This is a genomic window from Paraburkholderia graminis C4D1M (assembly GCF_000172415.1).
GTDB classification, from domain to species: domain Bacteria; phylum Pseudomonadota; class Gammaproteobacteria; order Burkholderiales; family Burkholderiaceae; genus Paraburkholderia; species Paraburkholderia graminis.
The window spans coordinates 167,832-224,328 of record NZ_ABLD01000001.1 but is presented as its reverse complement, the minus strand read 5'-3'; the positions used below and the strand labels follow the sequence as shown (position 1 = coordinate 224,328).

General features: G+C 62.4%; 52 protein-coding genes and 1 pseudogene (1 of these 53 running past the window's edge). 28 read left to right on the top strand and 25 right to left on the bottom strand.

Going from position 1 to position 56,497, the window contains the following annotated elements; genetic code table 11:
• The 3 genes from aspT to BGRAMDRAFT_RS01060 form a co-directional block, all read left to right on the top strand.
• Positions 1-614, top strand: partial view of an aspartate-alanine antiporter gene (gene aspT, locus BGRAMDRAFT_RS01070; RefSeq protein WP_006046766.1) — the 3' portion only. It extends 1,078 nt beyond the left edge of the window; 614 of the gene's 1,692 nt are visible here — the last part of the coding sequence; its start codon lies beyond the left edge, outside the window; it ends in the stop codon at positions 612-614.
• A 56-nt stretch (positions 615-670) separates the two neighbouring features.
• Positions 671-2,326 carry a bifunctional aspartate transaminase/aspartate 4-decarboxylase gene (locus BGRAMDRAFT_RS01065; RefSeq protein WP_006046765.1) on the top strand — a complete coding sequence of 552 codons (1,656 nt, stop codon included), beginning with the start codon at positions 671-673 and terminating at the stop codon, positions 2,324-2,326.
• 85 nt (positions 2,327-2,411) lie between these two features.
• Positions 2,412-3,791, top strand: coding sequence for a glutamate decarboxylase (locus tag BGRAMDRAFT_RS01060; protein WP_006046764.1), 1,380 nt, complete (start codon positions 2,412-2,414; stop codon positions 3,789-3,791).
• Between the two features lie 45 nt (positions 3,792-3,836).
• Here BGRAMDRAFT_RS01060 and BGRAMDRAFT_RS01055 read toward each other — a convergent pair whose 3' ends face one another.
• The 5 genes from BGRAMDRAFT_RS01055 to BGRAMDRAFT_RS01035 form a co-directional block, all read right to left on the bottom strand.
• The gene (locus tag BGRAMDRAFT_RS01055) at positions 3,837-4,982 is read right to left on the bottom strand and encodes an AI-2E family transporter (protein ID WP_006046763.1); all 1,146 of its coding nucleotides are present in this window, start codon (positions 4,980-4,982) and stop codon (positions 3,837-3,839) included.
• Positions 4,983-5,175: 193 nt separating this feature from the next.
• Positions 5,176-5,448, bottom strand: coding sequence for a hypothetical protein (locus BGRAMDRAFT_RS01050; protein ID WP_006046762.1), 273 nt, complete (start codon positions 5,446-5,448; stop codon positions 5,176-5,178).
• Positions 5,449-5,612: 164 nt separating this feature from the next.
• On the bottom strand, positions 5,613-6,953 hold the full coding sequence (locus BGRAMDRAFT_RS01045) for an ArsB/NhaD family transporter (RefSeq protein ID WP_006046761.1): 1,341 nt from the start codon (positions 6,951-6,953) through the stop codon (positions 5,613-5,615).
• 17 nt (positions 6,954-6,970) lie between these two features.
• Positions 6,971-8,008, bottom strand: a complete 1,038-nt coding sequence (locus tag BGRAMDRAFT_RS01040) for an amino acid ABC transporter substrate-binding protein (protein ID WP_006046760.1) — start codon at positions 8,006-8,008, stop codon at positions 6,971-6,973.
• Positions 8,009-8,372: 364 nt separating this feature from the next.
• A complete protein-coding gene (locus BGRAMDRAFT_RS01035) occupies positions 8,373-9,257 on the bottom strand; it encodes a LysR family transcriptional regulator (RefSeq protein ID WP_006046758.1) in 885 nt (294 codons plus the stop codon).
• 122 nt (positions 9,258-9,379) lie between these two features.
• Here BGRAMDRAFT_RS01035 and argC point away from each other — a divergent pair, with 122 nt between their 5' ends.
• Positions 9,380-10,306 (top strand): N-acetyl-gamma-glutamyl-phosphate reductase, encoded by a 927-nt coding sequence (gene argC / locus BGRAMDRAFT_RS01030; RefSeq protein ID WP_006046757.1) that lies wholly within the window; start codon positions 9,380-9,382, stop codon positions 10,304-10,306.
• Between the two features lie 92 nt (positions 10,307-10,398).
• On the opposite strand, the pseudogene BGRAMDRAFT_RS01025 reads toward argC, so the two are convergent.
• Positions 10,399-11,791 (bottom strand): annotated as a pseudogene (locus BGRAMDRAFT_RS01025) (MFS transporter).
• A gap of 130 nt (positions 11,792-11,921) precedes the next feature.
• Between BGRAMDRAFT_RS01025 and BGRAMDRAFT_RS01020 the strand changes: the two are divergent.
• Both BGRAMDRAFT_RS01020 and BGRAMDRAFT_RS01015 read left to right on the top strand, forming a co-directional pair.
• Positions 11,922-12,836, top strand: coding sequence for a LysR family transcriptional regulator (locus BGRAMDRAFT_RS01020; RefSeq protein ID WP_044020042.1), 915 nt, complete (start codon positions 11,922-11,924; stop codon positions 12,834-12,836).
• Positions 12,837-12,893: 57 nt separating this feature from the next.
• Positions 12,894-13,211: a YnfA family protein gene (locus BGRAMDRAFT_RS01015; RefSeq protein WP_006046754.1), complete on the top strand. Its 318-nt coding sequence runs from the start codon at positions 12,894-12,896 to the stop codon at positions 13,209-13,211.
• 80 nt (positions 13,212-13,291) lie between these two features.
• Here the strand turns inward: BGRAMDRAFT_RS01015 and BGRAMDRAFT_RS01010 are convergent, their stop codons facing one another.
• The 3 genes from BGRAMDRAFT_RS01010 to BGRAMDRAFT_RS00995 form a co-directional block, all read right to left on the bottom strand.
• A complete protein-coding gene (locus BGRAMDRAFT_RS01010) occupies positions 13,292-13,747 on the bottom strand; it encodes a TIGR02594 family protein (RefSeq protein ID WP_006046753.1) in 456 nt (151 codons plus the stop codon).
• 11 nt (positions 13,748-13,758) lie between these two features.
• Complete coding sequence (locus BGRAMDRAFT_RS01005; RefSeq protein WP_044020040.1) at positions 13,759-14,424, bottom strand: M15 family metallopeptidase; 666 nt, start codon at positions 14,422-14,424, stop codon at positions 13,759-13,761.
• 803 nt (positions 14,425-15,227) lie between these two features.
• The gene (locus BGRAMDRAFT_RS00995; RefSeq protein ID WP_006046750.1) at positions 15,228-16,481 is read right to left on the bottom strand and encodes a LysR family transcriptional regulator; all 1,254 of its coding nucleotides are present in this window, start codon (positions 16,479-16,481) and stop codon (positions 15,228-15,230) included.
• 140 nt (positions 16,482-16,621) lie between these two features.
• On the opposite strand from BGRAMDRAFT_RS00995, the gene BGRAMDRAFT_RS00990 reads away from it, so the two are divergent.
• The 5 genes from BGRAMDRAFT_RS00990 (at position 16,622) to dld (ending at position 23,135) form a co-directional block, all read left to right on the top strand.
• Entirely contained in the window at positions 16,622-17,473 is an 852-nt protein-coding gene (locus BGRAMDRAFT_RS00990; RefSeq protein WP_006046749.1) for an amidohydrolase family protein, read from the top strand.
• A gap of 11 nt (positions 17,474-17,484) precedes the next feature.
• Positions 17,485-18,417, top strand: coding sequence for a substrate-binding domain-containing protein (locus BGRAMDRAFT_RS00985; protein ID WP_006046748.1), 933 nt, complete (start codon positions 17,485-17,487; stop codon positions 18,415-18,417).
• A 90-nt stretch (positions 18,418-18,507) separates the two neighbouring features.
• On the top strand, positions 18,508-19,860 hold the full coding sequence (gene dctA, locus BGRAMDRAFT_RS00980; RefSeq protein WP_006046747.1) for a C4-dicarboxylate transporter DctA: 1,353 nt from the start codon (positions 18,508-18,510) through the stop codon (positions 19,858-19,860).
• A 136-nt stretch (positions 19,861-19,996) separates the two neighbouring features.
• Positions 19,997-21,034 carry a porin gene (locus tag BGRAMDRAFT_RS00975; protein ID WP_006046746.1) on the top strand — a complete coding sequence of 346 codons (1,038 nt, stop codon included), beginning with the start codon at positions 19,997-19,999 and terminating at the stop codon, positions 21,032-21,034.
• Positions 21,035-21,395: 361 nt separating this feature from the next.
• Positions 21,396-23,135, top strand: a complete 1,740-nt coding sequence (gene dld, locus BGRAMDRAFT_RS00970) for a D-lactate dehydrogenase (RefSeq protein ID WP_006046745.1) — start codon at positions 21,396-21,398, stop codon at positions 23,133-23,135.
• Between the two features lie 86 nt (positions 23,136-23,221).
• Here dld and BGRAMDRAFT_RS00965 read toward each other — a convergent pair whose 3' ends face one another.
• On the bottom strand, positions 23,222-23,491 hold the full coding sequence (locus BGRAMDRAFT_RS00965; protein WP_006046744.1) for a hypothetical protein: 270 nt from the start codon (positions 23,489-23,491) through the stop codon (positions 23,222-23,224).
• 214 nt (positions 23,492-23,705) lie between these two features.
• Here BGRAMDRAFT_RS00965 and BGRAMDRAFT_RS00960 point away from each other — a divergent pair, with 214 nt between their 5' ends.
• Together BGRAMDRAFT_RS00960 and BGRAMDRAFT_RS00955 are read left to right on the top strand one after the other, a co-directional pair.
• Positions 23,706-24,527: a PadR family transcriptional regulator gene (locus tag BGRAMDRAFT_RS00960; protein WP_006046743.1), complete on the top strand. Its 822-nt coding sequence runs from the start codon at positions 23,706-23,708 to the stop codon at positions 24,525-24,527.
• A 41-nt stretch (positions 24,528-24,568) separates the two neighbouring features.
• Positions 24,569-25,417, top strand: a complete 849-nt coding sequence (locus BGRAMDRAFT_RS00955; protein WP_006046742.1) for a siderophore-interacting protein — start codon at positions 24,569-24,571, stop codon at positions 25,415-25,417.
• A gap of 168 nt (positions 25,418-25,585) precedes the next feature.
• Here the strand turns inward: BGRAMDRAFT_RS00955 and BGRAMDRAFT_RS00950 are convergent, their stop codons facing one another.
• The gene (locus tag BGRAMDRAFT_RS00950; RefSeq protein ID WP_232292199.1) at positions 25,586-26,023 is read right to left on the bottom strand and encodes a winged helix-turn-helix transcriptional regulator; all 438 of its coding nucleotides are present in this window, start codon (positions 26,021-26,023) and stop codon (positions 25,586-25,588) included.
• A gap of 96 nt (positions 26,024-26,119) precedes the next feature.
• On the opposite strand from BGRAMDRAFT_RS00950, the gene BGRAMDRAFT_RS00945 reads away from it, so the two are divergent.
• From BGRAMDRAFT_RS00945 to BGRAMDRAFT_RS00930, 4 genes are all read left to right on the top strand, one after another.
• Positions 26,120-27,004: an alpha/beta fold hydrolase gene (locus tag BGRAMDRAFT_RS00945; protein ID WP_006046740.1), complete on the top strand. Its 885-nt coding sequence runs from the start codon at positions 26,120-26,122 to the stop codon at positions 27,002-27,004.
• Positions 27,005-27,040: 36 nt separating this feature from the next.
• Positions 27,041-28,153, top strand: a complete 1,113-nt coding sequence (locus BGRAMDRAFT_RS00940) for an NADH:flavin oxidoreductase (protein ID WP_006046739.1) — start codon at positions 27,041-27,043, stop codon at positions 28,151-28,153.
• A 132-nt stretch (positions 28,154-28,285) separates the two neighbouring features.
• Positions 28,286-28,900 carry a hypothetical protein gene (locus tag BGRAMDRAFT_RS00935; RefSeq protein WP_006046738.1) on the top strand — a complete coding sequence of 205 codons (615 nt, stop codon included), beginning with the start codon at positions 28,286-28,288 and terminating at the stop codon, positions 28,898-28,900.
• 113 nt (positions 28,901-29,013) lie between these two features.
• Positions 29,014-29,589, top strand: coding sequence for a DUF308 domain-containing protein (locus BGRAMDRAFT_RS00930; RefSeq protein ID WP_006046737.1), 576 nt, complete (start codon positions 29,014-29,016; stop codon positions 29,587-29,589).
• Positions 29,590-29,681: 92 nt separating this feature from the next.
• Here BGRAMDRAFT_RS00930 and BGRAMDRAFT_RS00925 read toward each other — a convergent pair whose 3' ends face one another.
• Genes BGRAMDRAFT_RS00925 through BGRAMDRAFT_RS00905 form a run of 5 tightly spaced genes read right to left on the bottom strand, consistent with a single transcriptional unit; the run spans position 29,682 to position 34,830 of the window.
• Positions 29,682-31,103, bottom strand: a complete 1,422-nt coding sequence (locus tag BGRAMDRAFT_RS00925; RefSeq protein WP_006046736.1) for an amidohydrolase family protein — start codon at positions 31,101-31,103, stop codon at positions 29,682-29,684.
• 13 nt (positions 31,104-31,116) lie between these two features.
• Positions 31,117-31,965 (bottom strand): ABC transporter permease, encoded by an 849-nt coding sequence (locus BGRAMDRAFT_RS00920; RefSeq protein WP_006046735.1) that lies wholly within the window; start codon positions 31,963-31,965, stop codon positions 31,117-31,119.
• A 2-nt stretch (positions 31,966-31,967) separates the two neighbouring features.
• Positions 31,968-32,765: an ABC transporter ATP-binding protein gene (locus BGRAMDRAFT_RS00915; RefSeq protein ID WP_006046734.1), complete on the bottom strand. Its 798-nt coding sequence runs from the start codon at positions 32,763-32,765 to the stop codon at positions 31,968-31,970.
• A gap of 3 nt (positions 32,766-32,768) precedes the next feature.
• A complete protein-coding gene (locus BGRAMDRAFT_RS00910) occupies positions 32,769-33,803 on the bottom strand; it encodes an aromatic ring-hydroxylating dioxygenase subunit alpha (protein ID WP_006046733.1) in 1,035 nt (344 codons plus the stop codon).
• A 55-nt stretch (positions 33,804-33,858) separates the two neighbouring features.
• Entirely contained in the window at positions 33,859-34,830 is a 972-nt protein-coding gene (locus tag BGRAMDRAFT_RS00905; RefSeq protein WP_006046732.1) for an ABC transporter substrate-binding protein, read from the bottom strand.
• Between the two features lie 552 nt (positions 34,831-35,382).
• Between BGRAMDRAFT_RS00905 and BGRAMDRAFT_RS00895 the strand changes: the two genes are divergently transcribed.
• The 3 genes from BGRAMDRAFT_RS00895 to BGRAMDRAFT_RS00885 all read left to right on the top strand — a co-directional run bounded on the left by BGRAMDRAFT_RS00895 (position 35,383) and on the right by BGRAMDRAFT_RS00885 (position 38,036).
• Positions 35,383-36,351: a helix-turn-helix domain-containing protein gene (locus BGRAMDRAFT_RS00895; RefSeq protein ID WP_232292198.1), complete on the top strand. Its 969-nt coding sequence runs from the start codon at positions 35,383-35,385 to the stop codon at positions 36,349-36,351.
• A 176-nt stretch (positions 36,352-36,527) separates the two neighbouring features.
• Complete coding sequence (locus BGRAMDRAFT_RS00890) at positions 36,528-37,124, top strand: tetratricopeptide repeat protein (protein ID WP_006046730.1); 597 nt, start codon at positions 36,528-36,530, stop codon at positions 37,122-37,124.
• An 84-nt stretch (positions 37,125-37,208) separates the two neighbouring features.
• Positions 37,209-38,036 (top strand): hypothetical protein, encoded by an 828-nt coding sequence (locus BGRAMDRAFT_RS00885; protein WP_006046729.1) that lies wholly within the window; start codon positions 37,209-37,211, stop codon positions 38,034-38,036.
• Positions 38,037-38,115: 79 nt separating this feature from the next.
• On the opposite strand, the gene BGRAMDRAFT_RS00880 is transcribed toward BGRAMDRAFT_RS00885, so the two are convergent.
• The 6 genes from BGRAMDRAFT_RS00880 to BGRAMDRAFT_RS00855 form a co-directional block, all read right to left on the bottom strand.
• Entirely contained in the window at positions 38,116-39,276 is a 1,161-nt protein-coding gene (locus BGRAMDRAFT_RS00880) for an enoyl-CoA hydratase/isomerase family protein (RefSeq protein ID WP_006046728.1), read from the bottom strand.
• Positions 39,273-40,091, bottom strand: coding sequence for an enoyl-CoA hydratase (locus BGRAMDRAFT_RS00875; RefSeq protein WP_006046727.1), 819 nt, complete (start codon positions 40,089-40,091; stop codon positions 39,273-39,275). The genes BGRAMDRAFT_RS00880 and BGRAMDRAFT_RS00875 overlap by 4 nt, the downstream gene beginning before the upstream one ends.
• Entirely contained in the window at positions 40,091-41,017 is a 927-nt protein-coding gene (mmsB, locus tag BGRAMDRAFT_RS00870) for a 3-hydroxyisobutyrate dehydrogenase (RefSeq protein WP_006046726.1), read from the bottom strand. Before mmsB ends, BGRAMDRAFT_RS00875 begins: the two co-directional genes overlap by 1 nt.
• A 27-nt stretch (positions 41,018-41,044) precedes the next feature.
• On the bottom strand, positions 41,045-42,553 hold the full coding sequence (locus tag BGRAMDRAFT_RS00865; RefSeq protein WP_006046725.1) for a CoA-acylating methylmalonate-semialdehyde dehydrogenase: 1,509 nt from the start codon (positions 42,551-42,553) through the stop codon (positions 41,045-41,047).
• A 105-nt stretch (positions 42,554-42,658) separates the two neighbouring features.
• The gene (locus tag BGRAMDRAFT_RS00860; protein ID WP_006046724.1) at positions 42,659-44,362 is read right to left on the bottom strand and encodes an AMP-binding protein; all 1,704 of its coding nucleotides are present in this window, start codon (positions 44,360-44,362) and stop codon (positions 42,659-42,661) included.
• 95 nt (positions 44,363-44,457) lie between these two features.
• Positions 44,458-45,591, bottom strand: coding sequence for an acyl-CoA dehydrogenase family protein (locus tag BGRAMDRAFT_RS00855; RefSeq protein WP_006046723.1), 1,134 nt, complete (start codon positions 45,589-45,591; stop codon positions 44,458-44,460).
• 210 nt (positions 45,592-45,801) lie between these two features.
• On the opposite strand from BGRAMDRAFT_RS00855, the gene BGRAMDRAFT_RS00850 reads away from it, so the two are divergent.
• The 4 genes from BGRAMDRAFT_RS00850 (at position 45,802) to BGRAMDRAFT_RS00835 (ending at position 50,846) form a co-directional block, all read left to right on the top strand.
• A complete protein-coding gene (locus tag BGRAMDRAFT_RS00850; RefSeq protein WP_006046722.1) occupies positions 45,802-46,839 on the top strand; it encodes an AraC family transcriptional regulator in 1,038 nt (345 codons plus the stop codon).
• Positions 46,840-46,927: 88 nt separating this feature from the next.
• On the top strand, positions 46,928-48,673 hold the full coding sequence (locus tag BGRAMDRAFT_RS00845) for an NfeD family protein (RefSeq protein ID WP_044020030.1): 1,746 nt from the start codon (positions 46,928-46,930) through the stop codon (positions 48,671-48,673).
• A complete protein-coding gene (locus tag BGRAMDRAFT_RS00840) occupies positions 48,670-49,443 on the top strand; it encodes a slipin family protein (protein ID WP_006046720.1) in 774 nt (257 codons plus the stop codon). Before BGRAMDRAFT_RS00845 ends, BGRAMDRAFT_RS00840 begins: the two co-directional genes overlap by 4 nt.
• A 101-nt stretch (positions 49,444-49,544) precedes the next feature.
• A complete protein-coding gene (locus tag BGRAMDRAFT_RS00835; RefSeq protein ID WP_006046719.1) occupies positions 49,545-50,846 on the top strand; it encodes an NCS2 family permease in 1,302 nt (433 codons plus the stop codon).
• Between the two features lie 30 nt (positions 50,847-50,876).
• On the opposite strand, the gene BGRAMDRAFT_RS00830 is transcribed toward BGRAMDRAFT_RS00835, so the two are convergent.
• Positions 50,877-51,167, bottom strand: a complete 291-nt coding sequence (locus tag BGRAMDRAFT_RS00830) for a DUF1488 family protein (RefSeq protein WP_006046718.1) — start codon at positions 51,165-51,167, stop codon at positions 50,877-50,879.
• A gap of 436 nt (positions 51,168-51,603) precedes the next feature.
• Here BGRAMDRAFT_RS00830 and BGRAMDRAFT_RS00825 point away from each other — a divergent pair, with 436 nt between their 5' ends.
• On the top strand, positions 51,604-53,592 hold the full coding sequence (locus BGRAMDRAFT_RS00825) for a sigma-54-dependent Fis family transcriptional regulator (RefSeq protein WP_006046717.1): 1,989 nt from the start codon (positions 51,604-51,606) through the stop codon (positions 53,590-53,592).
• Between the two features lie 79 nt (positions 53,593-53,671).
• Entirely contained in the window at positions 53,672-53,989 is a 318-nt protein-coding gene (locus BGRAMDRAFT_RS00820; protein ID WP_006046716.1) for a 2Fe-2S iron-sulfur cluster-binding protein, read from the top strand.
• A gap of 18 nt (positions 53,990-54,007) precedes the next feature.
• Here the strand turns inward: BGRAMDRAFT_RS00820 and BGRAMDRAFT_RS00815 are convergent, their stop codons facing one another.
• Both BGRAMDRAFT_RS00815 and BGRAMDRAFT_RS00810 read right to left on the bottom strand, forming a co-directional pair.
• The gene (locus tag BGRAMDRAFT_RS00815; RefSeq protein WP_006046715.1) at positions 54,008-54,211 is read right to left on the bottom strand and encodes a DUF1653 domain-containing protein; all 204 of its coding nucleotides are present in this window, start codon (positions 54,209-54,211) and stop codon (positions 54,008-54,010) included.
• A 32-nt stretch (positions 54,212-54,243) separates the two neighbouring features.
• A complete protein-coding gene (locus tag BGRAMDRAFT_RS00810; protein ID WP_006046714.1) occupies positions 54,244-54,888 on the bottom strand; it encodes a helix-turn-helix transcriptional regulator in 645 nt (214 codons plus the stop codon).
• Between the two features lie 508 nt (positions 54,889-55,396).
• On the opposite strand from BGRAMDRAFT_RS00810, the gene BGRAMDRAFT_RS00805 reads away from it, so the two are divergent.
• Both BGRAMDRAFT_RS00805 and infA read left to right on the top strand, forming a co-directional pair.
• Positions 55,397-55,678 carry a hypothetical protein gene (locus tag BGRAMDRAFT_RS00805; RefSeq protein ID WP_029965846.1) on the top strand — a complete coding sequence of 94 codons (282 nt, stop codon included), beginning with the start codon at positions 55,397-55,399 and terminating at the stop codon, positions 55,676-55,678.
• Positions 55,679-55,803: 125 nt separating this feature from the next.
• Positions 55,804-56,076 carry a translation initiation factor IF-1 gene (infA, locus tag BGRAMDRAFT_RS00800; RefSeq protein ID WP_006046712.1) on the top strand — a complete coding sequence of 91 codons (273 nt, stop codon included), beginning with the start codon at positions 55,804-55,806 and terminating at the stop codon, positions 56,074-56,076.
• The last annotated feature ends 421 nt before the right edge of the window (positions 56,077-56,497 follow it).

The following is a 56,497-nucleotide window of genomic DNA, read 5'->3' as shown; positions in this document are numbered from 1 at the left end:
TCACCGTCGTCGGACGCACGCAGGATACAACCGCTGCAGCCGAGGCCATCGGCGTGCTGGACCGGTCGACAAGCGTAGCCGATATGGCTTTCGTCTCGCTCGCCATTGCGGTGGGCGCCCTGATCGGTGCAGTGGTGATCCGTGTCGGCGCGATTCCAATTACGTTGTCGACGGCGGGCGGCGCGCTCATCGCCGGCATCGCATTCGGCTGGTTCCGTGCGATACATCCGACGTTCGGCCGCATTCCCGAACCGACGATCTGGTTCATGAACTCGGTGGGGTTGAACGTGTTTATCGCGGTGGTGGGCATCACCGCCGGTCCCGGTTTCGTCGCCGGATTGCAGCAACTCGGCGTCAGTCTGTTTCTTTGGGGCATCGTCGCAACATCGGTTCCGCTGATCCTCGGCATGTTCATCGCCAAATACATATTCAAATTCCATCCCGCGCTGCTGTTCGGCATCTGTGCGGGTGCCCGAACCACGACGGCAGCGCTCGGCATGGTCTGCGATGCTGCGAAAAGCCAGGTGCCCGGTCTGGGATACACCGTCACCTACGCGGTCGGCAACACACTCCTCACGATCTGGGGGATGGTGATCGTGATAGTCCTTTCATGACAGCGCAATGCGTGCGTGGCTACCTGAATACGCAATACTCGATCTGGAGGTAAGTGATGGAGAAGTCCCGCAAATCGGCGGCAGGCGATACTTCGAAACTGGCCGCACTCAGCCCCTTCGAGCTGAAAGATGAACTCATCAAAGCCGCTGGCGGCAGCGCGGTGGAACGCCCAGCGAATCTGGCCATGCTCAACGCGGGCCGCGGCAACCCGAACTTTCTCGCGACGATTCCGCGCCACGGTTTCTGGCAACTCGGTCTCTTTGCGATGCGCGAGTCGGAACGTTCATTCGCGTACATGCCCGAGGGCGTCGGCGGATTTCCGAAGCGAGATGGGCTCTCCGAACGCTTCGAGCTGTTCGTGCGTGAGAACAAGGGCACGCCGGGCATCGACTTCCTGGCGGGTGCCGTTTCCTATGTGCGCGACCAGCTCGGGCTTTCCGCCAACGATTTTCTGTATGAGATGTGCGAGGGCATTCTCGCGTCGAACTATCCGGTGCCCGACAGGATGCTGAAGCTGTCGGAAATCATCGTCGGACAGTATCTGCGACGCGAGATGATCGGCAAGCATCCGTTCGTCGGCGAATTCGACCTCTTCGCGGTTGAAGGCGGGACGGCGGCAATGACCTATATCTTCAACACGATGCGCGAGAACCGGCTCATCAAACCGGGCGACAGGATTGCGCTCGGCATGCCGATTTTTACGCCTTACATCGAAATTCCACGGCTAAACGACTATGAGCTCGACGTAGTCAATCTGAACGCCACGGTAGAGAACAACTGGCAGTACTCGAATGAGGAACTCGACAAACTACGCGACCCAACGGTGAAGGCATTCTTTCTCGTCAATCCGAGCAACCCGTCGTCTGTCAAGGTCAGCGACGACAGTCTCCGGTATATCGCCGACATCGTGAAAGAACGCCCCGACCTGATTCTGCTGACTGACGACGTGTACGGCACATTCGCCGATGACTTCGTGTCGCTCTTTGCCCTCGCGCCTCACAACACGATTCTCGTCTATTCGTACTCGAAGTACTTCGGCGCGACGGGCTGGCGGCTTGGCGCGATCGCGACGCATCGAGACAATGTGCTGGACCGTCTGCTCGCCGAATTGCCGCAGGACGTCAAAAAAGTGATGCATCACCGATACGAGTCGATCACGACCGAGCCCGATCAACTGAAGTTTATTGACCGCCTGGTGGCCGACAGTCGTACTGTGGCACTCAACCATACGGCCGGGTTGTCGACGCCGCAGCAGGTTCAGATGGTGCTGTTCTCGCTGTTTTCGTTAATGGATACGCCCGACGCGTACAAGAACGCATTGAAGCGGCTCATCCGCAACCGCAAGAAAGCACTCTACGACGAGATCGGCATTTCATTCGAGGATACCGATCCCAATCAGGTCGATTACTACGCGGTTCTCGACCTCGAGTATCTCGCCGAGCGGGCGTACGGTCGCGAGTTCGTCGAATGGCTGCTCAAGAATACCGCGCCCACTGAGCTGCTGTTCCGTCTCGCGCGTGAAGCTCGTGTCGTACTTCTGCCGGGGCGCGGCTTTGGGACGATGCATCCATCGGGTCGCGTTTCGCTCGCCAATCTCAACGAGTCGGACTACAGGCAGATCGGCAAGGCCGTACGGCACATGCTTTCCGAGCATGTCGACCGATACAACAGTGAAACAGGCAACACGCTCGACCGGAATAAAACCTTATAGATCCGTCTCGAGCCGCACCGCAATGTCTGCGCGCGGGTCCGCAAGCAGCCGACCCGCGTCCGCTATTCCTGTTGAGGAGACGCATATGACTACGCCCCCCGAGAAGATGACCCCGTATGACGAATTCAACCTGGAGGTGCCTGAAAACGCATTCCCGCAACAGGGTATGTCGGCGAAAGCGGCAGCAGCGCTCGTGATCAGCGACGAATGGACCGACGCGAATCCGATGCTGAACATGTCGTCGTTCGTGACGACATGGGCCGAGCCCGAAGCGGCAGAAGTTGCAAAACGCAACATCTTCAAGAACTACATCGACCACGACATGTACCCGCAGGTTTTCGCAACCGAAACGCGCATGGTGAAGTGGCTGCATCAACTATGGAATGGCCCGGCAGGAGTCGAGCCGTACGGCACGGCTACGATTGGGTCGTCGGAAGCCTGCATGCTCGCCGGGCTCGCACACAAGTGGAACTGGCGTCAGAAGCGCGAGCGTGAAGGCAAGGATGCGACCCGGCCTAATATGGTGACGGGCGGCAATGTGCAGATTGTGTGGAAAAAATTCCTGCGCTATTTCGACGTCGAGCCCCGCATCGTTCCGCTCAGGCCGGGCAACTATCGGCTAACCGCGGAGCAACTGGACAAGTATGTCGACGAAAACACGATCGCCGTAGTCGCCATTGCCGGCCAGACGTTCACTGGCGAAGACGACGACATCAAGGGCATTCATGACTGGCTCGACGCCTATGAGCAGAAGACCGGCATTTCGGTTCCGATGCATATCGACGGCGCGTCGGGGGGATTCGTTAATCCGTTTCTTTATCCCGACTACGAATGGGACTTCAGGTTGCCACGCGTGCAATCGATCAACGCGTCCGGTCACAAATACGGACTGGCGCCGCCCGGACTCGGCTGGGTGGTTTTTCGGGAACGCAAAATATTCAACGAAGATCTGGTCTTCTACGTCAACTACCTGGGCGGCGAAATGCCGACCGCCACGTTGAACTTCAGCCGCAACGCGTTTCAGGTCGCGGTTCAGTACTACATGTTCTTGCGCCTTGGGTTCGACGGCTATAGACGAATCATGAAGCACACCTTGAACAACGCCATCGCGCTGCGAGAAATGATCGTGAAGAGCGGCTATTTCACGATCATGAACGAGACGCAACGCATCCCCGTTGTCGCCGTGACGTTGGACAAACGAATCACGAACTTCAACGAATTCGACGTTTCGAACAAGGTTCGCGAAAAAGGCTGGGTGCTGTCCGCCTATTCAATGCCGCCCGATGCTGAAGAGGTGAAGAGCCTTCGGATCGTGGTGCGGCCTCACATCAACCGCAACTCCGCTTTGCTGCTCGGCGGCGATATCATTCGCGCCTGCAGATTCCTCGCGGAACACGGCGGAAACGCGACCCCGCCCAGGCTGCACACGCACAGCGTGGAAACGTCCTCTACAGTGAAATGCTGAAGTGCTTATCGCGACGTGGACGCGAGCCGGCGCCGTGTGGCAGCGTCACGAATGCTTCGGTACTTCGGCTCCCTCTGTCTGCGCGAGGCGCGCGGGCTCGTTCTCGTCGATCCGCTCGGCCTGCGGCTGGTCTTTTACCCATCGCCAGAACAACTCGTAACCGACAGCAAGCATGACGGGGCCGATGAACAGCCCAATGACGCCGCCTGTCACCATGCCGCCCAGCGCGCCGATCAGCACCACGGGCATCGGCACCGCGACGCCTCGGCCCAGCAGCAACGGCTTGAGCACGTTATCGGCCAGGCCCGCGACGAACACATACGCGGAGAAGGCGATCGTCGCCGTGCTGACGCCTTCCGTGAGCATCACGAACGCGATCACCGGAAGCGTAATCAGCGTGGCCGGCAATTGCATGATGCCGATAAGCAGTACGCCGAGCGCCAGCAAGCCCGCGGCCGGAATACCCATCACCACGAACCCGCCGCCGATCAGCAACATCTGGATGAACGCGATGCCCACCACGCCTTGAGCGACCGCGCGAATCGTCGCCGTACAGAGATCGGTGATCTGCGCGCCCCGCTCAGGGCCGGAGATGCGTGACGCAATCTGCTGCGCGCTGCGGTGGCCCCTTTCGCCATACGCCATGAGAATTCCCGCGACGATCAGCGCGATGAAGAAAATGAGCAGTCCCGCGCCTAAGCCAGTGACGGTGCCGAGCAACGCACGGCCGGCTTCTTTGAGTTGCGGCGCAAACCGCTGCGCGAGGCCCGTCAGGTCTGTCGAGGCCTGCTGCCAGAAGTCGTGCACGTGCTGGCCGACCAGCGGCCAGCCTGCAACCGATTCGGCCGGCGGCGGAATGCGGAAGCTGCCGCTTTTCACCACCGCCATCACATGCTCGATCGAATCGGCGACCGCGACGCCCAGCAGATAGCTCGGCACCAGAATGACGCCGAACGCGACGAGGACGATCAGCGTGGCAACGAGACCGTCCCTGTTGCGCAAGCTCCTGCGCAACCGGATGTGCAACGGATAAAGCGTGATCGCAAGGATCAGTCCCCAGACCATCAGGTCGAGGAACGGAACGACGATCCGGAAGCAAAATACGGCAAGAACAGTGATCAGCCCGGCGCGAATCAATACGTCGAGCATTTCCCGGGATAGCGTTCTGTGAACGGTCGGTGTGGGCAGCATCGGGTTATCTCCGCGCAGGAATAGCGCAATGCACGCGTGCGCGAGAAGAAGCGTCAGGTTCAGGATCGCAGCACGGGATTGGCCGAAAGCGGCATCGTCCAGCGGAACAGGCGCAAGCGTCGCTCGCTGCCACAGCGGAGGCAATACGCGACGCTGTAACGCAGCGTCGGGCGGTCGCTCTTCACTGCCGCTACTACTGGTCCACACCCTGACGCGCAGCGGCTACAGCCACGTCGCGTTTCTTTTTGGCGTCGCTTTTCTTATGGTCAAAGACCTTTTTGGCAGCCGCGACTTCCCTGTCGTACTCGCGATTCGCCGCAGCGACCTGCTGGTGCATTTTCACGATTTCATCGGGATGGTCAGCCGCTGACGGTGCAGTTGTTCCAGAAGCGCCTTGCGCCCAGACACCAGGAACGGATGCCAGTGCAAGAGAAGCGGCCGCCGCGACCGCGATCAGGTGTTTCATGACGGACTCCAGACGTTATGCTCGCATCGTTGAATCTGCCGATTAAAGCCGGCGAGCTTCCAGCCTATACACGTCCAGACGAAAGTTGTATTGGACTTTGGTCCCATGATCGGGCTGCCTGGCTGCGCATTCGTCTTCCTGGCACGCGGCGGTGCGTGCGCGCGTCACCGCATGAAATGCGCGAGCGCGAACACATAGACCGCCGACGCCGCCAGTTGCGCAACGGTGACAGGCAGCCCGTAGCGCAGAAAGCGGACAAACGTAATGGGCTTGCCTTCGCGTGCGCAGATTCCCGCTGCCACTATGTTGGCCGCGGCTCCGACAAGTGTCGCGTTGCCGCCGAGCGTCGCACCGAACATCATGCCGACGAACACTGCAATCGTAGGCGCAGGCCACTGCGTGAACTGATCCGAGAGCGCGACTTCGGGCACGAATTCCGCCGCCACCAGGTAGCCCTTCACCATCACGATAGACGCCGCCGCTACGGGCACGTTGGCAAGCAGTGACGAAAGCAGCCCGATGCCCGCGATCATCGCGAGCGCGACGAGCGTAAGGCGCGTGCCGAACAACTCGTATAGCTTGACCGACATGACCTGAAGAAGCCCCGTCTTCGCCATCGCCTGAACCAGACAGAAAATGCAGGCGAGGAACAGCAGCGTTTTCCAGTCGACATCGCGCAGCACGTTGTCGGTCGGTTCGACTTTCGCCGCGTAACCGACGAGTAGCGCCAGCGCACTGGCAATCAGCGCGACCATGGGCGGGAGGAGGCGCGTCGGCAGCGCTTCGCCGAACACGAACAGCACCATCATTGCGGCCAGCACCGCGAGCGACAGACCGGCGTATGCGGGCCTCGCGATGCGCGCGCGCTGTTCCGCAGGCGGCAAGGTCCGCCGCACTCGCCAGATGTCGGGCATCAGGAACGGCAACAACGGCACCACGACGGCGAGCGCCAGCAGGCCGCCAAGACTCACGTGCTTCAGATAGTTGCCGAACGTCATGCCGATCGAGCTGCCGACCAGAAACGTCGCCGGATCGCCGACCAGCGTCAGCAGTCCGGCGGCATTGCTGACGATCGCCGTGAGGATCATCGGCAGCACGATATCCACTTCGAGTGCCACCGCCACGCGAATGATGATGGGTGCGAGGAGGATCACCGTCGTGGCATTCGGCAGCAACGCGCACAAGGGCGCGACGACAACGATGAGAAGCAGAAGAAAACGCCGCCCGCTGCCGCCGGTCGCCCGCAGATACACATCGCCGATCAGATCGAACACTCCGGTGGTCGAGAGGATGCGCGCGACGACCATGCCGCCGAACAGAAGACTGATCGGCCCGGCGGCGATTCGCACCGCAGCGAGAAGATCCTGCTCGTCGAGAATGTTCAGCACGATCAGCACGCACATGCCGACTAGCGCCGCCACGGCCATGTCGATCACATTGAACGCGATCGCGAGTATCACTGCCGCGAACACGCCCACCACGATATAGACCTGCATTGCGCTCATGCCAGCCCTCGCGCGATTCAACGAATGGGCGGCGCGTACATCAGGCCGCCACGGGTCCATAAGTCGTTCGTTCCGCGCGCGAGACCGAGAGGACTGTGCGCGCCGACGTTGCGATCGAACATCTGCCCGTAATTGCCCACGCTTTCGAGAGCTCGCACGGTCCAGCCTGGCTCAACGCCGATTGTGCGGGTCACCGTGTCGTCCGGCACGAGAGCCCTGGATACCGATGGATTGCGCAGGCGAATCTCAAGGTTCTCCCGCGTCACGTCCATCTCTTCGGCGGCTATCAACGTCAGCAGCACCCAACGCACGAGCGTGAGCCATGCCTGATCGCCCCCGCGCACGACGGGCCCAAGCGGCTCTTTCGAGATCCGCTCGGGAAGGATCGCGAAGGCCTGCGAGCCGCCCGGTGCGTGCAGAAGCAGCGCGGCAAGGTACGATGCGTCCGCTGTGTAGGCGGCGCAGCGGCCCGCGAAGAATGCCCGCCTCGCCTCGTCCGCGGAACCCGCCACGAGAGGCTTGATGTCCGCCCCGCTTGCATCCGAATACGCGATGAGATGGCTAAGCGTAGACGTGTCCTTCTGTACGCACACCGTTGCCCCTTTTAGCGCGCCGGCCAATTGCGATGCGCTTGCGGCCGGAACCATGAAAGCCTGGTTGTCGTAGAACAGCACGCCTGCGAACTGCGCCTTGAGTGCGCCTTCGCGCAGCAAAGTCCAGGTGGTGTTGCGGGAGAGTACGTCGATTCGCCGCGTCTCGAGCGCGGGAAATCGCTCCGACGCCTTCAACGGCACGAACGCGACCTTGCGGCTATCGCCAAGCGCTGCTGCTGCCAACGCCCGGCAGAAGTCGACATCGATACCCGACCATTGTCCGGCGGCGTCCTGAGAGGAGAAACCCGCGACGCCTTCGCTAACACCGCAACGCAGGACGCCGCGAGTCTTCACGCTCGCCAGGGCTTCGCCATCGGCGGCATTCGAAATTGAAGGCACGCTCGCCAGCGAGAGCCACAGACCCAGCAGTACTGCACCGGCAATCGGACTCGCGGCCGCCATGATCGTGTCCTCTTGCTGCCTGTAAGAGACCATCAATGCAGATGCGGTCCGACGGCAACCGCTGACTATGTGTAATCGGCGGCATATTGCAGCCGGACACCGCGAGTGACAAAGCAATCGACAAAGCAACTGAGGGCGCAGCGAGATGGACGCGCATGCGGATTCCTTCCGGAGCGTGCATGACTGGCGCGAGCCGGCGGTCTGGTCCTGTACGTTGAGCAAACTGCGTGCGACGACAGTGCGAAAGCAGATGTGCTTCCAGCCTATATGGGTCTATACGAATGTTGTATCGGACTTTGGTCCGATGACGGGATAGTCGCGTGCTGTCCCGGCGAGGCCGAACCGAAACGGCACTGACAACCGCCTACGCTAATCGCAGATCCCACAAGACATCGAGTACGTGTTGAGTGGCACGCTCAACGTGCCCGGCACGGTGTGCAATGCCGAGTCGGCGCCACAACGCCGGGCGCAGCGGACGCATGACGACGCGCCTGTCGGGTAATGGCGTGGTCGCCTCGTGGGGCAAAAGCGCTGCGCCGTAACCTGCCGCTACCAGACTCTTGATTGCGTCGTTGAAGTTGAGCTGAATGCGCGGCGCAGGATGATGCCCCGCGGTCGCAAACCACTCCGCCGTTAAGCGCGAGAGCCGCGTGGTCGCGTCATTGAGAATGAGAGGCTGTGCGGCAAGCCATGCAGGCGTTACACGGGCGGGACAGCGCCAATGCGCCGGCACGAAGGCCATCACGGGGTCACGCCGCCAGGCCTTTATCGCGAGTCCGGCCACGGGAGGCTGAGGCAGTGCGACCAGCCCGACATCCAGCGTTCCATCCGCCAATCGGGACAGCGTCTCACGCGATGTGAGCACCGCAAGCTGAACGTCGATTGCGGGATTGCGCTGGCGCAGCGCCTCGAGCGCTTGCGGCAACAGGTACGCGATCACACCGGTCGACGCACCGAGCCGCACGCGCCCTTCAAGCCCCTGCACCTGGCGTTGAATATCGTCCAACGCCTGCTCCGCATCGGCCAGCAGTCGACGCGCGCGCTCCACCAGCACCTCTCCTATCGCCGACGGCCTTACCTGCCCGCGCTTGCGTGACAGGAGCGGCGCCCCGATGCGGTCCTCCAGTTCGGCGATATGGAGGCTGACCGTCGGAGGGGCGAGATTCAATGCGCGCGCTGCGTCGGCAAATGAGCCACGCTCGGTTATCGCAATCAAAGTGCGCAGGCGGTCCAGGCTGATCTCTCGCATGTCGGCGTCCCGATTCAGGAAAACTGAACTTTATGGTCATCAAATTCAACTTTCCCTATTCTATCCGCTCAGGGAACATAGGGCTCATTCTTCCCTTAGCCACCACTCGGAGTATTCCGCGTATGAGCGCTCCCCTTGTTTTCATCGACGGCGACCAAGGCACTACCGGACTGCAGATCCACGAACGGCTGCGCGATCGGACCGACATCACGCTGTTCACGCTCCCCGCCGCCGACCGCAAGAATGCGCGCCGTCGCGCGGAAGCCATCAACGCCTGCGACATCGCCATTCTCTGTTTGCCCGATGCCGCCGCACGCGAGGCAGTGGACGCCATCGTCAATCCTGCCGTGAGAGTCATCGACGCAAGCTCGGCGCACCGGACACAGCCGGGCTGGACATACGGCTTCGCGGAAATGACGCCGGGACAAGCCGAGCGCATCGCGAGCGCCCGTCGCGTCACCAATCCCGGCTGCTATCCGACGGGGGCAATCGGATTGCTTCGTCCGCTGTTGCAGGCTGGGCTGATACCAGACAGCTACCCCATCAGCATTCATGCAGTGTCCGGCTACTCCGGACGCGGTCGTGCCGGCGTCGAGCAACACGAGGGACAAGATGCCGTCGACGCGCCTCCGTTCCAGGTGTACGGCCTGGCGCTCGCGCACAAGCACACTCCGGAAATCCAGACGCACGCAGGACTCGCGCAGCGGCCCATTTTCGTCCCCGCGTATGGCGCGTTTCGCCAGGGCATTGTGCTGACGGTGCCGCTCCAGTTGCGGCTGCTCGGACCCGATGTGGACGGCGCCAGGTTGCACGCATGCCTCGCACGACACTATGCGGACGCAGCGCACGTCCATGTTTCGCCGCTGCATGAATCGGGGGTCTTGACGCACCTGGATCCGCGAGCGTTGAACGGTACGAACGACATGCGCTTGAGCGTATTTCCTAACATGGAACACGGACATGTCCTGCTGTCCGCGGTTTTCGACAATCTTGGCAAAGGCGCGTCGGGCGCTGCGGTTCAGAACCTGGACCTGATGCTGGGCCGGTAATAGTCGCCGATGGCTCGAGCTAACGGTCGGTCGGCCGCAAGTGCGTTCAACGAGTGTCGGGAATCTCGCGCTCGCATTGTCATGACGCAGCTTCAACCAGCACATTTCGCGATGGCAGACTGGCGTTGTTCAAGCCGCGTCCTGGCCACCACGAGGCTTAAGAGCGTCGTCGCAAACGCGAGGGCCACCGCGATATGCAGCCCTGCAACGATATCGTTGGACTCGGGCCTGACCAGCGAGCCGAACACTCCGACTCCGACCACGCCGCCGATCTGACGCGCGCTATTCAGCACCCCCGACGCGATCCCGACGCGGGACGGCCCGGCATGCGTGAGCACCGCCGTGTTGATCGATGGAACCGCGAGCGCAACTCCACTGCCCACAGCCAGTAACGGCAACGCTATCGCCAGCGCGCTGCTGTCCGCGTGCACGAACACGAGCGCAAGGTAGCCGAGTGCCGCCAATGCTTGACCATAGAGCATCGGCAAGCGATAGCCGAAGCGCGCGGTGAGCCTGCCGGATACAAGGTTCGCGACTGTCACTACGGCAGTCATCGGCAGGAACGCGAGGCCGGTTTCAAGCGGCGTGTCGTGGCGCACGCTCTGGAAAAACAAACTCATCGCAAACATCAGGCCGTAGTACCCGAAGTTCAGCGACCACCCCGTCAGCGCGCTCACACTCACCGCGGCGCTGCGAAACAGCGCGAGCGGCAACAGCGGTTGCGCAGATCGCGCCTCGACGGTGATGAACAGCGCAGCCATGACGACCGATATCGTGAGCCCCGACAGCACGATCGTGCTCGTCCATCCAAGCCGGCCACTCTCGACGACCGCATACGTCAGCGCGGCCAGTGTGACAACGGCGAGCGTCTGCCCGGCCAGATCGATTCGACGCGCTGCATGACGCAGCGTTTCGGGCGCATGAGCGAGCGTCAGCCAGATGCCCGCCACGCCAATCGGCACGTTGATCAGAAAGATGGAAGGCCAGCCGAACCGGTCGACCAGCAACCCGCCCACCAGCGGCCCGGCACCGAGCGCTAACGCCGCCGTGCCCGCCCAGATGCTGACGGCCTTGGCGCGCGCATCCGCGTCCGGAAACGCCGCGCCCAGCAGCGCCTCGACGACGGCACGCACAGCGCCGCGCCCACGCCCTGCACTGCACGCGACGCCCGAGCATGCCCGCGCCATCCGACAGCGCGCACCCGATCGACGCACACGTGAAAACCGCGAAGCCGCCAACGAAGACGCGCCGCGCTCCCAGACGATCCGCTAATGCACCGGCCGTGAGCAGCAAGCTCGCGAACGCGAGCGTATATGCGTTGACGACCCACTCGAGCGCGGTCGAGTCGATCTGCAGGCCGTCGCGCATCCTCGCTAGCGCAACGTTCACGACCGTGACGTCGAGACAGATGATGACGAAGCCAAGGCTGGTCGCGAGCAGCGCGAGTCTTGGAGACCGGTTGGATGAGTGGATGTGTGTGCGCATGATGTCCGTGCATGGAATGGCGCGAAGCGAGCCGGACTGGCCCGCGCGTCGAGCGTGGACACACTCTATTACCTTCGCAAAAATTGATAAACGCACCGCGAATGGCAACAGAACCAATTATTATGGGGGAATGGATCTTCTCAAAGCGATGACCGTATTCGTGCGGGTGGTGGAAACCGGCAGTCTGACGGCAGCCGCGGTAGCGTGCGAGCTCTCGCCGACCATGGTCGGCAACCACCTGCAGGCACTGGAGACGCGGCTCGGCACGCGCCTCATCCATCGCACGACTCGCAAGCAGCAGGTCAGCGCGTTCGGGCAGGCGTATTACCAACGTTGCGTCGAGATTCTCGGGTTGATCGACGATTCCGAGCAGCTCGCGCTCGACCATCTCGCGACGCCGCGCGGCCGCCTGCGCGTCACCGCACCCATCGTGTTCAGCAACGAATGCCTGATTCCATCGATCGCGGATTACTGCGCGCGTTATCCCGAGGTGAAGCTCGACATTGTCGCCACGGACGCGCTCTCCGATCTTATGGACGATGGCTTTGAAGCGGCGATCCGTATCGGTGCGCTGGCCAACCCGGACCTGGTCGCACGGCCTCTCACGCCGTACAGGCTGGTGCTGTGCGCGTCGCCGGCGTATCTGAAGGCGCATGGCAGTCCCGCGACGCCCGATGAACTCTCGGCGCATCAGTGCCTGACGTATGCGTATCCGCCGCGTTCGGAATGGCACGCGGCACAGGCCGAATGGATCTTGCATGGACGGGACGGTCGCGCGAGCGTGCCAGTAGATGGCCGCCTGAAAATCGACAACGCCGAGGCGTTGCGCAAGGCCGTTTTGCGTGGCCTCGGTATCGCGATGCTGCCGGCAATTCTCATCGACGAAGATCTGCGCGCGAAGCGGTTGCGCAAAGTACTGCCTGAGTATTCGGCGCCCGAGCGACAGCTAAGTCTGCTTTATCTGCGCGAGCGGCAGATGTCGCTCAAGCTGCGAAGCTTCATCGATTTTGTGGTCGAACGGTTTGGCGCGGATGAGGACCGCTGAGTCTACGTTGCGGAGTGTCGCAGTCGTTCGTCACCCGCCTTCCTCTCCAATCGACCCATGAAAACACTGCTTCTCTATATCGCTACAGCAACGGCCGAAATCGTTGGCTGCTATCTGCCGTATCTGTGGCTCAAAGAGGGAAAGAGCGCGACTCTGCTAATTCCGGCCGCCTTTTCTCTCGCAATGTTCGCCTGGCTGCTGACGTTGCATCCATCTGCTGCGGGTCGCGTTTACGCCGCCTATGGTGGCGTTTATATCGGTGTCGCGCTCATCTGGCTTTGGGCTGTAGAAGGGATGAGACCGACGGCCTGGGATTGGACAGGTGTATCGTTTTCACTGATCGGCATGGCGATTATTGCTTTCCAGCCGCGTTGATCGTGCGCTTCGCGCAGACCGCTTCCGCATAGTGGCGTTGCCGATCACCATTCAGGTGACGCCCGGAACGCGGCCTTCACTTACGGCCAGCGATATGCCAACACGCGGTCGAGCGGATAAGCTAACTCACGCACCTCTTCAAGCTGATTGCCTCCGAACAGGTAAACGTTCTGGGCGTCTGATCTGAGAAAGAACCCTACATGCCCCTTCCATTCAACGGCATCGTCGGCAGTCAACACTGCCACGCAGCCGTAGATCGGTGCGGCGAGCTCGTTTCCCCAAGTTAGCCAGGAACGGGCCAGGGCCGACCGAGTTCCTTCAATGCCCGATTGCTTCATGCACCAGTTGAGAAATGACGAACACCATGCGATCTTGTCGTCGTAGCCTGCCAATTGGGTGGTTTCGTTATACTCGGCAATCCTCGGGTTGCATTGACCCGCGCCGTAGCGCTTGACACCTCGTTCCTTGAACGCGATATCCATCCAGACGGGCGCAAATCCGTTCGTTGCTTGCTCGTCGCGATACCCTTGAATCATCCGCGTGCTCCTCACAGACGCTCTTCTTCGACTGGGCCATAGATGGCACATGGCTCGTCAGAAATTACCGCCCAATATCGGTCGCCGTAGGACCAGTGCCACCATTCCGACGGATAGTTGACGAAACCCGCGGCAATCATAGCCGTCGCCAATAACTGACGGTTAGCCTGCGCCTGCCGGCTAATCAACTGACAGGCTGTGTAACATGCGCCCGATGACTCTTCGTCAGTGGCGTTCAACACGCTTCCCATATTCAACTCGACGCCCTCTTGGGTCGCAAGTGTCAAGTCGACGGCGGCGCCCGTCGGATGCGCGGCCACCTCCGGCGGAGCGGCATAGCGACTTGTCAGTTCGATCAAAAGAGCATCCGACGCCGACGGGTATTGCATTCGGAGCGCGGACAGGCGACGGTCGAAGTAGGATCGCTGAAGCGATAGCGGCCGGTATCCTTCCTTGACTAACAATCGCAGGCCTTGAATGGAAAGCCTCTGCGCTGCGAACATTAGCCGTTCAGCGACGCCAACGCGAACCTTCAGGAAATGTCTGCTCGGGTTAGAGACGACGCTACGCGTGCGATCCACTAGCACCAGATCGCCGGTGTCACCAGGATCGACAAACCGTTCGCCCGTGTCGATCAATTCGACGGACGCAACGACAGGATCGGAAAGTGAGATCACGAGAGGAACCGGATTCGAGTGTGGAACGGCCCAATGACATGACTCGAAATTGTCAGCTATCTTTCTGCTAATGTCGAGCGGCCAGTATTGGGCCGCTGACTGTCTTATGCGAGAGACATTTGTCGACCAGGAGTCGAACGAAGCAAAGGAGCTAGAATGCGGTCCGCCTGCTACTTTAGAGTGCCTGCCAGAACGATTGGAGCAATATACTGGTTCTGGTGTGACAGGCAAAATATCAGGGTGATCCATTGACAAAACCGGCTAACTCCCCAACTCAAAAAGTCGAAAATTCTCGCCAGTGCGTCTCAAGGAACACCGCATTTTTGATCGTTATGGCGCAAGCTGTAATGGTGCTAGCGATTGGCGACATTGCGTATTGGCTGGTTAGCTGCACCGAGCCAGGCCTGTACGACAGACTTTTTTGGGCCGCTTTCTTCACGGCAGTACTCGTCCCAGTGAGCTTTGTCCAATTCCAGCCGGAAGCCGCGATATATCTTGCGGGTTTCCTTCTCCTGCTCGCGCTGCTTACGCGTTTGCGATGGTGGATACCGGTTAGAGGGCTGCCGGTTGGCATCTTCGTCGCCGGAGCGTGCGGGGTTTTTCTCGCGCTCTGTTTCAGATGGGATGCTGCTTGCCGCTTGTGGTAGTCACAAGCGTGCGCCCGACGCGCAGTACTTGCGGGAAATTTCTCGCGGTGTCGCAGTGCGTACGACGATTGATTGCGGACATGCATACGTCTGCTTTGCCTGGTTAGCTGCGCATCCGCGAGCCCGCCCGGTCTGTGGACTCAAAGTTGTAACGCATTAGTGCTTCCCGCAGTGTTCCGCCTTATCGACGGAGCACTCCTGCCGCAGATACTCGATGAAACCCGACTGCACCGCTGTGCCGAGCCAGTCCGCCCGCACCGTGTAGCCGACCGCACGATCGGCTTCCGGCGTTTTCAACTCGAGCGCAACGATCTCGCTGCCCGGATAGGCCTCGCGAATCTGCGAACGCGATAGCAGTGTGATGCAATCGCTTTCCACCAGCATCGCCATCATCATCGCAAGAGAACTCGTCTCGACGACGACCGGCGGCCTGATCGGCAACCGCGCGAAGATCGAATCGATCACCGAGCGGCGCGGTACATTCTGCTGCGGGACGACCCACTCGTAATTGGCGATGTCTCGAGGCGCGATAGACTTTTTACGCGCGAGGCGATGCCCTTTACGCACCGCGACCACGTACGGGTCGGCAAACAGCTCGGTCTCCCGAACGGCTCCGGTGAGACGTGGCTCACGCAACCCGCCGACGATGATGTCGATCGTGCCCATCCGCAGATCACGAAGCAGCGCCGCGTGCGAGCCCTCATCGACAGTGACGTGCGCGGACGGATAGCGCTCCCGCAACCGCTGGATCACACGTGCGACGAGACGCGGCGGCATCAGCGGCAACACGCCGATCGCCACCTTGCCGCTCAATTGTCCCCGGGCGTACGCGATCTCCTCGCGCGCCTGCGCAATTTCATAGAGCGCGAGGCTCAGGCAGCGAGCGAATTCGAGTCCAGCGGCATTGGCCGACACGCTATGCACGCGTCGCCGATATAACGATACGCCGACCGTCTGCTCAATCTGCCGCGCCGCGCGATGCACGGCGGGCTGCGAGATGCCAAGCTGCTGTGCCGCTTCCGACGCCGATCCGGCGCGTGCGATCGCGATATGGCAACGGACTTGCGTATCGGTCAGATGGCGGCAGACGTTGCGCGCGTTCACGGCCGACGAACTTTGCCCCGTCAGGCCCATGATCGCGCGCTCCATCTGATCGAGCATGCGCCGTACGCGCCGTTGCAGTATCGCGCCTTGCGCAGTCAATTCGCAGCCGCCAAAACCCCGCTCGAAAAGCACGCCGCCGAAACTCGCCTCCAGCTTGCTAATCGCCAGGCTGACGGCCGGCTGCGTGCGGCCCGCGCGCGTCGCAGCCTGGCCGATGCCGCCTGCCTCGCACACTGCGTCGAACAGAAATAAGCGCCTCAGCCGCGTCAGATCGTCGTCGGGCGATTCGTCCGGGTGCTTCGCCATCGCCTTCCCCATGCCCCGTGAAAGCCGTCAGCTTAACTGCAATTTATGCCTTATGCCGAAGTTCGTATTAAGGGGTTTTGCGTCAGCAGGCTTACAGTTGAGCCCATTCGATCGAGACGTTTTCAGCAAGGAGCCCGTTTATGTCCGTCGTTATCGACACTCACACGCACGCCATTTCCCCGGATAAGCAGCGCTATCCGCTCGCGCCCGTCGGCGGTCACCAGTCGGAATGGTCGGCCAAGCGCCCTGTCAGCTTCGAAGGCTTGCTTGCGTCGCTCGACGAGGCCGGCATCGACCGGGCGGTGGTCGTGCAGGCATCGACGGTTTATGGCAACGACAATAGTTATGTGGTCGACGCGGTGAGAAACCACCCGGACCGCTTCGCGGGCGTGTTTTCGATCGACGTGCTGGCAAGCGACGCCGTGATGCAGATGCAGCGCTGGCTCGACGCGGGCCTCTCCGGCCTGCGCCTGTTCACGACCGGCAGCACGATGCCGGGGCAAGCGGGCTGGCTCGACGACGAGCGCTCCTTCCCGGTGTGGGACTATGCGCAGCGCCATAACGTGTCGATCTGTTTGCAGATGACGGCACAAGGCATTCCGGCGCTGCTGAATATGCTGGCGCGCTTTCCGGATATCCGCGTGCTGCTCGATCACCTTGCGCGGCCCGACTTGGCGGGCGGCCCGCCGTATGAAGCCGCCGCGCCGCTCTTTAGCCTCGTTTCGCACGAGGGCGTTTATCTGAAGCTCACAAACCGCACGATCGCCGAAGCATCTCGCGGCGCGTCGACGCCGGACGCATTCTTCCCGCGTGTGCTCGACGCGTTCGGTGCGCATCGCATCGCATGGGGCTCGAATTTCCCGGCCGCCGAAGGCACGCTGCCGCAACTGCTTGCCGATGCGCGCAATAGCCTTGCGATGCTGCCCGCCGACGCGCGCGACGCAATCTTCGGCGGCACCGCGCGCGCGGTGTATCCGGTTCTCGCCGCGTGAGGATCGACTCAATGACACAAGAACATACGGACGCGAGCACTGAGATGCCACCGCTTGAATTGAAAATTGCACTGAAGACTTACCCGCACACGCGGCCGCTGAAAGATGGCGAACTCGCCGATCCCAACGTGCAACTGATGTTCGAGGATATCGAACCGATTCACCGCGCCTTCGCACCGATGGCGCGCCGCCAGGCGTATGACGTCAGCGAAATGGCAATCGTCACGTATTTGCAGGCGAAAGCTTATAACAAGCCCGTCGTGCTGCTGCCCGCTGTAGTCGCCGCGCGCTTTCAGCAAGGCTGCATTATTTATAATGCTCAACGCGGCAAGCTCGGCGTAAGCAACCTGGTGGGCAAGACAGTCGGCGTGCGCTCGTATTCGCAAACCACCGCAATGTGGGTGCGCGCGATTCTCGCGAACACCTATGGCGTGCCGCTCGAGGAAATCGACTGGGTCACGACCGAGGGCGCGCATCTGGAAGAGTATCGCGATCCGTCCTTCGTGCGTCGCGCGGAGCCGGGCAAGCAGCTATTGCGGATGCTGCGCGCGGGCGAGATCGACGCCGCCATCCTCGGCAACGATCTGCCCGACGAAGCCGGCCTTGAACCCGTGATCGACGATGCGGCCAGCGCCGATCTCGCGTGGTACGCGATTCATCGCTACGTGCCTCTGAACCACGTCGTGGTAGTGACGCAATCGCTTGCGGATACACATCCGCGAGCGGTGCGCGCAGTCTACGACCTGCTGTGCCGCGGCAAAGCGTCAGTGGCCTCGCACAACGCGGGCAAACCCGACAAGCTGCTGTTCGGCTACGACGCGTTGCGCGGCCCGCTTGAGGAAACAATCGCGTTCTGCGAGCAACAGCAACTGCTGCCGCGTAAGCTGAGCATCGACGAAATTTTCGCTGACAGCATCGATATTCTCGGCGGCATCGCGAGCTGAATAACGGCTCTTTCAACGTTTTCGAGCGGACTCCAGTTCGCCAAAGCTTCACCGCAGCCCATCGTGGATGGGCCTAAGCAAGGAGACACCATGAGCTTGCCTCGCACGGGCGCCATGAAACCAAAGCCACGTCCGCCGTTCTATCGCGACCTGTCATTCCAGGTGCTGGCCGGCATGGCGCTTGGAATCGCCACGGGCTACTTCTTTCCGAAGTTCGGCATCAATCTGCAGCCCGTCGGCGACGCCTTTATCCGCATCATCCAGATGCTGATCGGGCCGATCATCTTCTGCACCGTATGCAGCGGCATTGCGGGCGTCAAAGACTTCGGGAAGGTCGGCCGCGTCGCGATCAAGGCCCTCTTCTATTTCGAGGTGGTGACTTCTCTTGCGCTGGTGCTGGGGCTTGTGACGATCAACGTGCTGAAGCCGGGCGTCGGCATGAACGTCGACATGCATAGCGTGCACTCGGCCGCCGTCGATGCCTATGTCGCGAAAGCTCATCACGCGGTCACCACGAGCGACTTTCTGCTCAATGTCATTCCGCACACGGCGATCAGCGCATTTGCTGGCGGTGACGTCCTGCAAGTGCTGTTCTTTTCGGTGCTATTCGCCTTTGGGCTGGCCGCAATCGGGGAACGCGCGCAGCCCGCGCTCGACTTCATCGATTCGGTATCCGGTGCGCTGTTCTGGGTAATCGGCCTGACCATGAAGATCGCACCACTCGCAGCGTTCGGCGCCATCGCCTTCACGGTGAGCAAATTCGGTTTCGGCACGCTGCTCTCGCTCGGCAAGCTAGTGCTGGAGTTCTATCTGACATGCGCGCTCTTTTTCCTGCTGATCCTGTGGCCCATCGCAAAGGTAAACGGCTTCAGCCTTTTGCGCCTGATGCGCTATATCGGCGCAGAACTGCTTCTCGTAATCGGTACGAGTTCTTCAGAAACCGTGTTCCCACAACTGATCGACAAGCTCGAACGCCTTGGCTGCGAGAAGTCGGTGGTTGGCCTGGTGCTGCCAACTGCCTATACGTTCAATCATGACGGCACGTGCCTTTACTTCGCCGCAGCCGCCGTGTTTCTCGCTCAGGCAACCAATACACCGATGAACTGGCACGATCAGTTGGTGTTGCTCGCGGTGCTGCTGCTCACGTCGAAGGGAGCCGCCGGCGTGTCGGGCGCTGCAATCGCAGTGCTCGCTGCAACGCTGGCTGCGTCGAACACGATTCCGGTTGAATCCATCGCGCTGATTCTCGGCGTTCACAAGGCCATGTCCAGCGCGTTCGTCTTCACCAACATCGTAGGGAACAGCGTAGCCACTATCGTAGTGGCGAATTGGGAAAAGGCACTCGACCGCGTCGCCTTGCGCCATGAACTGAAGACGGGCTTCAACCCCGCCGAAACCGCGCACTCGCTCGAACAGCCGGGCAGCACTTCAGCCGGCCACTAACGCAGGACCGGCGGTACGTCCGCGTTGTGCCGGCCGGTCCCGGCGAGTAGATCAAAAGTAATCCCAATAGGCAATTTAATTAGGGTTACGTATCAAGCAGTACATTAAAAACACAACGAAAATCAGGAGACAAGCGGTGGACAAGGTTTGGAAAATCATCGGATTGGGCATCTCGGCCACTGCGGGCGCATTGGCAACGAATCCCGCACACGCGCAAACGAGCGTGCAGTTATACGGAACGGTGGATGGCGGGATACGTCATCAGACCAACGCCGCAAAAGGCGGCGGCTCGGTGACGACAATGAACTCGAACGGCTACTACAGTTCGAACAAGCTCGACTTTCGCGCGAAGGAAGACCTTGGCGACGGCTGGAATGCGCATTTTCTGCTGGAAAGCGGCTTTAACGTCGGCAATGGCCAGTTCGATAACACGACAGGCACCGAATTCAATCGCCAGGCGTTTGTCGGCATCGGCCATACGAAATTCGGCTCGCTCGATCTCGGCCGGCAGTACACCATTGCGCATGACATCATCAGCATTTACGATCCGTTCGGCTTTCATTTCACGCCGATCATTCCGCTGACCACGGCCTCGGACGGTACTCGCAACAATAATGACCTCAAATACAAGAACACGTTCGGGCCGCTGCTGTTCGAAGTGGACAACTCCTTCGGCGGCGTGGCAGGCAATTTCAGCAGCGGCGCAGCGCGCGCCGTGGGCGTGAGCTATGCGACAGGTCCTGTTGCGATCGGCGGCGTCTATGGGCATCGCAGTGTACTGACTGGCTCGACCTATCTGGGCGACAGCTACTACATGGTCGGCGCCAGCTACAAGATCGGGCCGGTGCGTTTGTCGGGCGGTTTCATGTCCGAGGACTTGCAGAATCCAGCCACGCCCCACCAGGTAACGAACAATGGGTTCGGCGGCCTCTCGTGGACCATCACGCCGACTCTGGTTTTCCGCGGCAGCTACTACCAGACCACGGTAACGAACGACAAGTCCAGCCGGCGCGGACTCTCGGTGCTCTCGCTTGGCTACCTGCTGTCCAAGCGCACCACGCTCTACAGTGAACTCGACTACACCTCGTACAAGCATGGGGTGGTGAGCACGCTCAACCCGGCCGGCGTGAAGAGTCAGACCGCGTTCACCATCGGCATCGACCATTTGTTTTAAATGATCTGCTTCACCGAGTGCTTTCTTCGGAGGCGCCCAAGACGCTGCTGACTCAGACCTACTCGCTTCCATTCGATCGGATTGTTCAATGCCTCGAGATATCGACTATTGATATCGTGGATATCAATGCAGGCTCTGTGGCTGCCGCCTGTTAATATCTATCTCAACCATAGGCGCAGGCATGCAGCGCGCCGTTCCGGTCATACGAGCAATCGTCGATTCAGGCGTGCCACGACACGCACTACGAGATCATGCAACTCATTCGCGACGGCAATGTGCGCAAAGCCTGCACCGAACTGCGCAACCACATTCGAAGCACGGAGGACTCGTATATCCGTGCAAGCATCAGCGGAGAAGCGCCATGAAGCACGATCTTGTCCGTCTGCTCGGCGACATCGTCGGTAGCCAGTTCGTCTTTACGGGCTCGGCTGAAACGCGGCGCTTCCGCCAGGGATATCGCTATGGCAGCGGTCCACTATTGGCTGCTGTGCAGCCCGGCACATTGGTCCAGATGTGGCAGGCGCTAAAGGCGTGCCATGATGCGAATGTCATCGTCATTTGTCAGGCCGCCAACACCGGATTGACCGGCGGATCGACGCCGGCTGCCGATGGCTACGATCGTCCGGTCGTCGTGCTCAATACGATGCGGTTGCGCCGGCTCGACGTGATTCGCAATGGCGAACAGGTCGTTTGTCAGCCGGGCGTTACCCTGGACCAACTGGAAAGGCGTCTCGCACCGCTCAAGCGCGAGCCCCATTCTGTGATCGGATCGAGTTGCATCGGCGCGTCCGTGACGGGAGGCGTTTGCAACAACTCGGGCGGGTCTCTCATTCGCCGCGGTCCCGCGTTTACCCAGCTTTCGATACATGCCCGCGTCACAGCCGACGGCGAACTGAAGCTGGTGAACCACCTGGGAATCGATTTGGGCGATTCCGCCGAAGCCATACTTGGCCGCCTCGACGCAGGCGAACTGCCGCACGATGTTCCGCCAGCGATGGGACTTCTCGCGTCCGACCACGAATACAGCACCCACGTGCGGGATATCTCGGCATCGACTCCCGCGCGCTTTAACGCAGACCCGCGCCGCCTTTACGAAGCGTCGGGCTCGGCCGGACACCTCGCGGTTTTTGCCCTTCGGCTGGACACATTCGCGGCGGACGAGCGCACCCAGGTGTTCTACATCGGCAGCAATGATCCGGCCGAGCTCGAATCAATCCGCCGCGATATTCTGGGCGGTTTCCAGAGTTTGCCGATAGCAGGCGAGTACATGCACCGTGGCGCGTTCGATATCAGTCGCCGCTACGGGAAGGACATGTACCTTTACATTCGGGCTTTCGGCACCGACAAAGTGCCGCTAGCTTTTGCGGCGAAGAGCCGGTTCGACGCCATGACTGAGAAGATGGGCCTTGGTACGGCCATCAGTGACAGACTGCTGCAGGCAGCGAGCCGGCTTTTGCCCGAGCATCTGCCGCGGCGACTCATCGAGTACCGCGATCGCTTCGAGCATCACCTGTTATTGAAGATGGGCAATGAAGGTGTAGACGAAGCGCGTACTTATCTGAAGTCGCGCTTTCCGACGGCTCAGGGCAATTACTTCGAATGCACGCGAGAAGAAGGCGACGCGGCGTTTCTCAACCGCTTCACGATTGGTGGCGCAGTGGTCCGCTATCGGGCCGTTCATTCTCGGACCGTCGAGGACATCGTGGCGCTCGACATCGCGCTGCCGCGTAATGCAACCGACTGGTTCGAACAGTTGCCGCAGCATATTTCGAAGCACATCGAGTTCACCATGTATTGCGGCCACTTCTTCTGCCATGTGCTGCATCAGGAATATCTGGTGAAGAAGGGTGTGGACTGCGATCGCATCAAGGACGACATTCTCGCCCTACTCGCTGCGCGCGGTGCGGAGTATCCGGCCGAGCACAACGTCGGCCATCTGTATGAGGCGAAGGAGTCGCTCAAGCAGTTCTACGAGGAACTGGATCCGACTAACTCCTTCAATCCCGGTATCGGGAAAACCTCGCGGCTCTTCAACTGGGGAAGATCGCCGTATCGCTGCGGTTGCGAGGATCGGCCCGCGGTAAGTCAGCAGACGCTCTAGCGTAGCGTTACGCGAAGACCACCAGATTTTTTGCGCGCAAGGACGGTGCTGCCGACCTTGCGCCCGCCCTTGCGTGCGCAAGTCGCTTACACACCCAGGATCCTGCCGACCGTTTCGTTAAATTCGGCCGTCGCATCAGCGATCGCCTGGTCGGCCTCGTCGTCGAGGTTGTCGACGTTCTCGTCGATCACCTCCTGCAGGCTCAGGTAAGCCGCGATGATGCTGTCCAGCTGGTCGCTCGCGGCCCGGGCGTAGACGGCCTCGCCAAGCGCCTCCATGAAATCGCCGCGACTTCCTCCGATCAGGCCATCCGCGTTGTTTTCCAGGTCGTCCTTGAACTGTTCGACGTCTGCCATGCTTTTCTCCAGAAGGTCAGGTGCAGCGTTGCCGGAATGAGCGTTCGCACGCAAGGCGCGCGCCTGGTCGTACAGTCTCGCGACCGTCACGCCGGCGACGCGCGCGGACCTTGATGCGTCCTTGCATCTCGATAGCGCCCAAAAGAAAGTTTGACAAACCATCTTTAGATATATATCTTACGACACATCTTAAGACATAAATGGAGGACGCAAGATGCGTCATCACCATCGTTTTGACCGCCGTCACGGAGCGGATCACGCTTCTTTCGACGCCGGCTTCGAGCGCCCCTCGCTCCATGCGCTGTGGCACGCGTTCGCTCATCACCACGCAGTTCGCAGCGAAGACGCCGAGCGCGTCGGCAGCGCGCATCGCTTTTCGCCGTGGGCGTTCTGGCATGCAATCGGACGTCATCACGAGCATCGCGGCGGACGCGGCGGGCGCGGTCCGTTCGGCGGCAGCCCTGGCGGCTTCGGCGGCGAAGGCGATGGCTTTCCGCGCGGCCGCAAGTTCAGCTCCGACGATCTGCAACTGCTGCTGCTCTCGCTGATCGACGCGCAACCGAGTCACGGCTACGAGCTCATCAAGGCGCTGGAAACGCGTTCTAACGGCTTCTATAGCCCGAGCCCCGGCATGGTGTACCCGGCGCTCACGTACCTCGAAGAACTGGGCTACGTCACGGTGCAGCTCGAAGGCAACCGCAAGCGCTACGAACTCGCGCAAGCGGGACGCGAGTACCTCGCGGCCAACCGCGAGCGCGTCGAGTTGATGCTCGCGAAGCTGAGCCACATCGCGCGCAAGATGGACTCGGTGCGCCGCGCGTTTGCCGGTGAAGAACCGGCCGACGTGAGCGAAGGCGGCTGGCTGCCCGAGCTGAACGCCGCGCGCCGCGCGCTGAAAAATGCGCTGCTGCGCCGGGACAACGCATCGGCGGAAGAACAGCGCCGCATCGCCGCGATCCTGATGCGAGCCGCGAAGGAAATCGAAGGCGAACAGGATTCAGGCAACGGCAAGCGCGACGATGCGGCCACTGCGTGACATCGACATCGACACTTCGACCAGACAGGAGTAACAACTCAATGCCGACTCAAGAAAAACGACCCGACCTCGCCGTAGAGCGCGTGCGCCATCCGCTCAGGTTCCGTCTGCTGCAAGTGAAGAAAGTGCAGGCGCTCACGCCGCATCTGATCCGCGTGACCTTCACGGGCGAAGACCTGCACGACTTCGTGTCCGCTTCGTTCGACGATCACATCAAGGTCTTCTTCCCCGAACCGGGCGCCGACAAGCCGGTGCTGCCGCAAGCCGGCCCCGACGGCCCCGTGTTCCCCGAAGGACGTCGCCCGACGGCGCGCGATTTCACGCCGCGCCGCTTCGATCGCGACGCGCGCGAGCTCGATATCGAATTCGCGATGCACGAAGCCGGTCCCGCGGCAACGTGGGCGGCGCAGGCGAAAGCCGGCCAGTACCTGGGCATCGGCGGGCCGCGCGGCTCGCTCGTGATTCCCACCGCTTTCGACTGGCACCTGCTGATCGGCGACGACACCGCCCTGCCCGCCATCGCGCGCCGCCTCGAGGAATTGCCGGCCGGCAAGCGCGTGGCCGCGGTGATCGAAGTGGCCGATCCGTCGGCTCGCATCGAATTCAGGACCGAAGCCGAACTGCACCTCGTGTGGTGTTATCGAAGCGAACGCGAAAGCGGAAGCGGAAGCGAACACTGCGCGCGCGGCGAGGCGTTGCTGCAAGCGGTGCGCGCAACCTATCTGCCGGATGACGGCGAAGGTTATGTGTGGGCCGCGGGCGAATCCGCGACGATTCGCGCGATTCGCTATCACCTGTGCACCGAACGCGGCGTCGACAAGTCGCGGATTCGCGCGGCGAGCTACTGGAAACAGGGCGCCGTGGCCGTGCATGAAACCATCGACGACTAGGCCATCGGCGACTAAAAGACGACCAGGAGACGATCCCGGCACCACGTGCCGGCAAAGACCCGTGCTTTTCTCGACTTCGCGATCGAACGAAAACTGCACTAGAAACAGGTCGCCACTCAACTCACAACGGCGCCTCAATCATCGAATAAGCGCGCCGATCTTCTCTCCCTATTGCTCTGCCGGCATCTGTTGATCGTAGGCTTTTTGCGCCTGATCGATCTCATGCAAATGCTTGATCGACCATTCATAGACCGCTCCGAACGGAACCTGCAGGGTACGCCCGAGTTCTGTGATCGAGTATTCCACCGCGACCGGCGAAGTATTGAGCACATTCCGCGCGACGAGGCCATTGCGTTCGAGACGCCTCAACGCCTGCGTAAGCGCCTTATGCGTGATTCCTTCCAGCCTGCGCTTGATCTCGTTGAAGCGAGTTGGCTTCCTGGTCAGCAGCGTGAGAATCATCACTGACCACTTGTTCGCCACCTGATCGAAAAACGAGCGTGCGGCGCAATCCGCAAAGAAAACCTCGTCAACCTCGCAAGTCATGTCGGTATCTTCCTGTATATCTGCGCACCTGAAGGTGCGTAATTGACCGTAGATATCCAATGTATAACATGGAGTCCGGTCAATTGCTTGGAGCTCGGCGTCACACAGCCCAGCGAGCCAGGCGTTTGATGTACTCGTGATAAATAAGGATAGCGAATGAAAATGATGGAACACGAACTGTCTCGACGCGACATGCTGAAGGTCGCCGGTGCGGCAGCGATTGCGACCACTCTCGGGAACCATGAAGCCTTTGCTGCAACGAAATCGCCGGCCACACTGTTCGCGACCGAGGTAGGTACGGGAAAGAACGTCATGTTTCTCCACGGCTGGACTTGCGATTCGCATGACTGGAGCTGGCAACTGCCGCTCTTCGAAAGCAGGTATCGCGTCGTCGCTGTCGATCTGCGCGGGCATGGCAGATCGGAGCTGATGCCGCCCGGCGCTTATACGCCCGCCGACTACGTCGCGGACATCGAGGCATTTATCGCAACAAGGTATCCCGGACAGAAGTTCATTCTCGTCGGGCATTCGATGGGTGGCCAGATCGCAGCCCGACTTGCCGCGAAGCGCCCGGATCTGGTCAGCGCGGTGGTGTCCGTCGATGGCGCGCTCGGTTTTTCCGGCGCCGCCGCCGAACTTTTTGCGAAAACTACGCATGATTTGAATGCGGGCGATCCTGGCATCGTGGTGCCGGCCTTGTTCCAGCTTGTCTATGACCGCATCACTGAGCCGGCATTCAAGTGTTGGCACGCGAGGCGCGTCCAGGGCATGCCAGTGCATGTCGTGCGCGAGTCGTTCGGTCCGCTGTTCTTCGGCAACGATCAGGTCGGCATTGGAGAAGCGAGCGCAACGTTGTGCAAGAGCCTTACCGTTCCCTTCTATCAGATGTGCCGCGACCCCGAGCAGGCGAACCGCATGCGCTCCTGGTTCTCGCATTCGAAATCGAAGGTGGATGTATGGACCAGCACAGGCCATTGGATCATGCAGGATCGCGCGGACGACGTGAACACCGCGATTACCGCATGGATCGACGCCCTATAGCCAACGGTGTTTGCCAACTCGAATCCGGAGAACCCGATGCCCGATCTCGACATTCTGCTCACCCCTTATCGACTCAATGCCCTCACCGTGCCTAACCGGGTAGTCATGGCTCCGATGACACGGTCTTTCTCCCCAGGCGGCATACCGGGCGCCGACGTCGCCGCGTACTACCGGCGACGTGCGGCGCACGGCGTCGGTCTCGTCATCACCGAAGGAACCGGTGTTGGTCGCGCGGCCGCGCTCGACGATCCGGACGTCCCGCGCTTTCATGGCGAGGCGGCGCTGGCCGGCTGGAAGAAAGTAGTCGACGCGGTCCACGCGGCTGGAGGACGCATTGCGCCGCAACTGTGGCACGTGGGACATAAGCCTTCGAATGGAGCGGGCGAGCGGGCGTTGGCTCATCGCTACGAGAGCCCGTCGGGTCTCTCCATAACCGGCGAACGCGTGGCTCAGCCGATGAGCGAGTCAGACGTCGCGGACACAATCGACGCATACGCGCGAGCCGCAGCGGATGCAGAGCGGCTCGGCTTCGACGGCGTCGAACTGCACGGCGGGCATGGCTACCTGATCAATCAGTTTTTCTCGGAGGATCTCAACCAGCGCGGCGACCGATATGGCGGAGCGACGCTCGTCGAACGCTCACGCTTCGCTGTGGAAGTGCTGAAGGCGATCAGGGCGGTGGTGACACCGGGGTTTCCAGTGATTCTTCGCCTCTCGCAATGGAAGCCGAAGGACTTCCGCGCACGGCTCGCGGGGACGCCAGCAGTGCTCGAAGAGTGGCTTGGCCTGCTTGTGGATGCCGGTGCGGATGCTTTCCACCTCTCCCAGCCGGCCTACTGGCAGCCCGCGTTTCCCGAAGCCGACGCAAACCTGAACCTGGCCGGCTGGGCGAAAAAAGTCACGGGCGTCACAACCATTACAGTGGGATCGGTGGGACTTGGAAGCGACGTCTACGACTCGTTTGCGGGCAAGGACGCGCAATCCGCTCCGCTGGACGACCTGTTAGCGCGACTGGAACGAGGAGAGTTCGATCTGGTAGCGGTCGGACGCGCGTTGCTGCAGGACGCGGCATGGCTCGAGAAGATCCGGCAAGGGCGCATCGACGAGATTGGGAACTTCACCCCGGACGCTTTCTCGACCTTGGCCTAGGAAACCGCTGATGGCACCGGCCTGCAACCCTACGCGATCGGGCGGAGTTGCAGAGGGTCGGTCATCTGACCGATGCCGCCGGAACGAGCAAGATGCGATGCTTACCACCGATCCTAACCAGACGGAGCATCCATGTCATTTCGTTTCCAAGTTGTCGTTTCACTAATCGCGCTGGCGTTCGCCAACGCATCGTTCGCACAGACTTCCGCTGACAAGCCTGAACGGATCAGGGGCACCATTCAGTCGTACTCCGGCGGCGTGCTCCAGGTGCACCGGCGTAGCGGCGAAACGGTCGGCATTGCAGTAGTCGATGCAAGCGGACTGAATGCGGTGAAAGCCATACAGCTTTCCGATATCAAACCCGGCGCCTATGTCGGAGCCGCTGCGATGCCCGGCGCGGACGGCAAGCTGGAAGCGAAGGAGGTTCTGGTATTTCCCGAAGCCGCACGCGGGATGGCAGAGGGCCATTTTGCATGGGACCTCGGCGCTGGCAGCTCGATGACGAACGCCAACGTCGACACCATCGTGCAAGGTACAAGCGGCCGTGACCTGAAGCTCTCGTACAAGGGTGGCACCAACACGGTCACCGTGCCTGCGAACGCGCCGGTAGTGACGCTCATTCCCGCGACGCGCGACGAACTGACTGCGGGCAAGCGGGTGTTCGTGGTGGCAACGCACGGCAAGAGCGGTGCGTACAACGCTGTGCAGATCATCGTCGAAAAGGATGGCGCGGCTCCGCCGATGTAAGGCGGTTCGAGCCGCGGTTCGAGCCGCGGTTCGCCGGCGGATTGCGGCGGTCAATCAGCGGCTCGCGCATCGCCGGTCGACGGGTGCGATCGTGACAATCAGGAGAAGTTGCTATGAATGAACGCCAGATGAGTGGCATAGCCGCTCGCGACGAATGGTGGCTCATGCGCTATTACTTCGTTCGGACTGCGTTTTCCGCGCTGTGGGTCGCGCTCGCTTTTTCGGTCGGGCAGCGTTCTCCGGAGGCGACGGCAGTGCTGCTGTTCGTCTATCCCGCGTGGGATGCGCTTGCCAACTACTTCGATATGTCGCGCAGCGGCGGAATGACCGCGGGCCGCACTCAGGCAATCAACGCCGTCATCAGCGTGGCCGCGGCGGTCGCGGTCATCGTGGCCTTGAATGCGCGCATGCACTGGGTGCTCGGCGTCTTCGGGGTGTGGGCGATACTGTCCGGGCTCCTGCAACTCGGCACCGCTATGCGGCGCTGGAATCGCTTTGCCGCGCAATGGGCGATGGCTCTCAGCGGTGCGCAGTCGGCGCTGGCAGGCGCGTACTTCATCGTGCAGGCTCGCGCGCCCACGCCGCCGGCAATCTCGCGGGTGGCGGCGTATGCCGCGGTGGGCGCGATCTATTTTCTGGTGTCGGCGTTATGGCTGTACGTGCGTCGACTGCGCCGCGAGACCGCGTGACTGGGTCATCGATCTCCGCATGCTGCCACCGGCTTCGCGTGATCGACGCGACGGGTCCCGCCGGTTCAGACGCCGCGCGACATGCGCCGGCGTCAGGCCACCTCCGCGATCATCGCCCTGACTTCCCGAGCCGCCTCGCGGCGCAGTGCGCCGAGGTCGACATCCGGCAGCACGTCGTTTCGCACGATGCATTGACCCGCGCAGAACAGCGCGGCGAGTTCGGGGCGCCCGCCCGAAACCACCGGCCCTATCGCCACGTCATGCAGGCCGAAGTAGCGCGGATCGTCGAGCCGGTAGACGGCGATATCCGCTTGCGCGCCCACCTCGATCCTGCCGACGCCTTTGAGCCCGAGCACGCGCGCGCCGCCCGCCGTGCCCCAGTGCACGACCTCTTCCACCGACGCCGCATCCGCTCCGCCTTCGAAGCGCCCTCCCCGATATTCGGGCTGCGCCGCCATGCCGCGCCGGGCCCGTTGCGCAAGCCACGCCATGTGGACTTCGGAGATCATGTCGGCGGCTTCGTTGGAGGCCGCGCCATCCACGCCGATCGAAACCGGCACGCCCGCATCCGCCAGTTCACGCACCGGCGCAATCCCGCTGCCTAGCCGTCCGTTCGATTGCGGACAATGCGCAATGCCGGTTCCGGTCGCGGCGAGCAGATCGATCTCGCTGGCATCGAGCTTGACCAGATGCGCATACCACACGTCTTCGCCGAGCCAGCCGTGCTCGCGGCAAAATTCGACCGGCGTGAGCCGGTGCATCGCCTGCGCGCTGTCCTGATAGTTGACGGTCTCCGAGAGATGGCTGTGCAGACGCAATCCGAGCCTGCGCGCCTCGCCCGCAATCGAGCGCATCTCGGCGGGAGAGATGGAAAACAACACTGTGGTCGGCGCGGCGACCACGCGGCGCATGGAATGCGGCGAGGCGTCGTGAAAACTGGAGGCGAGACGTTGGAGATCGCTCATGAAGGCATCGATCGATTCGGGACGCATCGCGGTGGGCAGCCCGGCTTCGAGCTGACGCGTGCGCGTCGCGCCGCCGCGCAGCAGCACGAAGCGCACGCCGAGCTTCTGCGCTTCCTCGAACAGAATGGCCGAGCTGTCGAACGGCATGTCCGGGTAGTACACGTAGTTGTGGTCCGCGATGGTCGTGCAGCCCGAGCGGACCAACTCAATCATGCCGATGCGCGCAGCGAGCCGGAAGCGCTTTTCGTCGAAGCGGGCGCGATAGCGGTATGGCGTAGCCGCGAGCCACGGCGTGAGCGATGCGTTGATGCCCGCCGGGTCGCCCTTCAGCAGCGCCTGAAACAGATGATGATGAGTGTTGACCCACGCGGGATAGACGACGCAGTCGGTGGCGTCGACGATCGCTTCGCCGGGCATAGCGGCAAGCGCGCCGACGGCCTGAATGCGCGTGCCTTCGATACGGATATCCGGGCCGGCCGCGCGCGCCGGTTCGTTTGCGCCGCCGCCCGTCATGATGGCCGCCGCGTTTCGAATCAGAGTAGTCGTCATGCGGTGTCGTTCCTCATAGTTCGCTTTCATGCCAGCCGCGCAAGCCCAGGCGCGAAACCCAGACGGTGATGCCGAACAGCACTACGCCCGTGACGGTAATCAGCATCAGCGCGGCAAAGAGGCGCGGAATGTTCAACTGGAAGCCTGCCTGCAAGATCTGATACGCGAGCCCGGAGCCGGTGCCGCCCGTGCCCGCGACGAATTCCGCCACCACCGCGCCGATCAGCGACAAGCCGCTCGAAATGCGCAGTCCGCCGAAAAAATACGGCAGCGCGCTCGGAACGCGCAGGCGCGTGAGCGTCTGCCAGCGCGTCGCGCGATTGATACGGAACAGGTTGACGAGCCCCGGATTGACGCTGCGCAAACCCAGCGCCGTGTTCGAGATGATCGGAAACAGCGCGACCAGCGTCGCGCAGATCACCAGCGCGAAGGTCGTGTCCTTCACCCAGATAATGATGAGCGGTGCGATGGCGACGATGGGCGTCACCTGCAGCAGGATCGCATACGGAAAAAAGCTCGCCTCGATCAGCGGACTCTGCGCGAACACGAGTGCGATCGCCACGCCAAGCACAGTTGCGAGTGCAAAGGCCAGCAGCGTGATCCTGAGCGTGGCAAACAGCGCGGCGAACAGCATCGGTGCATCGACAACAAGTTGCCGCGCAATGTCATGCGGCGCGGGCACCAGATACACGGGCACGTCGAAGACGGCGCACGCCGCCTCCCACATCGACAGCATCAGCACGCCGACCACCCACGGCGCGAGCGCCTTCATCGCGCCGGGACGCTGCAACAAGGGCCTGCGCGGGTTGACGGCTTTCCGCTCGTTCGCGGCAGCCCGGTTGACAATGGTTTCGCTCGTCATCGTTACGCTCCTTGCAGTTGATGCGCGTCGGAGATCAGATCCGATAGCGTCTTGCAGTGCGCCAGAAACGGCGCGGACACGCGATACGCTTCGTCGCGTGCCTCCTTGCCGTCAATGGGCACGTCGGCGATCACGCGCCCTGGGCGCGCCTGCATCACCACCACGCGGCTCGACAGATACACCGCTTCGTAAATGCTGTGCGTGACGAACACCACCGTCATGCCGCGCGACTGCCAGAGCTTGCGCAGATCGGCATCGAGCTTGTTGCGCGTGAATTCGTCGAGTGCGCCAAACGGTTCGTCGAGGAGCAACAGGTCGGGCTCGGTGACAAGCGCACGCGCCAGCGACGCGCGCATCTGCATGCCGCCCGACAACTCGCGCGGACGCGCATCGCCGAAGCCCGCCAGGCCCACGTTGGCGAGCGCATCGGCCACGCGTGCGTCGGCTTCCTTGCGCGGCACGTGTGACAGATCGAGCGGCAACCGGACGTTCGCGGCAATGCTGGCCCACGGCATCAGCGTGGCTTCCTGGAACACCATCGACATGCGGCGCCCCTTCGTGCGCACCGTGCCGGTCATGGCGAGCGGCTGGCCCCACCAGCGCATGTGGCCGCGCGTGGGGCTCTCGATGCCCGCGAACATCTTGAGCAGCGTGCTCTTGCCGCAGCCCGACGGACCGAGCAGCGAGACGAACTCGCCCGCGCCGATATCGAGCCGCACGTCGGTAAGCGCGGTGGTGCCGTTCGCATAGATCTTGTCGACGCGCTGCACCGAGAGCGCCGGATTGTGCTGTTCGTTCATGGCTCACGCCTCCGCATCGATACGAAACACTTCCTTCTCGCCGTGATCTTCCAGCAGCTTGAGCAGCATGCGGCGCATCAGCAGGCCGGGCTGGTCGGAGACCATGTGGCATTCCTGCTGACGGCTCACGTCGATGCAGGCGTCGTAATCGGTGGCTTCGAGAATCTCGCGGTCTTCGTCGGTGATCGGGCGGTCCCAGTCGATCAGCGCCTGTGTCGAGCATTGCTCTTCGGTGTCGTTGCGATAGAGCCATTGCACGAGCATCATCGTTTTATCGTCGATGGGCGTCGCGCAGTTATAGATGATGTGGTGAATCCCACTCGCCGGATACATGCAGCCGAAGCGCCGCGCGAAGGGCATGAACCAGCGGTTCACGAGATGCCGCTCGGTGATGTCGTCGGTCGTGCCGGTAATGCGAAAGCTCGCCTGCGGATTGCGGATAGGCACGCGGGTCTCGGCTTCGAAGCCCCATTCGCCTGGACGGAATTCGTACTTCGACGGCCTCGGCTGATCGAACAGGCCGAAATTCGACTTATGCACGAAGCTGAAGTGCGCGTTGTCGAACGAGTTCTCCATCATGCGCAAGGGGCTCGTGTTCCACTGCTCGTAGAACTGGAGAATGCGGCGATAGCCGGGTGCGGTCTCTTCCGGAAACTCGGGAATGGGCTGCAGCGGCTCGTCAAGCGCGACCCACGCATAACCGTAGCGTTCCTCGCAGCGGTACGACTGCACGACGGCACGCGAGGGAATCTCGCCCGCGCCGTTCTGCGGAATCTTCACGCACTGGCCGGTGCAGTCATAGGTCCAGCCGTGATAGCCACAGGCGATGTTGCCGTCTGAATCCACGAAGCCCTTGGAGAGCTTCGCCGTGCGATGGCAGCAGCGGTCGCGCAATGCGTGCGGCTTGCCGCCCGCTCCTTTCCACAGCACGATGTTTTCGCCGAGCAGCGTGAACGGCTTGGGGCCATCGTCGAGATGGGACATGGGAACCACTGCGTACCAGAAGCGGCGCAGCACTTTTTGACGGGTGACCAGCATAATGTTGTTCCTCGGTTTGGTGGGCGCTTTGCCGGATGCGCTTAAGACATCACCTTTAAGGCATCACCTTCGCGTTCTGCACATACTTCAGCGTGTAGGCGCTTTTATAGTCCGTGCCCGGCTTGAGCAGCTTCGCTGACACCATGTAGTCATAGGTCTTCTTCCAGCGCGCATCGGTCATCGCGCCGATGCCGAGCGTGGCCGCATCGCCGCCGGTCACGAGCTTGAGCGTCTTCAGTTGCGCGACGCCGAACGCGAGTTGCGCATCGGTCATCTCCGGGTTGTCCTTTCTGATGAGTTCGTTGCCCGGCGCAGGATTGGACAGATAGCTCTTCCACCCTTCCATCGAGGCCTTCACGAAACGCGCGACCACGTCCGGCTTCGCGTCGATGCTCTTCTTCATGCCGACGATGGTCGTGTTGTAGGGCGGATAGCCGTCGTCGGCGAACAGGAAAAAGTGCGTCTTGACGTTGGCGCGTTCCGCCTGAAACGGCTCGGAAGACGGATAAGCCTGCATCGCGACGTTCCTGTCGACAAAGAACGGTTGCAGGTTGAAGGTGTAAGGACGCGTCTGGCCGTCGGTGTAGCCGTACTTTTCCTTGAGCCACGGCCACCACGAGGTGCGGCCCGAACCGGCGACCAGGATCGTCTTGCCTTTGAGGTCGCTGAGGCCTTTCACGTCGTCGTGTGTGAGCATGCCTTGCGGGTCGAACTGGAACGAAGCGGCGACGGTCTCGACAGGAATGCCTGCCTCGATCGAGGACAGCACCTGAAAGTCATAGCCGAGGATGAAATCCGCCTGCCCGCCCACCAGCAGTTGCATGCCGTTGACCTGCGGGCCGCCCATCCTGATGGTGACGTCGAGTCCGGCTCTCTTGTAGAGGCCGGTGGCGACAGCCTGATAGAAGCCGCCGTGCTCGGCCTGCGCGTACCAGCTTGTGAGGACGGTGATGTGGTCGTCGGCGTGAGCGGCAAGCGCGGCGAGACCGAGAACAGCGGTGCAAAACAGGCGACGAATGAAACGCATGAATGGCTCCCGAATGAGGACATTGGAAGACCATGAGGACGTTCGAAAGTCAGGGGCGATACTGCGTGTCCTGTCGTTGAAATCGGGCGATTTCATTCGAACGCCGACACAGTCGACGTGAGTGCGCGATGCACCCCAGGAGCAATGCCCCACGCCGAAGCGAACCGTTCGCCCGGCGCTAGCCGCTTATACTCCGCACGACGGTTATGCGAGAAGCGTGCCAGACGATCGAGGCCGTGAAATGTGGGCTTACGCCTGGCCGAATGCATGGCCGCATGCGTCGTCACGGGGCATTCGCGCCCCGCGATCGCGCACGACAGCACCGTGAGCGTGGATTTAATCGGGACTCACGCAAAACATTAATAGGCGCTTAGACGAATCACACCTCTTCTCCATATAAGGCATGATTGTCGAAAACGCGTGCAACACTGAATCAAAAGATCCGGCAATATGACCCTTCACTCCCGGAGTTCGAGATTGAATCCATATTTCTATCGCTTTTGTACTGAACCGTACCCGAATGAGCAACGATTTGAAGTATGGCGTGACGAGGTGAACGCGATATTCGACGTCGATATCGAAAAGTCGGTTTCTTCCAGTTTCAATTACGATCTTTCCACTGGCTATATCGGCTCTCTATTGATGGGTTGCGGCACCTGGGCCGGGCAGCAGGAACCGGTCGCCTATGGCGTAAAGCGGTCAGCGCAAATGATCCGCAGGGACGGCCTCGATCATTTTTATCTCTGCCTCGGCATTACTCATTCTCTATCCGGATATGCGGCTCGCACGCCGATCGAAGCAGAGCCGTCGAAAATCTATGTACTCGATCTGGCCCGCGAACTCGATTCGGAAATCGTAGCCGGTGACACGGTTATTCTGACGATCGCCCGCGATCTGCTCGAGCCGCGCATCCGCTCGGCGAATCTGCATGGCGCCGTGCTGCAAGGCCCGATGAGCGCCCTGCTCGGCGACCACATGATTTCGCTGCGGCGCCAGTTGCCGTACCTGTCGCCCGCCGACATGCCCTATATCGAGCAGGCGACACTGGCGATGGTCTCGGCGGCGCTGGCGCCATCGGCACAAACGCTCGCCGATGCCGAAAACGAGATCAACCACGCGCTGCTGGTCCGCGTGCGCCGCTATATCGATGCGAATCTGACGGCCGCGCAGCTTTCTCCGCAGCAGATCTGCCGCGACGTGGGCATTTCGCGCGCTCATCTGTACCGGCTGTTCGCGCGCGAGTCCGGCGTCGCCGCGTATATCCAGCAGCGCAGGCTGGCAAAAATCCGCGAGATACTGGAAAGCCCGAAGGGCCGGAAACAGCGGCTGTCCACGCTGGCGTTCCAGTACAGTTTCAAGAGCGAGTCGCACTTCAGCCGTAGCTTTCGCCAGGCGTTCGGCTGCTCGCCGAGCGACGCCCGCGAGCGGGGCGCAGCGGAACCTGCGCAGCCAGCCGCGTCGCGCCGCGGCGGCCACTCGCCAGGCTCGCTGCGCGACGTGCTGGACAAGCTCGACAAGTGAACATGCACTGAGACGCACAGACAAGTAATAGAGACGCTCAGGCAAAAGCGCGCAACGCGCAACTGCTACTATTTTTCCGCCTGTCTTAGTTATGAAGATACGCGTCAGGAAGACCCAACGCTAACCTCGGCTTGCGTTTCCTGGCGCGAGTTCACAATCAGAACCGGGGATCACAAATGGGGTATCGCCAATTGGCGCCATCGGCCGTCCTGATTCTGGCGGCCTGTGCGCATGATCAGTCGGCGAGTCAGTTCGTGCGCATTTGCGACGACAGTGGATGTGCCGAGCGGCCAAAAAGTCAGATTGCCTTAGACGCTTCGCGCAACGGCCACGATTCGGCCGAAACAGATTCGGACCGGCGCATCGCCGCGCTGGTAAAAGCCGGGGAGACCAACCCGCGTGCAGCTTACGACCTGGGCCTGCGTTATTTTCGCGGCGACGGCGTGCGCCAGGACAGTTATCAGGCGCTCAAATGGATGCGCAAGGCGGCCGAAGGCGGCGACCTGCAAGCACAGAAAGCACTGGGCCGTTTTTATCTGTTCGGTCTCGAAGAGATGGGACCCGATCCTCGTGAGGCCGAGAAGTGGCTGATGATCGCATCGGAACGCGGCGATAAGGAGTCGGGAAAACTACTCGCGCAAGCGCGAGCGGCCAAGCAATCCGATCAGGATTACTACCGGTGGCAGACAGAAGCGCGTGCGCTTTACGGCAACTGGTATGCCGATTACCCCTACCAGGGCTATTGGCAAGGCCGGGGCTGGTACTGGTATTGACACATCTGGAAAAGAACATATCCGCTCGGCCATCTCATTGATATTCCGTCAACTGCATCACGCATCCTCCAAGAACATCAAAACATGAAGCTCAATTCGACATATCGGAGCGCCAAGGGCGTCTTCTCGATCATTTTGATCGGATCTCTAAGCGCCTGCGGGGGCATGGTATCCACTGGCGGACAAAGCGCGGGTGTCTCCGGTGCAGCCGGTGGCTCGACAAGCGCGGGCGCCGACGAAACGCTCGAGCGCTGCAAGGCGCCGCTCGGCACGATTGCAGTCGACGACGGACGCAATGCAGACTGGTTCGGTCCATTCGGCAGCGCGACTCAGGTCACGACGATCGAGCCGCTGCTGCGTCTTGCAGTACAGCAATCGAACTGTTTTGTGATCACGTCGATCGGCAATCAGAAGACCGATGCACGGCTGTCGCGCATCACGGGTTTGCAGCGCAATTCCGGCGAGTACCGCGCCGGATCGAAACAGCAGAAAGGTCAACGGGTCGCGGCAGACTACTACATGGAACCGCAGATCATTATCAACGACTCGGCGATTGGCGGCGTCAGCGGCGTGCTGGGCGGGTTGATCGGCGGCAATGCGTTGGGCAAGATCGCGGGCGGCATGCAGTCGAAGGCGTCGGTGGTCACACTGACGCTCTTCGATGTGCGTTCGGCGCTGCAAATATCGGCAGCCGAAGGCAACTCGACCGCGACCAACTATGGCGCGGCGTTGGCCGGCCTCGGCGGCGGCGCAGGAGGCGGACTGAGCGGATTCTCAAGGACGCCGGAAGGCAAGGCGACGGTCGCGGCGTTCATCGACGCATACAACAAGATGGTCGTCGCGCTCCGTAGCTACAAGGCACAGGACGTCAAGGGCGGCCTGGGAAGAGGCGGACAGTTGCAGGTGAACTGATCGCGTTTTCCGTTCCATGTGCCGCGTTGGCCGCTCCGGTCATCGCGGCTCATGGTTGGTCGTGAATCTGGCTGGTGCATCAATTCGTATCGACACCCAGATCGCCCAGCGGATGCGCTTCCCGCTTCCACGGCGAAGTCAGAAAATGCCTGACCCGCTCGGGCCGCACTTCGGCGAGCGTGGCCGGCGCCCAGCGTCCCTTGCGGTCCTTGTCGATCAACTGCGCGCGCACGCCTTCGCAGAAATCGCCCTCCTCGATCGCGCGTTTGACGATGCCGAGCTCCATCCGGAAGCATTCGGCGAGTGTCATCTGCCGGCCGCGCAACAACGCCTCGCGCGTCACGTAAAGCATGGTCGGCGAGTGCGCGACGAGCGCATCGTAGGTGGATTGCAGCCATTGCTTCACTTCACGCGGCAAGTCGCGTTCGAGATCGTGCCGCAACGTCGCCACGATTCTATCGACGCCCGAACGCCGGTCGAAATGCCGCAGAACCTGCGGCGTCAACTGCGCCAACGCGGCGTGCGGCACGATGTTGCACGGCGGCTCGAACACGCCGCGCAATGCGCTCATCAGATCGCCGTCATGCGGCATGCGCCGCAAGCGCTCTTCGAAAGAAGCGAGCCAGTCGGCCGGCACGCACAGATCGGCGAGTTGCAGCCGCAACGCATCGGCGCCGGACAGGGTCGCGCCGGTCAGGCCGACATACAGTTCCAGTTCCGCGGACATCGCGGCGAGAAAGCGCGTCGCGCCAACGTCGGGCAGAAAGCCGATGCGCGTCTCCGGCATCGCGATCTTGCTGCGCTCGGTGACGATGCGCAGCCGCGCTGCCTGGCCGAGCCCCATGCCGCCGCCCATCGCAATGCCGTCGAGCAGCGCGACGACCGGCTTCGAAAAAGTATGCAGCGCGTAATCGAGCCGGTATTCGTCGATGAAAAATGCGAGCCAGCGGTTGTCGCCGTTCTTCGCGAGCCGGTGCACCTCGCGCACATCGCCGCCCGCACAAAAGCCCTTGTTTCCAGCACCTTTCATCACGAGCGCGACGATGCCGTCGTCGTTGCGGCAATGTTCGACCAGCATCGCAAGCTCGCGAATCATCGCGTGCGATAGCGCATTCAGCGCAGCGGGCCGGTTTAGCGTGATGATCGCGACGCGGTTGACGACGCGAAACAGGATCTCGCGTTCCGGCTCTGCGCCGGCTTCGGATGCGAATTCTGATGCGACGCTTTGCAAGGCGCTCATCGTTGCGTCTCCTCGTTTGCGCGGGCGGCATCTACGCTTTGCATGACCTCCCAGCGCGGCGCGCGTTTTTCGAGGAACGCATTGACGCCTTCGCGCTGATCGGCTCCATCGAACAGATCGACGAAACGTTCGCGCTCCAGCGCGAGCGCAGCCGAACGCGGCACGCCGTTGCGCGCCTGATGAATCAGCGTCTTGCTGAAGCCGACCGCCTGCGGGCTCAGCCCTGCGACGCGCGCCGCCATAATCAGCGCGGCCTCGCGCGCTGCGCCCTTTTCCACGACCTCTTCGACGAGACCGATGCGCAACGCGGTCGCCGCGTCGACGCGTTCGCCGGTGAGAATCATGCGCTTCGCCCAGCCTTCTCCGACGAGCCACGGCAGCGTCTGCGTGCCGCAACCGCAGGGCAGCAAGCCGACCGCGGTCTCGGGCAGCGCCATCACCGCGTGCTGTTCGGCGATACGGATGTCGCAAGCGAGCGCGCATTCGAGCCCGCCGCCCATTGCATAACCGTTGATCGCGGCGATCACCACGGGCCGCGCATTCTGCAACGTTTCGAACGCGGCGCCGAAGCGGGCCGCCGCGACACGCGCCACGTCGCGATTGCCGTCGGCGAAGGTGTTGAGGTCGGCGCCCGCGCTGAAGAACTTCGGCCCCTCGCCAGTGATGACGATTGCACGAACGCGCGCGTCGCCGTTCAGCCGCTCCACCGTCTGCTGCAATTGCAGCAAGCCTTCGGGCGTGAACGCATTCGCGGGCGGGCGCTTGAGGGTGAGTTGTGCGACGGTTCCGTTGTGCGCGTAGTCGAGTTCGATCATTACGCGTCTCCCTTCGTGCTGTCGCTGCCGTTGTCACTCAAGCTCCCTTGACGATAAAGCTTGATGACCACCGAAAAGTCCAGACGTCCCGCGCCTTTTGCGCTCATCGTTTGATAAAGCTGCTGCGCGAGCGCGCCGAGATAGACGGGTTGACGCGCGAATTTGGCCGCATCCGTCGCGAGGCCGAGATCCTTGAGCATGAGATCCGTGCCGAAGCCGCCGCTGTATCCACGCGAGGACGGCGCGCTGTCGATCACGCCCGGCATCGGGTTATACGTGTCCGAACTCCAGCAGCGCCCCGTCGACGTATTGACGATGCCGGCAAGCACCTTCACGTCGATGCCGAGCGCTTCGCCGAGCGACATGGCCTCGGCCACGCCCGCCATCGTGACGCCGAGCACGAGGTTGTTGCAGATCTTCGCGACCTGGCCCGTGCCCGTGTCGCCGCAATGCACGATGTTTTTGCCCATCGCCGACAATACCGGCTTCACCGCTTCATACGCGCTCGCGCTGCCGCCGACCATGAAGGTCAGCGTGCCCGCGGCCGCGCCGCCGGTGCCGCCGGACACGGGTGCATCGACGAACGTGTTGCCGTGCTGCCGCGCGAGTTCCGCGAACGCTTTCACGCTGGCGGGATCGATCGTGCTCGAATCGACGATGGTCACGCCTTTCGGAACGCCGGCCAAGACACCGTCTTCTGCCGTGAGCACACTCCGCACATGCGCCGCCGCGGGCAGCATCGTGATCACGCATTCAACGTCGGCGACCGCCGCTTTCGGCGAAGCGGCCGCCTTAGCACCCGCATCGACAAGCGCCTGCACGGCTTGTGCGTTCAGATCGAAAACGTTGACCGCATGGCCCGCCTTCAAGAGGTTGTGCGCCATCGGCGCGCCCATGTTGCCGAGTCCGATAAAGCCTATTTTCATGATGCCGTCTCCCTGTTTGCGGCTCGCTCAGCGCAGGCTGATCGTGGTGTTCACGCCGTCGTTGATCGTGTCGTCGTCAAACCAGCGCGCGGTGACGGTCTTCGTTTGCGTATAGAACTGCACGACCTGTTTGCCGTACGGACCCAGATCGCCGAGCTTGGAACCGCGCGAACCCGTGAAGCTGAAGAACGGCACGGGCACCGGAATCGGAATGTTGATGCCGACCTGGCCGACGTCGATTTCGCTCTGGAATTTGCGCGCCGCCGCGCCACTTTGCGTGAACAGTCCGACGCCGTTACCAAACGGATTGCGGTTGACGAGCGCGATCGCGTCGTCGAGCGTCGCCGCGTTCAGCACCAGCAGCACCGGCCCGAAAATCTCCGTGCGATAGATTTCCATCTCCGTGCTGACGTCGCTGAAAATCGTGGGGCCGATGAAATTGCCCTGCTCGTAGCCAGGCACTTTCACGTCGCGGCCGTCGAGCGCGAGCGTCGCGCCTTCCTTCACGCCCGCTTCGATCAGCCCGAGAATGCGCTGCTTCGCGGCGCGCGACACTACCGGACCGACATCGGTGTTCGGCTCGTGGCCCGCGTTGACCTTGAGCGTCTTCGCCCTGGCGACGATGTCCGGCAGCCATTGCTGCGCCGCGCCCACCAGCACGACCACCGAGGTCGCCATGCAACGCTGCCCCGCCGCGCCGAAGCCCGCACCCGCGAGCGCATTCAACGTTTGCTCGCGATTCGCGTCGGGCAGCACGACGGCGTGGTTTTTTGCGCCCATCATCGACTGCACGCGTTTGCCGTGCTCGCTGCCGAGGCGATACACGTGCGTGCCGACCGCCGTCGAGCCGACAAACGAAATCGCCTTCACGAGTTCATGTGTGCAGAGCGCGTCGACCACGTCCTTGCCGCCGTGCACGACGTTCAGCACGCCCTTGGGCACGCCTGCCTCCAACGCGAGTTCGACCAGTTGCATCGTCGATAACGGGTCCTGCTCCGAAGGCTTCAGCACGAACGTATTGCCGCAGACGATCGCCATCGGGAACATCCATAGCGGGATCATCGCGGGGAAGTTGAACGGCGTGATGCCCGCGCATACGCCGAGCGGCTGGCGCAGCGTGTAAGTGTCCACGCCGCCCGCGACGTTTTCCGCGAATTCGCCCTGCTGCAAGGTGCCGATCGAACACGCATGCTCGACGACTTCGAGTCCGCGAAAGACGTCGCCTTCGGCGTCGGCAATCGTCTTGCCCTGCTCGGCGCTCAGTGTCTTTGCAATGCGCGGCAGATGCTCGCGAATCAACGCCTGGTACTTCAGCATGATGCGCATGCGCGCGCCGATCGGCGTGTTCTTCCATGTGCTGAACGCGGCATGCGCCGAGCGGATCGCTTCGTTGACTTCGTCGGCGGTCGCAAACGGCACGCGCGCCAGCACCTGTTGCGTCGCCGGATTGACGATGTCGCGCCATTCGGTGGTTGTCGATTCGACGAATTCGCCGTTGATCAGCAGCTTGACGGTATCCGGGGCAATTGCGCTCATGCTGGAAACTCCTATGCGGTGAATCGGTGGTGGCTCTGTGGTGTGCGTCGTGGCTCAGTGGCCGACGCACAGTAAGTACGATCGAATAAAACCGCTTGACGACGTCTAGCGCAGATCGGGGAAATCTTCTTCCCAGTACTCGTCGGGCAAGCGTGCCGGCTCGGCTTGCCGCTCCATTTCACGGCGCCGCAACTCGACGCGGCGGATCTTTCCGGAGATGGTTTTCGGCAGCTCGCTGAATTGCAGACGGCGAATCCGCTTATACGGTGCGAGCTTTTCGCGCGAGAATGCGAACACGGCGCGCGCGAGTTCGGGGCCGGCTTCGTAGCCCTGGCGCACGGTGACGAAAGCCTTCGGCACCGACAGGCGCAGCGCGTCGGCGCTCGGCACGACCGCCGCCTCGCCGATGGCCTCGTGCTCGATCAACACGCTTTCGAGTTCGAACGGACTGAGCCGGTAATCGGACGATTTGAAAACGTCGTCGGCGCGCCCCACGTACACGTAGTAGCCGTCATCGCGTCGCAGTGCGACATCTGACGTGCGGTAGAAACCGTTGCGCATGGCCTCGGCGGTCGCCTTCGCGTTGTTCGCGTAGCCGGTCATCAGACCGAGCGGACGGTCCTTGCCATCGGCGCCGATCGGCAATGCGATTTCGCCTTCGGTGACAGGGTGATCGTCGGCGTCGATCAGTTCGATCCGGTAGCCCGGCAACGGACGTCCCATCGAACCCGCGACAACCGGTTGGCCCGGCGAATTGCCGATCTGGCAAGTAGTCTCGGTTTGCCCAAAACCGTCGCGTATCGTGATGCCCCATGCGTGCTTCACGCGCTCGATAATCTCCGGATTGAGCGGCTCGCCCGCGCCGACAATCTCGCGCAGCTTCACCGGATAATCCGCGAGCGGCTCCTGCACGAGCATGCGCCAGACGGTCGGCGGCGCGCACACGGTGCTCACGTTGAAACGCACCAGCACGTTCAGCGTGTCTTTCGGCACGAAGCGCGCGAAGTTGAAAACGAACACACAGGCCTGCGCATTCCACGGCGCAAAGAAGCAGCTCCACGCGTGTTTGGCCCAGCCCGGCGAGCTGATATTCCAATGGATGTCGTTCGGTTGCAGGCCGATCCAGTACATCGTCGACAGATGGCCAACCGGATAGCTCTGATGCGTATGCTCGACGAGCTTGGGCTTCGACGTGGTGCCGGACGTGAAGTAAAGCAGCAGCGGATCGGTGGCGCGCGTGACGCCTTGCGGCGTGAATTGCGGCGACGCGTCATACGCGGCCGCAAGATCGATCCAGCCGTCGCGCGGCGTGCCGACGGATAGACGCGTCAACGGCACATCGAGCGAATCGAATTTGGACAGCTCCGCGCTGTCCACCACGACGAAGTTCGCGCCGCCTATCTGCACGCGGTCGCGCACGTCGTCGGCGGAAAGCTGCGTGGTGGCGGGCAGCACGATCGCGCCGAGCTTCATTGCGGCGAGCATCACGTCCCACAGTTCGACGCGGTTCGGCAGCATCAGCAGCACGCGGTCGCCGCGTTGCACGCCCACGCCGCGCAGAAAGTTGGCCATGCGCGCGGAGCGCTCCGACATTTGCGCGTACGACAAACGCAGGCCCTCGCCTGCCGGATCGTCGACGATCCACAACGCCGGGTTGTCGTTATCGCGCGCGATGACGTCGAAGTAGTCGAGCGCCCAGTTGAACTCGTCCAGCACCGGCCACGCGAACTCGCGGTATGCGCGCTCATAGTCGGTTCGATGGCGCAATAACAGATCGCGTGCGTCGACAAATGCTTTCGCTGCAGTCATGGTCGTCTCCTGATGGGCGCGGTATCGGTCCGCGTTTGCTCGGGTTTAGTTTTATCCGCAAGCTATTTTGCGCTCAAACTCGGCTCGCGCAGCGTTCAAACGTGACGCGCGATCACCATGCGCTGCACTTCGCTGGTTCCTTCGTAAATCTGCGTGATGCGGGCGTCGCGGTAATGGCGCTCCACCGCGTAGTCCTCGAGATAACCGTAGCCGCCGTGAATCTGGATCGCGTTCGAGCAGATCTGCTCGGCCATTTCCGACGCGAACAGTTTCGCCTGCGATGCCTCCGACAAACACGGCTCGCCCGCCGAGCGCAGCCGCGCTGCGTGATGCACGAGCAGGCGCGCGGCGTTCAGGCGCGTGGCCATGTCGGCGAGCATGTTGGCGATGGTCTGATGATCCTTCAGCGCCTTGCCGAACTGCATGCGCTCGCTGGCATAGGCGCGCGCGGCATCGAACGCGGCGCGCGCGATGCCCACGGCTTGCGCCGCGATGCCGATGCGTCCGCCCTCCAGGTTCGACAGCGCGATACGCAGGCCTTCGCCCGGTTCGCCGAGCAGATTCGCTTCGGGCACCGCGCAGTCGTCGAGCGAAATCGGGCAAGTGTCGGATGCGCGAATGCCGAGCTTGTGTTCGGGCTTGCCGACGTTGAAGCCCGGCGTATCGGTCGGCACGATAAACGCGGACAGGCCGCGCTTGCCGCGATCCGGGTCCGTGACCGCAAACACGATGGCGATGTCGGCGCGCGCACCGTTCGTCACGAACTGCTTGCTGCCGCTGAGTATCCACTTGCCGTCGCGCAGCACCGCACGCGTGCGCAGATTGTTCGCCTCGGAGCCCGCCTGCGGCTCGGTCAGACAGAATGCGCCGATGCGCCGTCCGGTCGCGAGGTCCTGCAAATAGCGGTCTTTCTGCGCGTCGCTGCCGAAGTTCAGAATCGGTCCGCAGCCGACGGAGTTATGCACGCTCATCAGCGTCGCACACGCGGCGCAGCCCGCGGCGATTTCTTCGAGCGCGAGCGCGTAGGCCACGTAGTCGGTGTATGAGCCGCCCCACTGCGGCGGCACGATCATGCCGAGAAAGCCAAGCTCGCCCATTTGTCTCACGACGTCCGCGGGCAGTTGCGCGTCGCGATCCCATTGAGCGGCGTTCGGCGCGAGGCGCTCGGTGGCGAAGTCGCGTGCCGCGTCGCGGATCATGCGTTGTTCTTCGGTGTAGAAACTGTCCATGAGCGTGAGTCCTGTGCTTGCGTTCGAAGCAAGTGTAGGCAAGCCGGCCGCCGGCTTCGATGCTCAGCGCGATCATTATGTGTGAGCGCATTTGCCATACTGATACCATGCAGTGCGGCAACGGCAGCGTTTTTGCCGCATTAAAGCTTCTCTGATAAGCAAAACGTTGAGCGCGATTGCCACTTCAACTACCCTGCCGAACCATCGCCGATGAAAACCGAAAAAGGCACCATCTCCGTTGCGCTGGTCAACGAAACACTCGCGCTCGCGGCGGCCCGCGGTGTGGATGCGCTGCAGCTCGCGGAAGCCGCCGGCATCGCCGCGCCGATGCTGGCGTCGCCGAAAAGCCGCGTGTCGTCGGCGCAATACGGCGCGTTGTGGGTCGGCATCGCACGCGCGCTCGACGATGAATTTTTCGGTCAGGACTCGCATCGCATGAAATTCGGCAGCTTCATCGCGATGACGCAGACGGCGCTCACGGCGCGCAACGGTGCGCAGGCGCTGTCGCGCGCAATCGGTTTCATGCGGCTCGTGCTGGACGATCTCGGCGCGCGCGTCGAGACCGACGCGGAGCGCGTGCGTCTCACGTTCGTCGAACGCGAGGGAACCCGGCCGCCCGCGATGTTTGCGTACGCGACGTATTTCATCGTCGTTTATGGGCTGTTGTGCTGGCTGGTCGGACGCCGCATTCCGCTGATCGAAGCGCGCTTTCGCTGCGCCGAGCCGCCCGCCGCGCATGAATACCGGCTGATGTTTTGCGACGACATGGCGTTCGATCAACCGGAGTCTTACGTGGACCTCTCGCCGGCGTTTCTCGAACTGCCGGTGATTCAAACGGCGAACTCGGCCAAGCCGTTTCTGCGCGACGCGCCGGCGAGCTTCGTCGTCAAATACCGCAATCCGGGTTCGCTGGCCGCGCGCGTGCGCAAAACGCTGCGCGCATTGCCGATGGCGAGCTGGCCCGCCGCCGACCAGATGGCCGCGCGCCTGAACGTCGCCGAGGCGACCATGCGGCGCCGTCTGAAGCAGGAAGGCCATACGTATCAGTCGATCAAGGACGACCTGCGGCGCGACATTGCGATTGGCGAGCTGCAGCAGTCCCGCCGCACGATTGCGGACATCGCGGCGTCGGTGGGCTTTGCGGAGCCGAGCGCGTTTCATCGCGCGTTCCGCAAATGGACCGGCATGCGGCCCACCGACTATCGTCCGGCGCGCGCGGACCTCACGCGGCGCGCGGAATCGGACTAAGCTGTAAGAAGCAGGCCAGTCTTCCTGGAGGGTCGGCCCGCGCCGGTCCGTCTTCGTATCCGTCGACGGCACGCGGCGCCCGTTAGCCATGAGCACGTCTTCACGTCGCCCGTTCCGGCAGTCTGGCGCGCGCCGGCCGTTTATCCGCGGCGGTGTCGCGCGCCGGTTCCTGCGCGGCATGACCGCGTTCGGGATGCTTTTGACGTTCGCGGTTGGGGGTCTGTTTGGGCCTGGGTTCGTACCTGGCTTCGCGTCGGGCGAAGATGCGGCTGTGGCCCAGGCTGCGCCCGTCAGTGGACAGAACGCCGCTGCGCAAGCGCTCAACAGCGTGGTCGTGATTCCCGTCAGCGGCGCGATCGGACCTGCGAGCGCCGACTTCATCGTGCGCAGTCTGCAGCGCGCCGCCGACAGTCACGCGCAACTCGCGGTGCTGCAACTGGACACGCCGGGCGGGCTCGATACGTCGATGCGGCAGATCATCAAGGCGATCCTCGGCTCGCCGGTGCCGGTCGCGACGTTCATCGCCCCGAGCGGCGCGCGAGCCGCGAGCGCGGGGACCTACATCGTCTACGCGAGCCATATTGCGGCGATGGCGCCGGGCACCAACCTCGGCGCGGCCACGCCGATCCAGATGGGCATCGGCGGCACGGAGCCTCCGGGAGACGGCACGCCGCGCCTGCCGGGCACGGGCGATCGCGCGCCGCAAGCGCCGGCGCCGGGCGGTTCTGCTAGCGGCGTTGGTGCCGCCAGCAGCGCAAGCGGCGCGAGCGCCACGACAAGCCCGGCATCAACCCGCTCCCCCACCACACTCCCGCTCGACACCCAATCGACGGAACTGCGCAAGCAGGTTCACGACGCCGCCGCCTATATCCGCGGCCTCGCGCAAATGCGCGGGCGCAACGCCGACTGGGCCGAGCGCGCGGTGCGCGAGGCGGTGAGCCTCACCGCCGCCGACGCGCTCGCGCAGCACGTCGTCGACCTCAACGCGCGCGACGTGCCCGATCTGCTGCGTCAGCTCGACGGCCGCACCGTCGCAACGAGCGCGGGCAACGTCAAGCTCGCGACGGCGCATGCGCCCGTCGTCACGCTCGAAGCCGACTGGCGCAGCCACTTCCTCGCGGTCATCACCGATCCGAACGTCGCGCTGATGCTGCTGATGCTCGGCATGTACGGCCTCTTCTTCGAATTCGCGAACCCCGGTTTCGTGCTGCCCGGCGTGGTCGGCGCGATCAGTCTGCTTATCGGGCTGTTCGCCATGCAGATGCTGCCGGTCAACTACGTCGGCCTCGGCCTGATCTTTCTCGGCATCGCGTTTCTGATCGGCGAGGCGTTTCTGCCGACCTTCGGTTCGCTCGGCTTCGGCGGCATTGTCGCGTTCGTGATCGGCGCGTTGATGCTGATCGACACGGACGTGCCCGGCTACGGCATCCCGCTGCCGATGATCGCCGCCGTCACCGTATTCAGCGTGCTGTTCGTGCTGGGCGTATCGCAGCTCGCGCTGCGGGCGCGGCGCAGGCCGGTGGTGACGGGTTCCGAAGGGCTGATCGGCAGCGTCGGCGTGGTGCTCGAAGGCGGTCTCGTGGCCGCCTCAGACGCGGCCGCAGACCCAGGCGCGGCACACAGCAACCTGGCCGGCTGGGCGCGGATCAACGGCGAGCGCTGGCAGGTGTCGAGCGCGGTTCCGCTCGCGGCCGGCGACGCGGTTCGCGTGACCGCGCGCCAGGGGCTGACGCTCACGGTGGAGCCCGTCGCCGCCGCGCAGGCGCTCCAACAACAGCAAGCACAGCAACAACAGCAACAACAACACCCCTCTCTCGGAGGAAAAACCTCATGATCGGTTTCACATTCGGCTTCAGCAGCATTCTGATTCTGCTCATCGCCGCGCTGATTGCGTCGTCGATAAAGATCTTTCGCGAGTACGAACGCGGCGTCGTGTTCATGCTCGGGCGCTTCTGGAAGGTCAAGGGGCCTGGGCTCGTGCTGATTATTCCGGTCGTGCAGCAGGTGGTGCGCATCGACCTGCGCACGGTCGTGTTCGACGTGCCGCCGCAGGACGTGATCACGCGCGACAACGTTTCGGTCAAGGTCAACGCGGTGGTGTACTTTCGCGTGGTCGATCCGGAGAAGGCCGTGATCCAGGTGGCGCGCTATTTCGAGGCGACCAGCCAGCTATCGCAGACCACGCTGCGCGCGGTGCTCGGCAAGCATGAACTCGATGAACTGCTCGCCGATCGCGAACAGCTCAACGCCGACATCCAGAAAGTGCTCGATGCGCAGACCGATGCGTGGGGCATCAAGGTCGCCATCGTCGAGATCAAGCATGTGGACATCAACGAAACGATGATCCGCGCGATTGCCCGTCAGGCCGAAGCCGAGCGCGAACGTCGCGCGAAGGTGATTCATGCGGAAGGCGAATTGCAGGCGTCGCAGCAATTGCTGCAGGCCGCGCAGACGCTCGCGCGCGAGCCGCAAGCCATGCAGTTGCGCTACCTGCAAACGCTGACGACGATTGCCGCCGACAAGAACTCGACCATCGTGTTTCCGCTGCCGGTCGATATGCTGAACGCCGTGGTGGACCGTCTGACGAAGCCACGCGAGCCGTAAGCCGCGCGCACCGTTGCCTGGCGACATCGTAAATTCGCTTGCGGCTGCGCCCCACGCGCTGGCAAGGTATCATCTCGCCCCTACGACGAGAGACCCGCCATATGGATTCCATAAAACGCTATTTCGGCCTCGACGCCGCCGGCACCAATCTGCGCACCGAAGTGCTGGCCGGCCTGACCACTTTTCTGACGATGGCCTACATCATCTTCGTGAACCCGGCGATTCTGGGCGACGCGGGGATGCCGAAAGACGCCGTGTTCGTCGCGACCTGCCTCGTCGCCGCGCTGGCCTCGCTGATCATGGGTCTGTATGCGAACTACCCGATCGCGCTTGCGCCGGGCATGGGCCTGAACGCGTACTTCGCGTACACGGTCGTCAAGGGCATGGGCTTTACGTGGCAAGCCGCGCTCGGCGCGGTGTTCATCTCCGGGTGCCTGTTTCTCGTCGTTACGCTGTTTCGCGTGCGCGAGGTCATTGTCACCGGCATTCCGCACTCGATACGCATTGCCATCACCGGCGGCATCGGCCTCTTTCTCGCGATCATTTCGCTGAAGACGGCGGGCGTCGTGGTCGGCAATCCGGCCACGCTCGTCACGCTCGGCGATCTGCATAACCCGCATGTGGTGCTCGCGATCATCGGCTTTTTCGCGATCGTCACGCTCGACTATCTGCGCGTGCGCGGCGCGATCCTGATCGGCATTGTCGGCGTGACCGTATTGAGCTTTTTCTTCGGCGGCAATCAGTTCCACGGCATCGTGTCCGCGCCGCCGTCGATTTCGCCGACGCTGTTCCAGCTCGACATTCGCGGCGCGCTGTCCACCGGCGTGCTGAACGTGATCCTGGTGTTCTTCCTCGTTGAACTGTTCGATGCAACGGGCACGCTGATGGGCGTGGCCAATCGCGCGGGTCTGCTGGTGGAAGGCAAGATGCATCGGCTGAACCGCGCGCTGCTTGCGGACAGCACCGCCATTCTGGCGGGCTCGATGCTCGGCACGTCGTCGACGACCGCGTATATCGAAAGCGCGTCGGGCGTGCAGGCAGGCGGGCGCACCGGCGTGACGGCGGTCACGGTGGCCGTGCTGTTCCTTGCCGCGCTGTTCTTCGCGCCGCTCGCGGGCGTGGTGCCCGGCTACGCGACGGCGCCGGCGCTGCTCTACGTGTCGTGCCTGATGCTGCGCGAAATGCTCGACCTGCCGTGGGACGACGCAACCGAAGTCGTGCCGGCCGCGCTAACCGCTCTGCTGATGCCGTTCACTTACTCGATCGCGAATGGCGTCGCGTTCGGCTTCATCTCGTATGCGGGACTGAAGTTGCTGACCGGCCGCGCGCGCCAGGTGAAGCTCGTCGTGTGGATCATCGCGGCGATCTTCCTGTTCCGCTATTTCTACCTCGGCAGCGAGTAAGTTCTTGCGAACCGCGGCGTGCCGATGCGCTCAGGCACGCCAGTTCGCTTCATAAAAGCGCACATAGCCGCTGCGCAGCACGACGCATTGCGCGCTCGTCTCAGAGAGCAGACGACGCGTGGCGGCTTCGATGCGCTCGCGGTGCGTGTCGAACGCGCCGACCATGTCTTCCAGACGCGGCGACGCGGCGCCGAAATGATCTTCGAGCGCTTCCGCGGTGATCATGCACTCCACCCTCTGCCCATCGACCAGCGCCGGAAACGCCAGGGTGAGTTCGCGACCTGAATACTCAGGATTTTCATTCGGGAAAAGGATCTGCATGGGAGTCACCTGGAAGTTAGGCGCCGCGCATGATTCGCATGGGTAATGCGCACGCCGGTTACATCTGATCGCGCCCCGGGCTGCCTCCTCCTTGTCCAATGCCGGCGACGCGGGCTCGTCATCCGTCGCATGCGGAAACGCGCCATTCGCGCGTCGCGAGGATGATTTGATTCACTTTAGACGAGTTCCTGCGCGGCGCAAGTTTTCCTTTCCGCCGCTTGATCCAGGTGCGAAGTTGCCCGCGAATTGCGCACGCGATTGCGCACGAAGCGTGCATGGCGCTTGCGTGCCTACCGACCCGCGCCGGGTGTTTTCCCTGCGACGCGCGCGGCTTCGGCTCCTGTAATATCGGTATTCGCCCGCAAGCGCGCATGCTGCGCTGCGGCATCGAACGGCGGGCAACGCACCCGCCGCATCCGAATACCGGAGACATGCCTTGAGCCATCGCCCCGCCACGCCGTCCCGCATCGGTCGGCCCGATGTCATCGCGCAAGCTCATGCGCGCTCGCTCGAACTCGGGCTGCGCGCGTCGGAAATGCCGGATTTTCAGCCGCTGCGCCGGCCTGCGCTGCGCGAACTGGTTGAGTGCAATCAGTCGCTGTATACGCATGCGCTGCCCGTCATGGAAACGCTGCATGCGCAGATCGTCGACACGCAAAGCATGGTGCTGCTCACCGACAGCCAGGGCGTGATCCTCCATAGTCTCGGCGACAGCGACTTCGTCGCGAAAGCGAATCGCGTCGCGCTGTGTCCGGGCGTGTCATGGGCCGAGGCCGACCGCGGCACGAATGCAATCGGCACGGCGCTCGTCGACGGACAGCCGACCGTGGTTCACGCCGACGAACACTTCCTGCACGCGAACCGCATTCTCACCTGCTCGTGCGCGCCCATCGCCGATCCGTTCGGGCGCACCATCGGCGCACTCGACGTGAGCGGCGACACGCGCGGCTTTCACAAGCACACGCTGGCGCTCGTCAGAATGTCGGCGCAGATGATCGAAAATCATCTGTTCTCCAATCAATTCGCCGATGCGTTGCGCGTGCACTTTCACGCGCGCGCCGAATTCATCGGCACGCTGTTTGAGGGACTCGCCGCGTTCGCCGCCGACGGCACATTCCTGTCGGCCAACCGCAGTGCGCTGTTCCAGTTCGGACAAGCGCTCCCCGCGTTGCAGGTGCAGCCGTTCGAGGCGCTGTTCGGCGCCGCGTTCGCCGACGTGTTGCAGCGGATCGCGCGCGCGCCGGGCGACAATATCGTGCTGACGTTGCCGAGCGGCGTGCGCGTCGTCGCGCGCGGCGAGTATTCGGCGCAGCGTTATGTCGCGCCGGCAGCGGATGTTGTCGGCACGGCGCGTGGCTTGACAACGCATGGCGCGCGTCACGCGGCGCGGATTGTGGAATCGCCGTCCAATGTCACGCCAGCCACACTTGAAACACTCGACACCGGCGACGCGCAAATGTCCGCGATTCTGCGGCGCGTCGGCAAGGTGCGCGGTCGCGACATTCCGATCCTGATCCTCGGCAAAACGGGCACCGGCAAGGAATGGCTCGCGCGCGCGATCCATCACGATTCGCCGCGGCGCACGGCGCCGTTCGTCGCGTTGAACTGCGCGTCGCTGCCCGACAGCCTGATCGAAGCCGAACTGTTCGGCTATGAAGACGGCGCGTTCACCGGCGCAAAAAAACGCGGCAGTGTCGGCAAGATCGTGCAGGCCGACGGCGGCACGCTGTTCCTCGATGAAATCGGCGATATGCCGCTCGCGCAGCAGGTGCGGCTCATGCGCGTGCTGCAGGAGCGCAGCGTGGTGCCGCTCGGCGGCACGCGCGCCATTCCGGTCGACCTGCGGATCGTCTGCGCGACGCACCGCAATCTGCGCGCGATGATCGAGGAAGGCATCTTCCGCGAGGACTTGTACTACCGCATCAACGGACTCGTTGTGACGTTGCCGGCGCTGCGCGAGCGCACGGATCTGGAAGCGCTCATCGCGCGTGTGCTGGAACTTCAGTGCGAGGGCGACGGCGTGCCGCGCCGCGTTTCGCCGCAAGTGCTCGAGCGCTTCATGCAATGCCGCTGGCCCGGCAATCTGCGGCAACTGGCGAACGTGCTGCGCACCGCGAGCATCATGGCCGAAGGCGCGGATCAAATCGAACTCGACGATCTGCCGGAAGACTTCCTGCATGATTGCGCCGATGCCGCGGCGAACGACGACTCGCGCTCGTCTCTGCGAACCTGCGACGACGCGATGGACAGCAATCCAGGTAGCAGTCAGACGCCCGCGCCGTCGCGCATGGAAGACTGGCAGGCCACGTTGATCGCGCAGACGCTTGCGCGGTTGGACGGCAATGTGTCGGCGGCGGCACGCGAACTGGGACTCGCGCGCAATACGGTGTACCGCTATTTGCGGCGGGCCGGCACGACTCATTGAAGCGTCGATACAGCGACGGCCGCCAGGAAAGACCGCGCGACCGTGTAAAGTGTGACGAGCACAGTCACACATTCACACGATGTCCGATTCACACCGCCCACCTGTCGTGCGCGTCGAGCCGCTTGGCCGCAGCTTCGAAGCGCCCGATTCGCTCACCATTCTGGAAGCCGCCGGCTTCGCCGATCTGCGCTTGCCGCGTTCATGCCGCAACGGCACGTGTCGTACGTGCATCTGCAAAATGACGGCGGGACGCGTTCGCTACACGATCGAATGGCCAGGTCTTAGCCGCGAGGAAAAGCAGGAAGGTTATATCCTGCCGTGCGTCGCGATTGCCGAAACCGATGTGGTGATAGAAGCGCCGGACGCTGTGGAACTGCAGTCGTCGTCGTCGCGTTGAGAAGCGAGGCTTATCCCCTCAATCGATCCTGGCGAAGCGCGGCATCGTCGCGCCTTCATGCTCGATCTGCTCGAAAAACACCGACGCCGGACGTGTCCAGATCGTGCCGTTGCTCGCCTTGTAGACGATCATCGTGACAGTCGGATCGGACTCGAGCGTCGCCTCGCATATCAGTTCGTAGAGGCCGCCTTTGTAATGGCGGTAGCGCGTGGTTTCAGCCATCGAATTCTCCCTGGGTTGGACAGTGCGGCGATTCAACCGCCTTCCTTCATCTGCTTGAGGATTTTGTAGACGGTTGCGCGGCCCATCGTCAGCACGGCGGCCACATAGTTCGCCGAACTGCGGCCGCGAAACGCGCCTTGCGCATGCAGCGCCTCGACGATTTCGCGCTTGTGTTCGCGCGTGAGCGCGTTGATGCCGATCTGCCGCTCGCGCAGCCACGTATGCAGATACGTGTTGATGCGGTCCTGCCAGTCGTCGCGGAACAGGTCTTCGGCGGGTGCGTCGGTCAAATTGCCGCCGCGGATGAACAGGTCGAGCGTGGAACGCACGTCTTCGAACACCGCGATATTGAAGTTGATGCACAGCATGCCGGCCGGCTTGCCGTTGTCGTCGAACAGAATGTTGCTCACGCAGCGCATGCGCCGGCCGTCCCAGTTCAGCTTCTCGTACGGTCCGATGGTGCGCCCGCGCGCCGCGTAGTGCACTTCGTCGAGCACCGAGGGACCGCCCACTTCGAGCTTCGACAGATTGTTCACCAAGTACGCGATGGTCTGGTCGCGCAGATCGTGGATCACGACTTCGGCGCACGGATAGAAGAGCGCCGCGATGCCGTCGGCGATGGGAGCGTAGCGCTCGAGCAGCAGGTCTTTCACGGGGGTCGCGGTTGTCTGGCGCATTGGATGACGATGTGACGGTGTTCGGGGGCGCGTGCTGCCTCGCGCGGCAACTCGCCATTGTAGCGACCGGCCGGCCCCTCTGTTCGTGGATGGAACTTTTTACTATCCAATCAGACGTATTTAGTGCATCATATTGGAATAGTTGTATTCCGCATTCGCAGCCTGGCTGTCTCATACCGCATCTGCGCAACACCCCCGACTGTTCGACCGCCGCCCGTCGGCGATCCCGTCACTCCGGCAATGCGCCGCCAGCATTAGCCGTCGCGAGTTGTGTAGCTGAGTTGTTCAGCTGAGTTTCAGCTTTCACCCGCCTGGTGTCCGCGCGACATCAGCGTGTTTCTTCTCCATCGAATCCGCGAATTTACGCGGCGCGCTCAAGCCCTCGCTATCGGGCCTGCGCTAACTTTTTCAATGGCGGCGCGCCTTTCCGGTGCTGCGCTGCCCGGCCTGCGGTGCCGCGCGTAACACGCGTGACATGCCGGCCACGTATTACAGGACATCTATGCTAATGAACTCGGCAGTCAAGACGTACAAAGGTTATGAGATTCACCCGCTCGTCTATCCGCGCCGCCCCACCGACGGCCAGACGAGCCGCAATCCGGACGCGGGCTACGACGCGTCGGTGCGCATTTGCCGCGTGGGCGCGAATCCGGCCGCCGAGGGCCGCGTGTTCCGCCTCCAGTATCTGTTTCCGTTCGACGGCACCGGCAAGGCGCGCATCGCGTGCATGGCTCACGCCGAGCAACTGATCGACGGCCGCGTGGACGGCCAGTCGGTCGCCGATCTTTGAGCGGTCACGGCGGCGCATAAGCCGTTGCCGCACGGCGGGCCTGCCGCCCGCTTGCAACCGTATCTGATGCAGCGCCGCCCGCAAGGCGTCGCGCAAACCCTTATCCCATCGACCAGGAGTTATGCATGGCGAAAGAAGAACTGCTTGAACTTGACGGTATCGTCGACGAAGTACTTCCGGACAGCCGTTACCGCGTGACGCTCGACAACGGCGTCGTGGTTGGCGCTTACGCGTCCGGACGCATGCGCAAGAACCACATTCGTATTCTCGCGGGTGACCGCGTGACGCTGGAACTGTCGGTCTACGACCTGACCAAAGGCCGGATCAACTTCCGTCACAAAGACGAGCGTGCAGGCGGCGGCGCCGCGCGCAGCAATTCGCAATTCCGTCGCCGTTAAGGCGAGCGGCACGCGCCGGCGGTTTTTTGCGCGTGCCTGCGTGGGCCTCTGCCTTGCGGCCCTAGAGTAACGTTGTACGCGAAGCCATTGGCGCGCCTTCTCGAGTTCGGCCCGGTTCGAACCTGAGCGGCGCGCAGCGGCGGCGCTTTTTAGGCGTTTTTTAACGGCGCGTTTTTCGCCGCGTTTTTCAGCCGATTTTTTGTCGCGACGCTCGTCGCGATGTCTTCCGAGCCGTTGCCTGTTGCCTTGCGATTCTTGTCGCGGGTTCTGTTCGTCTCGCCTTCTTAAGAATTCTCAAGAATCGCCCGCTGTGCGCCGCTTCGGTGCATTCGCGACGCATGCCCTTTCCCGGTGCGCCACTCGTCACGAAAAAGCTCGGCCTCAGTGCGTAATCCCTTCGTACACAAGGCTCCGCGGCCAC

Coding starts and splice junctions, on each gene's coding strand:
- BGRAMDRAFT_RS01065 (WP_006046765.1), top strand. CDS start 671: ATGGAGAAGTCCCGCAAATCGGCGGCAGGCGATACTTCGAAACTGGCC.
- BGRAMDRAFT_RS01060 (WP_006046764.1), top strand. CDS start 2,412: ATGACTACGCCCCCCGAGAAGATGACCCCGTATGACGAATTCAACCTG.
- BGRAMDRAFT_RS01055 (WP_006046763.1), bottom strand. CDS start 4,982: ATGCTGCCCACACCGACCGTTCACAGAACGCTATCCCGGGAAATGCTC.
- BGRAMDRAFT_RS01050 (WP_006046762.1), bottom strand. CDS start 5,448: ATGAAACACCTGATCGCGGTCGCGGCGGCCGCTTCTCTTGCACTGGCA.
- BGRAMDRAFT_RS01045 (WP_006046761.1), bottom strand. CDS start 6,953: ATGAGCGCAATGCAGGTCTATATCGTGGTGGGCGTGTTCGCGGCAGTG.
- BGRAMDRAFT_RS01040 (WP_006046760.1), bottom strand. CDS start 8,008: ATGGCGGCCGCGAGTCCGATTGCCGGTGCAGTACTGCTGGGTCTGTGG.
- BGRAMDRAFT_RS01035 (WP_006046758.1), bottom strand. CDS start 9,257: ATGCGAGAGATCAGCCTGGACCGCCTGCGCACTTTGATTGCGATAACC.
- argC (WP_006046757.1), top strand. CDS start 9,380: ATGAGCGCTCCCCTTGTTTTCATCGACGGCGACCAAGGCACTACCGGA.
- BGRAMDRAFT_RS01020 (WP_044020042.1), top strand. CDS start 11,922: ATGGATCTTCTCAAAGCGATGACCGTATTCGTGCGGGTGGTGGAAACC.
- BGRAMDRAFT_RS01015 (WP_006046754.1), top strand. CDS start 12,894: ATGAAAACACTGCTTCTCTATATCGCTACAGCAACGGCCGAAATCGTT.
- BGRAMDRAFT_RS01010 (WP_006046753.1), bottom strand. CDS start 13,747: ATGATTCAAGGGTATCGCGACGAGCAAGCAACGAACGGATTTGCGCCC.
- BGRAMDRAFT_RS00995 (WP_006046750.1), bottom strand. CDS start 16,481: ATGGCGAAGCACCCGGACGAATCGCCCGACGACGATCTGACGCGGCTG.
- BGRAMDRAFT_RS00990 (WP_006046749.1), top strand. CDS start 16,622: ATGTCCGTCGTTATCGACACTCACACGCACGCCATTTCCCCGGATAAG.
- BGRAMDRAFT_RS00985 (WP_006046748.1), top strand. CDS start 17,485: ATGACACAAGAACATACGGACGCGAGCACTGAGATGCCACCGCTTGAA.
- dctA (WP_006046747.1), top strand. CDS start 18,508: ATGAGCTTGCCTCGCACGGGCGCCATGAAACCAAAGCCACGTCCGCCG.
- dld (WP_006046745.1), top strand. CDS start 21,396: ATGAAGCACGATCTTGTCCGTCTGCTCGGCGACATCGTCGGTAGCCAG.
- BGRAMDRAFT_RS00965 (WP_006046744.1), bottom strand. CDS start 23,491: ATGGCAGACGTCGAACAGTTCAAGGACGACCTGGAAAACAACGCGGAT.
- BGRAMDRAFT_RS00960 (WP_006046743.1), top strand. CDS start 23,706: ATGCGTCATCACCATCGTTTTGACCGCCGTCACGGAGCGGATCACGCT.
- BGRAMDRAFT_RS00955 (WP_006046742.1), top strand. CDS start 24,569: ATGCCGACTCAAGAAAAACGACCCGACCTCGCCGTAGAGCGCGTGCGC.
- BGRAMDRAFT_RS00945 (WP_006046740.1), top strand. CDS start 26,120: ATGAAAATGATGGAACACGAACTGTCTCGACGCGACATGCTGAAGGTC.
- BGRAMDRAFT_RS00940 (WP_006046739.1), top strand. CDS start 27,041: ATGCCCGATCTCGACATTCTGCTCACCCCTTATCGACTCAATGCCCTC.
- BGRAMDRAFT_RS00935 (WP_006046738.1), top strand. CDS start 28,286: ATGTCATTTCGTTTCCAAGTTGTCGTTTCACTAATCGCGCTGGCGTTC.
- BGRAMDRAFT_RS00930 (WP_006046737.1), top strand. CDS start 29,014: ATGAATGAACGCCAGATGAGTGGCATAGCCGCTCGCGACGAATGGTGG.
- BGRAMDRAFT_RS00925 (WP_006046736.1), bottom strand. CDS start 31,103: ATGACGACTACTCTGATTCGAAACGCGGCGGCCATCATGACGGGCGGC.
- BGRAMDRAFT_RS00920 (WP_006046735.1), bottom strand. CDS start 31,965: ATGACGAGCGAAACCATTGTCAACCGGGCTGCCGCGAACGAGCGGAAA.
- BGRAMDRAFT_RS00915 (WP_006046734.1), bottom strand. CDS start 32,765: ATGAACGAACAGCACAATCCGGCGCTCTCGGTGCAGCGCGTCGACAAG.
- BGRAMDRAFT_RS00910 (WP_006046733.1), bottom strand. CDS start 33,803: ATGCTGGTCACCCGTCAAAAAGTGCTGCGCCGCTTCTGGTACGCAGTG.
- BGRAMDRAFT_RS00905 (WP_006046732.1), bottom strand. CDS start 34,830: ATGCGTTTCATTCGTCGCCTGTTTTGCACCGCTGTTCTCGGTCTCGCC.
- BGRAMDRAFT_RS00890 (WP_006046730.1), top strand. CDS start 36,528: ATGGGGTATCGCCAATTGGCGCCATCGGCCGTCCTGATTCTGGCGGCC.
- BGRAMDRAFT_RS00885 (WP_006046729.1), top strand. CDS start 37,209: ATGAAGCTCAATTCGACATATCGGAGCGCCAAGGGCGTCTTCTCGATC.
- BGRAMDRAFT_RS00880 (WP_006046728.1), bottom strand. CDS start 39,276: ATGAGCGCCTTGCAAAGCGTCGCATCAGAATTCGCATCCGAAGCCGGC.
- BGRAMDRAFT_RS00875 (WP_006046727.1), bottom strand. CDS start 40,091: ATGATCGAACTCGACTACGCGCACAACGGAACCGTCGCACAACTCACC.
- mmsB (WP_006046726.1), bottom strand. CDS start 41,017: ATGAAAATAGGCTTTATCGGACTCGGCAACATGGGCGCGCCGATGGCG.
- BGRAMDRAFT_RS00865 (WP_006046725.1), bottom strand. CDS start 42,553: ATGAGCGCAATTGCCCCGGATACCGTCAAGCTGCTGATCAACGGCGAA.
- BGRAMDRAFT_RS00860 (WP_006046724.1), bottom strand. CDS start 44,362: ATGACTGCAGCGAAAGCATTTGTCGACGCACGCGATCTGTTATTGCGC.
- BGRAMDRAFT_RS00855 (WP_006046723.1), bottom strand. CDS start 45,591: ATGGACAGTTTCTACACCGAAGAACAACGCATGATCCGCGACGCGGCA.
- BGRAMDRAFT_RS00850 (WP_006046722.1), top strand. CDS start 45,802: ATGAAAACCGAAAAAGGCACCATCTCCGTTGCGCTGGTCAACGAAACA.
- BGRAMDRAFT_RS00845 (WP_044020030.1), top strand. CDS start 46,928: ATGAGCACGTCTTCACGTCGCCCGTTCCGGCAGTCTGGCGCGCGCCGG.
- BGRAMDRAFT_RS00840 (WP_006046720.1), top strand. CDS start 48,670: ATGATCGGTTTCACATTCGGCTTCAGCAGCATTCTGATTCTGCTCATC.
- BGRAMDRAFT_RS00835 (WP_006046719.1), top strand. CDS start 49,545: ATGGATTCCATAAAACGCTATTTCGGCCTCGACGCCGCCGGCACCAAT.
- BGRAMDRAFT_RS00830 (WP_006046718.1), bottom strand. CDS start 51,167: ATGCAGATCCTTTTCCCGAATGAAAATCCTGAGTATTCAGGTCGCGAA.
- BGRAMDRAFT_RS00820 (WP_006046716.1), top strand. CDS start 53,672: ATGTCCGATTCACACCGCCCACCTGTCGTGCGCGTCGAGCCGCTTGGC.
- BGRAMDRAFT_RS00815 (WP_006046715.1), bottom strand. CDS start 54,211: ATGGCTGAAACCACGCGCTACCGCCATTACAAAGGCGGCCTCTACGAA.
- BGRAMDRAFT_RS00810 (WP_006046714.1), bottom strand. CDS start 54,888: ATGCGCCAGACAACCGCGACCCCCGTGAAAGACCTGCTGCTCGAGCGC.
- BGRAMDRAFT_RS00805 (WP_029965846.1), top strand. CDS start 55,397: ATGAACTCGGCAGTCAAGACGTACAAAGGTTATGAGATTCACCCGCTC.
- infA (WP_006046712.1), top strand. CDS start 55,804: ATGGCGAAAGAAGAACTGCTTGAACTTGACGGTATCGTCGACGAAGTA.